This window comes from Nocardioides halotolerans DSM 19273 (assembly GCF_000422805.1).
Taxonomy (GTDB): domain Bacteria; phylum Actinomycetota; class Actinomycetes; order Propionibacteriales; family Nocardioidaceae; genus Nocardioides; species Nocardioides halotolerans.
Genome location: NZ_AUGT01000024.1, coordinates 57,672 through 99,988 on the forward strand (window position 1 = coordinate 57,672; position 42,317 = coordinate 99,988).

A 42,317-nucleotide genomic window follows, 5' to 3' on the forward strand; every position below is an offset into this window, starting at 1 on the left:
AGGTACTTCTTCAGGTCGAAGGTGCCGCTGGAGAAGTCCTCGTCGCGGAACCGCGCGCCCGCCTCGACCACGCCGACGCGGTAGCCCTTCTCGGTCAGCCTGAGGGCGGTGACCGAGCCGCCGAAGCCGGAGCCGACGACGAGGACGTCGAAGTCGAACGCCGCCGCCCGCGTCATGCCCGGCCCAGCTTCTTCATCAGCCGCAGGTTGGCGGTCATCACCTTGGCGTATGTCGCATCGGACATGCCGAGCATCGGCGCGAACCTGATCAGCCGCTGGGTCGCGACCGACTGCGACTCGGTGTAGCGGTGGATGCCCTCGCTGCCCTGGCGCCGGCCCATCCCCGACTCGCGCATGCCGCCCATCGGGCTGTCGATCGAGGCGAACGTCGCGCCGAAGGCCTCGTTGATGTTGACCGTGCCGCACTTGACGTAGCGCGCGATCGCCCGCGCCCGGGCGCCGTCCCGGCTGTAGATCGAGGCGTTGAGGCCGTACTGGCCGGCGTTCGCCCGCGCCACGGCGTCCGCCTCGTCGTGGAAGCGGTAGAGCGCGATGACCGGGCCGAACGTCTCGTCGCCGAAGCAGGTCATGTCGGGCGTGACGCCCTCGAGGATCGTGGGCTCGTAGAAGTAGGGGCCGAGGTCGGGGCGCGCCCTGCCGCCGGTGAGCACCCGCGCGCCCTTGGCGACGGCGTCGTCGACGTGACGGACGACGGTGTCGAGCTGGGCCTGGGAGATGAGCGAGCCCATGTCGACGCCCCAGTCGAGGCTGGCCCCGAGCGTCATCGCCTCGGTGCGGGCCACGAACCGCTCGACGAACCGGTCGTAGACCTGGTCGGCGACGAACATCCGCTCCATCGACACGCACAACTGGCCGGCGTTGGAGAACGACGCCCGCACGGCGCCCTCGGCGGCCTTCTCGAGGTCGGCGTCGCGGAGGACCAGGATGGGGTTCTTGCCGCCGAGCTCGAGCGAGCAGCCGATCAGCCGCTCCGCGCAGCCCTTCGCGATCAGCTTGCCGGTCGCGGTCGAGCCGGTGAAGCAGATGTAGTCGGCGCGGCTGATCATCTCGGGCCCGATGTCGGCGCCGGGGCCGGCGACCACCGTCCAGAGGTCAGCCGGGAAGCCCGCCTCCTCCATCAGCTGAGCGCCGAGCAGCGCGGAGAGCATGGTCTGCGCGTCGGGCTTGGCGACGACGGCGTTGCCGGCCAGCAGTGCGGGCAGCCCGTCGCAGAGCGCCATCGTGAACGGGTAGTTCCACGGCGAGATGATCCCGACCACGCCCTTGGGGACGCGGTTGACCTCGACCCGGGTGAGGCCCGGGACCACCCCGAGCTTGCGCTGGGTGTCGAGGTGCTGGTGCGCGGTGCGGGCGTAGTAGCGGGCGGTGAGCGCCACGTGCAGCGGCTCGTCGAAGGCGTGCTTGCGGGCCTTGCCCGACTCCAGCACGATCATGTCGATGATCTCGTCCTGGCGGTCGAGGATGAGGTCGTGCAGCCGCAGGAGGCACGCGGCCCGGTCGTCGAGGCTGACCCGGCTCCACGCCTGCTGCGCCTTCCGCGCCCGGGCGAACGCCTGCGCCACGTCGTCGGCGCTCGACTGCGGCACGTGCGCCAGCGGCGCGCCGTTGAGCGGACTCCGCACCTCGACGGTCTCCCCCGTGGTGGCCAGCAGCCGCCGCGTGAGGCTCTCGGCGTACTCCGGCTCGAGGGCGTACGACGCCGTCGCGTCGTGCTCGGGGTCGCGCGGCCCCTCGACCAGCGGACCGCCGGCGGGACTCGGGTTCCGGTCGCTCATACCGGTGAGCCTAGGCCGTCGTGACGTGCGCCACTACCCGTGAGTAGCCTCTGTGGTGCTTTACACATCGGATTGTCGTGTCAAGCGGGTGGCGCCGGGGGCCGGTTTCACCGGGTACCCGGTGAAACTGCCGCTGACCGCAAGGAACTCCATCGGGGCAGCGTCAGTTTCTTGGGGGCAGTCCCCGGCTGACGCACGGCGGTCCGGCCACCGGCGCGCCGGCGGTCAGCAGGCAACCTGCAGCCGACCGCACGAGCCTGGTGAAGGTTGTTGGCTGACCGCTGCCCTGGCCGCCGGTCAAGGCGGCGGTCGGCAGGCAACCGGCAACCGATCGCCTCGGCCCGTGAAGGTTGCTGGCTGACCGCTGCCCTGGCCGCCGACCACGCCAGCGGTCAGCAGGCAACCCGCACTCGCCCCACCAGCCCGGTCAAGGTTGCGGGCTGACCGCTGCCCAGCCCACCGACCACGCCAGCGGTCAGCAGGCAACCCGCAGCGGACCCACCAGCCCCGTCAAGGTTGCTGGCTGACCGCTCCGCAGCCCGCCACCACCCCGACAGCCGACCGTCTCCGCTCGGACGTCGCTCACCCCGCGGGCGCCTCGGTGTAGATCGACTTCAGCTCGGTGTACTGCGCCAGACCCTCGGGGCCGAACTCGCGACCGATGCCCGAGGACTTGTAGCCACCGAACGGCGCGGCGAAGTCCATCGTGTAGGTGTTGACGCCGTAGGTGCCGGCGCGGACGCGGCGGGCCACGTCGAGACCGGCCTCCTTGTCGGACGTCCAGACCGTGCCGGCCAGGCCGTAGTCGGACTCGTTGGCGATGCGCACCGCGTCGTCGACGTCGTCGTACGGGATCACCGAGAGCACCGGCCCGAAGATCTCCTCCTGCGCGATGCGCATCCGGTTGTCGACGTCGGCGAACACCGTGGGGCGGACGTACCACCCGGAGGACAGCCCGTCGGGCATGCCGTTGCCGCCGATGGCGACGCGGGCGCCCTCCTCCTGGCCGAGCGCGATGTACTTCTCGACCCGCTCCTGCTGGCGCTGCGCCACGAGCGGGCCGATCTCGGTGGCCGGGTCGGCCGGGTCGCCGACCGGCATCGACGCGACGGTCTCGACCAGCGCGTCGACCACGGCGTCGTAGTTGGCGCGCGAGGCGAGGATCCGCGTCTGGGCGACGCAGGCCTGGCCGGAGTTCATCAGCGCGGTGAACCGCAGCCCCGCCATCGTGGCCGCCAGGTCGGCGTCGTCGAGCACGATCGCGGCCGACTTGCCGCCCAGCTCGAGGGAGACCCGCTTGAGCTGCTCGCCGCAGACCGCGGCGATCCGGCGCCCGGCGGCGGTCGAGCCGGTGAACGCCACCTTGTCGACGCCCGGGTGCGCGACCAGGTGCTCGCCGACCTCGCGCCCGCCGGCGACGATGTTGACGACGCCGGCCGGCACGCCCGCCTCGGTGAGCAGCTCGGCGAGCAGGTAGCCGTCGAGCGGCGTCTCCGGCGCAGGCTTCACGACGACCGTGCAGCCGGCCAGGATGGCCGGGACGAGCTTGGACATGATCGTGAACTGGGGGACGTTCCACGGCGGGATCGCGGCGACCACGCCGACCGGCTCGCGGCGTACGACGACCGGCGAGCCGAGCACACCGGCCCGCTCCTCCTCCCACGAGAACTCGCGGGCGATGCCGAGGAACGCCTCGATCTGCATCCACGGCGCGGGCGACTGCGCGAGGTTCGAGAACGACGTCGGCGACCCCATCTCGAGGGTGATCAGGTCGGCCATCTCGGCGAGCCTGCCGGCGTAGAGCCCCGAGAAGGCCTGCACGACGTCGATCCGCTCCTGCGGCGTCAGCCGCGGCCAGGGCCCCTCGTCGAACGCGCGGCGGGCGGCGGCCACCGCGGCGTCGATGTCGCCCGGGCTGCCCTCCGGCACCCGCGCGACCACCTGCTCCGAGTGCGGGCTGACCACCTCGAGCACGGCGGTCGAGGCCGGCGCGGCCCAGCCTCCGTCGATGAAGAGCGCGTCGCGGTCGTGGTCGGTCATGTCGGTGCTCCTGGTCGGCGGTCGTGGGCGCTCATGGCGCGTGGATGAACCAGTCGGTGAACCCGGTGGGCTCGTGCAGCCCGAGGACGCCGTGCTCGTAGAGGCCCCAGCCCTCGATCGGGTCGCGGCCCTCCTCGCGCCACACGGCGCGGCCGACGCTGTCGGTGAGGCCGAACGGCACCCGGCCGACGACGGCCGGGTCGGTCAGGTCGTAGGTGACGCGCTCGGTGAACCCCGGACCCTTCCACTGCCCGTGGCCCCAGTCGGAGTCGCCGCCGTAGCCGCCGCCGACGTGGATCGGCACCGCGAGCAGCGACTCCACCTCGATCGTCACCGGCGTGCCGTCGGGGAGGGTGCAGTCGATGACACCGCTCTTCGGCGTCCGCGTGCCGGAGACGTACGTCGTCCGGATGCGCGGCCAGCCGAGCTGCTCGACGCGGCCGTCCTTGAAGATCCGGGTGCAGTCGTTGAGGAGGCGGTAGCCGTCGGCCTCCTCCTGGATGATCAGGCAGATGCCGAAGTCGTCGAAGGCGACCGGCACGTAGAGCCACCACATCCCGCCCCACGCCGGGTCGGCGGGACGGCCGGGGGGCTCGGACTCGCCCGACGGGCGGATGCCCCACGACCGGTCGCGCGAGCCGACCCAGCGGTCCGGGGTCACGGCGATCTCCTCGCCGTCGATCGAGATCGTGCCCTCCCACGAGCCGCACTGCGCGAACCGCTGCGCGTCGAGGACCTTGCGCAGCGTGCCGGTCCGCATGACGTGCGGCGCCTCCTGAACGACCGGGAACAGCCCGCGCCAGTGGAGGTCCATGGCGATGCCCTCGGTCTCCTCGAGGACGACGCGGAGCTCTTCGAGCGGCTTGACGACCTCGACCCGGTAGCCGCCGACGCGCTGGTCGAGGCGGTCGTGGTCGAGCGCGTCGCCGAGGTGCACGGCGGTCTGCTCGTCACCGCGGCGGACGAGGACGAAGGCGTCCTTGGTGCCGAGGTTCGGGTAGTAGCCCATCCCGGTGATGAGGAACAGGTCGCCGGTCCGGTCGTGGGCGTTGAGGTAGCACCGGTCGTAGAAGTTGCGGTCGCTGCTGCCGACGTCGGCGATCGGCTGCGGGAGCTGGTGGACGGGGTACTCGTCCATCCCCGTGATCACTGGAGGCCGACCTCGGCGCAGTAGCGCTCGACGAGCGGCTTGCAGTGGAAGAGCGTCTCGACGTCGTCGGGCTTCTCGATCTCGCCGAACCGCACCTGCCGGGCGCCGGTGCGCATGAAGACGATGCACCAGGCCGTGGCGTTGTAGAGGTGGTACCAGGTCAGGTCTCCCAGGTGCACACCGGTGAGGTCGGCGTACGTCGCCAGCACGTCGTCCTCGCGCAGGAAGTGGGGCATGCCCGGCAGCTCGAACATCGTCGCGATCGACTCGAAGACCTGGTGGGCGAAGACCATCCACGACACGTCGAGCGCGCGGGATCCGATCGTCGCCATCTCCCAGTCGAGCACCGCGACGGGCGCGAAGTCGCGGTACATCATGTTGCCGATCCGGGCGTCGCCCCAGCTCAGCACGGTGTCGCCGGGGTCGGCCGGCTGGTTCGCCTCGAGCCAGTCGAGGAGCTTCTCGACCAGCGGCGACCGACCGAGGTCGGGAACGGCGAAGTCGTACCACGCCCGCCGGGCCGCGAGGTTGCGCTCCATCGGGGTGCCGCTCGCCGCCGCGCCGGAGAGGTGGCGCCCGGGGTCGAGGTAGGAGAACGTCGACGCCGCGTCGGGGATCGCGTGCAGCCCCGCCAGCACGGCGACCGAGCTGTCCTGGAGCCGCTGCTGCTCCTCGCGCGAGGCGTCGAAGAGCCAGTTGTCGCCGAAGGTGTAGGGCATCACGTCCGGCGGGACGATGCCCTCGATGCGGTCCATGAGGAAGAACGGCGTGCCGAGCACGGCACCGGTCGGCTCCATGAACCCGACCGCCGGCACCGGCACGTCGGTGTGCGCACCGACGTGGGCGATGGCGTCGTACTGCTCCCGGAGGTCGTAGCTCGGGAAGACCGGCACGTCCGCGGCCGACGGCGCCACGCGCGCGACGTAGTGCCCCTCGCGCGGCCGGCCGTCCTCGGTCCACGTCGCGTCGAGCACCAGGGTCTCCGACGACATCCCGTTGGCGTCGATGCCGCTGAGCAGCGTGACCTGGGGGTCGGCGCCCTCGGGCAGCAGCCCGGCCAGCCACCCCTCGAGCAGACCCGGCACCGTGCTGGCGTCGCGACTGGTGCGCTGCATCTTCAGGTCGGTCGGTGGCGGCGCCTGGGTCACGGGCCCTCCCTCGGTGACGCGGCGGAAGTTGACACGCGTCAGAATTGTGGAACGTGTTCTAGTTGTCAATGAGCCAGGAGGTCGCGAGGAACGAGCGAGCTCCGTCGGCGAAGCAGGTCGAGCAAGCTCCGCGACCGAGGAACGAGGTCGCGACGGGCGGCGAGACCAGGGCAGCAGCCTGCGAGGACCGGGCAGGCTGCGTGGGCAGCTGGACATGGTGGCTGCCCATCGGACGCAGCGGCTGCCACAGGTCAGACGATGTCCGGCGCCTTGACCCTCGCCTCGTCGGCCTCCTGGTCCGTCGGCATCGTCTGGCTCTGCCGCTCGGCCTCCACCCGGCGCAGGTAGTGGTCGACCTCGTCGGCTCGCCGGGCGTCGTCCCACCCCAGCTCGGCGCCCATCAGCGCTGCCACCCTGGGCGCGGCGCGCACGCCGCGGTCGAAGGTCTCGATGGAGATGCGGGTACGCCGGGTGAGCACGTCGTCGAGGTGGCGCGCGCCCTCGTGGGTGACGGCGTAGACGACCTCGGCGGCCAGGTAGTCGTCGGCGCCGTCGAGCGGCTCCCCCAGCTCGGGTCGTTGCTCGACCAGCGCGAGGAGGTCGTCGACCAGGTCGCCGAAGCGCCCGAGCAGGTGATCGACCCTGGCGACGTGCAGGCCTGAGCGGCGGGCCAGCTGCACGCGCTGGTTGGTGCGCGTCTCGAAGCCGTCGGCGCCGATCAGCGGCACGCGGTGGCTGATCGACTCGCGGACACCGGCGCCGGTCGTCGCCAGGGAGTGGCCCGCCGCGTCGACGGCGTCGCGCGCCATGACGCGGTAGGTCGTGAGCTTGCCCCCGGCGATCATGACGAGGCCGGGCACGGGCGTGACCACGGTGTGCTCGCGCGAGATCCGCGACGTCGGCTCCGACTCCCCGGAGAGCAGGGGCCGCAGGCCGGCGTACACCCCGACGACGTCGTCGTGGTCGAGCGGCTCGCGCAGGATCGCGTTGACGTGGTCGAGGACGTAGTCGATGTCGGTACGGCTCGCGGCGGGGTGCGCCTTGTCGAGGTCCCACGGGGTGTCGGTGGTGCCGATGATCCAGTGCCGGCCCCACGGGATCACGAACAGGACCGACGTCTCGGTGCGCACGATGAACCCGGCCTCGGAGCGGATCCGGTCGCGCGGCACCACCAGGTGGATGCCCTTCGAGGCCTGCACGTGCAGCGAGCCGCGGCCCCCGACCAGGTCCTGGAGGTCGTCGGTCCAGACCCCGGCCGCGTTGACGACGACGCGGGCGCGCACCTCGAGGTCGCGGCCGTCCTCCAGGTCGCGGGCGCGTACGCCGACCACCCGCTCGCCCTCGCGGAGGAACCCGGTCACCTTCACCCGCGTCGCCACCTGCGCGCCGTGCGCGGCCGCAGTGCGGGCCAGCGTGAGCACCAGCCGGGCGTCGTCGACCTGGCAGTCGTAGTAGCGGATCGCGCCGGCGATCGACTCGGGCGCGAAGTCCGGCGCGATCCGGGCGACGGTCCTGCGGGTCAGGTGGCGGTGCCGGGGCAGGCCGGCCTCGCCGGGCCCGAGGCGTGCCATCGCGTCGTACAGGAGGAGGCCCGAGCCGACGTAGGGCCGCTCCCACACGTGGTGGGTGAGCGGGTAGAGGAACGGCACCGGGCGGACCAGGTGCGGCGCCAGCCGGGTGAGCAGCAGCCCGCGCTCGCGGAGCGCCTCGCGGACCAGTCCGAAGTCGAGCATCTCGAGGTAGCGGAGCCCGCCGTGGATCAGCTTGCTGCTGCGGCTGCTCGTGCCGCTGGCCAGGTCGCGCTGCTCCAGCAGCGCCGTGGACAGGCCGCGCGTGACCGCGTCGAGGGCGACGCCCGTGCCGACGACGCCGCCACCGACCACGAGCACGTCGAGCTCGTCGGACCCGTTCGCGGCGAGGCTGTCGAGGGCGCGGCCGCGCGCCTCCGGGCTGAGCGCGCTCGGACCCCGGTCCATGCCACCCATCCTGACAGGCTCGTCCCGGGGTCCCCGCGGACGCGAGCGCAGCGAGCGTCTTTCGTGGGGTGGGAGGCGAGCCTGCGCAACCCACGCCGCCGGTCGTGCGTCACTGTCGGCGTGAGGGCGTCGTGAGGGGAGGGTCACGCGCGGTGTTCGGCGCGCTGGCGGCGTTCGCGGCACTCGCGGCCACCCTCGGCGCTCCGCACCCACCCTCGCCCGGCAGGCCCGCCGCGTCGGGATCGATCGTGCTGGCGTCCGACGCACAGGCGGCGCCCAGTGCCCCGGTCGCGCCGAAGGCGGCCAACGCCACCCCCCGGCCGCGCCGCCACGTCACGGTCGTGATGGGCGGCGACCTGCTGTGGCACAACACCGTGTGGGCGAGCGCGGCCGAGGACCACACCCGGACGGGGCGCGGCCGGCGCTACGACTTCGACCCGATGTTCGCCGGCGTCCGGTCGCTCGTGGCGGGCGCGGACGTCGCGCTGTGCCACGAGGAGGTGCCGTTCGCGGCGCCCGGGCAGCCGCCGCAGAACTTCCCCGTCTTCGCGGCACCGCCCGAGACCGCGACCTGGATCGGCTCGTTCGGGTACGACGCGTGCACCACGGCGTCCAACCACGCCCTCGACCAGGGGTACGACGGACTGGTGCGCACCGCCGACCTGCTGGAGCGCGCCGGCGTCGAGCACATCGGCACCTTCCGTACCCGGGCCGAGCGGACCCGGCCGGTCATCCTCACGACCGCCGACGGCGTGCGCGTGGGCGTCGTGGCGGGCACCTACGGCACCAACGGCTTCCCGCTCCCGACCGGTCGCGAGTGGTCGGTGTCCATGTGGGACGCCCCGAACCTGCTGGCCCAGGCCCGCGCCGCTCGCCGGGCCGGCGCCGACATCGTCGTCGTGCACCTGCACGGCGGCGACGAGTACGACCACCTCCCGAACGCCGCGCAGACCGCGCTGGTCGACCGGCTGACCCGCTCCCCCGACGTCGACCTCGTGCTCGGCGACCACGCCCACGTGGTGCAGCCGATCACGCGGGTGCACGGCACGTGGGTCGTCTACGGCATGGGCAACATGGTCGCCCAGCAGGACCCGGCCCGCACCGACACCTACCAGGGCATCCTCGTGCGGTTCACGTTCACCGAGCGGCGCAGCGGCCGGTTCGCGGTGACCCGGGCGGCGTACGCCCCCATCGGGTGGAACGTCTGGCGGCCCGGCACGCAGCCGATCCGCGTGACGCGCCTGCGGGGCGCGGCGGCGGACCGCGTCACGGCGTACGTCGAGGGGCTGGGCGCGCAGCCGGGCCTGCACCGGCTGTGACCGCGGCCCGTCGGGTCGTGTCTCAGCCGACGATGCAGGCCGTGGCGACCCGGGTGGGGTTACGTCCGGTTGCCGTCGAGTGACCCGAACTGCAGGAATTTCGTGGTGGAAAACCTGCCGATCGGGTCACTCGACGCGAGCCAACGCAACCACGTGCCCTACCCGACGACGACGACCTCGACCCGCTGGAACTCCTTGAGCTCGGTGTAGCCGGTGGTGGCCATCGAGCGCTTGAGGGCGCCGATGAGGTTCATGGTGCCGTCGGCGACGCGCGACGGGCCGAAGAGGATCTCCTCGAGCGTGCCGACGGTCTCGAACTCCACCCGCTGGCCGCGCGGCAGCGAGCCGTGGTGGGCCTCGGCGCCCCAGTGGAAGCCCTGGCCCGGCGCGTCGGTCGCGCGGGCGAACGGCGAGCCGACCATGACCGCGTCGGCACCGCAGGCGATCGCCTTGGCGATGTCGCCGGACATGCCGATCGAGCCGTCCGCGATCACGTGCACGTAGCGGCCACCGGACTCGTCGAGGTAGTCGCGGCGGGCGGCGGCGACGTCCGCGACTGCCGAGGCCATCGGCACCGCGACGCCCAGGACCGTGCGCGTCGTGTGCGCGGCGCCGCCGCCGAAGCCGACGAGCACGCCGGCCGCACCGGTGCGCATGAGGTGCAGCGCGGCCTGGTGGGTGGCGCAGCCGCCGACGATGACGGGGACGTCGAGCTCGTAGATGAACTCCTTGAGGTTCAGCGGCTCGGCCTGGCTCGAGACGTGCTCGGCGCTGACCGTCGTGCCGCGGATGACGAACATGTCGACGCCGGCGTCGACGACCGTCTTGGCGAACTCACGAGTGCGCTGCGGCGACAGCGACCCGGCGACGGTGACGCCCGCGTCGCGGATCTCGCGGACCCGCTCGGTGATGAGCTCCTGCTTCACCGGCTCGGCGTACATCTCCTGGAGCCGGGCGGTGGCCTGCTCGCCGCGCAGCCCGGCGACCTCGGTCAGCAGCTGGGTCGGGTCCTCGTAGCGGGTCCACAGCCCCTCGAGGTTGAGCACGCCGAGGCCGCCGTAGCGGCCCAGGGCGATCGCCTGCGCGGGCGACATCACCGAGTCCATCGGTGCGGCGAGCACGGGCAGCTCGAAGCGGTAGGCGTCGATCTGCCAGTCGACGTTGACCTCTCCGGGGTCGCGCGTGCGCCGCGAGGGGACGATGGCCACGTCGTCGAAGGAGTAGGCGCGTCGAGCCCGCTTGGCCCGGCCGATCTCGATCTCGGTCATGCTCTTGCGGGGTCCCCTGGGCGTCGTTCGCCGGAGGAGCGAAGCGGGGGAGCTGAAGAACATCCTGGGGTGCTCACGACGCCAGTGTTCCATCGCCAGCACACGGGGCGAGAAATGCGGCACACTCCCACCCGATGCTCGAACTGCCACAGAACCTCGCTCCGCTGCTCCGACCCGAGCCGCACCTCGACGTGCTCGGCACGTCCGATCCCTGGGTCCTGCCGGCTGACTGGCTCGAGACGACCCAGCAGAGGATGAAGGCCCTCGCCGAGGACCCACGCGGCCACGGCGGAGTGACCCCCTCGGGCAGCTGGAAGCCCGGCACGTCGGGCGCGGTGCCGTTCCTCTGGAACCTCACGACGTTCCTGCCGAGCGCCATCCCGGTGTGGGCGGGCAGTTACGCCAGCCTCGGCGACGTGCTGCTCGCGCCGTGGCTGTCCGACACCTACGTGCCGACCCAGCCCAAGATCACCTACTACGTCAACAGCGACGACACCTGGCACCTCGACCTGTGGTGGCGCCAGCGCGACCTCGGCGCCGAGGCGCGCCTCAAGGCGCTGGAGCTCACGATCGACTGCGTCGCCGTCTTCGCCGAGGTCCCGCAGTACGCCGCGCGCGCCGCGACGTTCACCGCGATGCTGCGCAAGGTGCTCGACGACCCCGAGTTGCGCGCCCTGCACGAGACCGCCACGTGGGACGTCGTCGTCAAGACCTGGCGCGAGCAGGTCTGCACCGAGCAGGACGCCCAGACCTTCTCGGAGGGCGGGGGCTGGACCTCCCAGCTGGTGTGGTCGATCAGCGGGCTCGACGCGGCGCACCACGTGCTCAGCGGCGTCGTCAGCCGGGCCCAGCACGTCGACGAGGTGATCGCGTCGATGGCCCTCCACGACGTCGTCGACGAGCTGCCCGCCGCCCTGGCCGCTGCGGTCGGCAGCGAGCGGTTCGGCTCGATCAACGCGGCGTTCGAGCGGCTGCGCCCGGGCTACGACGGCGACGACTGGATGTCGGACAACCGCGGCTGGCTGGCCCGCGGGATGGTGAACGGCGAGATCGACGCGGTCCGGCTGTGGCTCGCGATGGCGACCCAGGTCGCCGAGCTCGTCGTCGGGCTGCCGTCGTTCGCGCGGTCGACGTCGTGCCCGAGCCGCACTGGCTACCTCGACGACCTCACCGCGGTGTTCCGCGCGCCGCCTGCCGTGGTCAACCCGATGGCCACCAAGCTGCTCGAGGACCACCGCAACCGTCCGCCGCTGGCGACCGGCACCACGGTCACCCCCGAGGGCGTGCGGGTGGCCGCGGCCGAGGGCGGGGACGGCGTGCCCGACCTCGCCGCGCCCGAGGTCGAGATCGGCGACCCGATGGCCGAGCTCGAGGAGCTGGTGGGCCTCGCGCCGGTCAAGGAGCAGGTCAAGCGCCTGGTGGCGGAGCTCAAGGCCGAAAAGCTGCGCACCGAGGCCGGCATGCCGCCGTCGGAGAAGTCGAGGCACATGGTCTTCACCGGCAACCCCGGCACCGCGAAGACCACCGTCGCCCGGCTGCTCGCCCGGATCTACGCCCAGCTCGGCGTGCTCGCCCACGGGCACCTCATCGAGGTCAGCCGCGCCGACCTGGTCGGGGAGTTCATCGGCCAGACCGCGCCCCGCACCACCGCGCGCTTCAACCAGGCCTCCGGCGGCGTGCTCTTCATCGACGAGGCCTACGCGCTGGTGCCGCCCGACTCGTTCCGCGACTTCGGCAACGAGGCCATCTCCACGCTCCTCAAGCTCATGGAGGACCACCGCGACGAGGTCGTGGTCATCGCGGCGGGCTACCCGCGCGAGATGCAGCGCTTCGTCGAGTCGAACCCCGGCGTCGCCTCGCGGTTCCCGAGCACGATCTCGTTCGCCGACTACTCCCCCGACGAGCTCTGGGGCATCTTCCGGCTGTACGCCGACAAGGCCGGGTTCTCGCTGCTCGACGGCGTCGAGGGCGCCTTCCGCCGGCTGGTCCCCGACCCGCGGCCCGACGCCTTCGGAAACGGCCGCTTCGTCCGCAACGTCTTCGAGGAGGCGGCCACCCGCCAGGCGATGCGGATCACCGCGCTGACCGATCCCGACACGTCAGTCGTCACCCAGCTGCGACCCGAGGACCTCCCCGGCTCGACGTCGACCACCGGCAAGACCGACGGCACGGGGCTCTACCTGTAGGACCGCGATGGCGGACCCCCGCCATGTCGTGTGGTCGCCAGCCCTTCTCCTGTCCTCCCGGCACAGGGGCCGGATATCAAGGGGATGCCACCTGTCCTCTCTCCCCGGGAGCTCCCATGTCCTCGTCCCACCGCCGACCACGAGCCCGGACCGTGCTGGCTGCGTCGAGCGCGGTCCTGACCGCCGTGCTCGGCGCCGCGCTGCTCGGCCCGGTGCAGACCGCCGCGGCCCACGACGACGCCCTCGCAGCCGGCGGGCTCGGGGACGCAGGCCCCGCGGGCGCGACCCGCGTCGTCGAGGTCGGCGGCGGGGCCCGGGTCGCCGTCACCGTCGGAGGCAACGGCGAGCCTGCCGACCTCCAGGCGCTGCCGGGTGCGGACGGCGCACGCCCCGGCGTCGTCACGCAGCGGACCGACTCGGGCACGACCGTGCAGACCACCGACCCCGGGAGCGTCCCCACGCAGGTGCTCGGCCGGCGGGCGCCACGAGCCCCGGCGGCCGACGCCGGGTCCGTGCCGCTCGTGGTGCGTGTCGTCGGCCGCGGCGGGCGGCCGGCCGAGGGCTACGTCACCATCTTCGACCTCGAGCACGGCACGACCTGGACCCGTCAGGTCGCGGGCGGCCCGGTCGTCGAGCGGCGGTGCACCGCCGATCCGTGGGCGCAGTCGTCGTGCGCCCTGGTGCCGCCGGGCAGCTACTCGGTGATGGCGCTGGTCTCGACCCTGCCGGCCGAGGAGCCGAGCATCGGCGAGGGCCGCACCTTCCAGAACGTCGCACTCGTCGGGCTCCCCGAGACGACCGTCGACGCCGCCCGGACGGTCACCCTCGACGCGAGCCAGGCCCGTCGGATGACGGTGCGCACACCGGGTCAGCGCACCAAGGTGCCTGCCGAGGGGATGCTGCAGATCGGCTACGACCGGACCGCGGCGGACGGCTCAGCCGTCCACATCGACATGCACCCGAGCGTGCTGCTCGACCAGCACTTCTACCTCCAGCCCACCGCCGAGGTGTCGGTCGGCACGTTCCAGACCAGGGCCCGGATCCGGCTCCAGGCACCCGACATCGCCATGTCGTCGCCGCTGGTGCGGACGCTGCACCCGGAGTACGTCGACTCGGTGTGGTTCGCCGACTTCGACTCCGACTTCCCGCTCGTCGACGGGGTGGCGCGCCCCCGCGTGATCGACGTGGGCCGCGCGAGGCCGAGGGACCTCGCCGGGCTCCGGCTCCACGGCGCGCTCGCGCTCGTGACCCACGTCGACGGCGTCCCGGTCGCCGAGCAGTCCAACCGGGCCGCGGCGCACGGCGCCTCGATGGTGGTGGTCCGCAACGACGGTCCCGGTGACCTGGCCGACCCCGAGGGCACCGGCGTGCAGCTGCGGGTGCCGACGATCCGCCTGAACCGCGCCGAGGGCCGGGCCCTCGCCCGGATCCACGGCCGGCGGCTGACCGTCTCGGGTGAGCCGGCCAGCCCCTACGTCTACGACCTCTACCTCAAGGAGCAGGGCCGGATCCCCGACGACGTGCGACACGTCGTCAGGACCGACGAGACCGCCGCGGAGACGCACGAGGTGCACGGCCAGCCCACGCGGGCCTCCACCTTCGGCGAGGCGGCCTACCCGTTCCAGCCCGGGGAGACGATGTCGATCTCGCGCGTCCTCCCCTTCCGCGGCGACGCGCGCTCGAGGGTGGAGTACCGGCTGCTCGACCCCGACACCCGGTGGCGCTACATGGTGACCACGCCCGAGCCCGCCCAGAACGCGATGTTCCCCCAGCCCGAGATCCTGCGCATGACCCTGCTCGACCCGGACTACCACGTGTTCACCACGCCGGGCGTGAGCACGGTCCCGATCGGGGCCGCCCCGGTCATCACCGGCCCGAACGTCCAGCAGCCCGTCGAGAGATCCGGCGACGACCTGCGAGTCGCCATCGAGGCGTTCGTGGACCAGGACGGCAACCACGGCATCGGCTACTCCGACGGCGACTACGCCACCCGCCTGGAGATCCGGGCCGGGCAGGAGCTCGTCGCCGAGACGGACAACATCCCCTACGGGATCGTGACCCTGCCCGCCGGTCCCTCGACGGTGTCCGTGCACTTCACGACCGACAACCCGCAGGCCTGGGCCGAGCTGTCCACGCACACGGTCTCGACCTGGACGTTCCAGTCGACCACCACGCCCGCGGGCGAGGCGGTCGTCGAGGCCCTGCTGATGCCGGACTACGACGTCGACGTCGACCTCCGCAACCGCGTCCGCTCCGAGCCCGGCGAGCCGGTGTCGTTCGACCTGGGGCTGAGCCGGCCCGAGGGGGCGACGGCGTCACCTGTCGCCACCGTGCGCCTCGACGCGTCGTACGACGACGGGGCCACCTGGCAGGAGGCGACCCTCGTGGGGTCGGGCGACCGGTGGCAGGTGACGCTGCCGCCGGGGAGCGGTCTCGTGTCGCTACGGCTGCGGGCCGAGGACACCGGCGGCTCGACCGTCGACCAGACCGTCGTCCGGGCCTTCGCGGTGACCGGCTGACCCGGGCGGGGGCTCGAGCCAGCCGAGCCGGACCGCCTGGACGCCCGCCTGGAACCGGGTGCGGACGTTCAGGTGGTCCATCAGCTCCCCGATCCGTCGGCTCAGGGTCCGCGTGCTGGTGCCGAGATGGCGGGCGACCACGTCGTCCTTGGCCCCGGAGGCGAGCAGCGCGACGAGCTGACGGTCGTCGAAGGGGCCGGCGCCGGCCGGGGCGCCGACGGGCGTCGCCTGGGCCCAGAGGAGCTCGAACAGCCGCACCAGCGCATCGAGCAGGGCGGACGGACGGACGCACACCGCCGCGTCGACGGTGTCGACACCCACGGGCAGGATCGCCAGCCGACGGTCCCCGATGGCGAGCTTCATGGGCAGGGCGGGGTGGACCCTGGCCTGCTCCCCGGCCCGCGAGGCGTCCTCCAGCTCCACGAGAGCACCCGGCAGCTCCAGCGCCTCGGGCGCGTAGATGCCACGGACCGTGACGTCGTCGCGCAGCAGCCGGCGGACCGCGCCGTCGGAGTCCTCGGGGTCCGCGACGTACGGCGGCCGGTCGAGCACCATCAGCTCACCCCGGGTCGTGTCGAGGAGCTGGTCGAAGCGGGCGGCGATCGCGGACCGCCCGACGAGCACCTCGACGATGTCCTCGGGCCGGTGCCGCTCCTCGGCCGGCAGCTCCGCGAGCAGCTCGCGGGCGGCGAGCTGGGTCCGGGCGAGCTCGGCACGCCGTCGGTTGACCAGCGCGTCGATCGCGACGTCCGGACGCGCCGCACGCAGGCGCACCGGCCGGCCGGGCAGGCGGTGCACGAGGCCGAGCTCCTCCAGCGCGGACAGCGAGCGGTGGATCTCGCCGGCATCGCGCGCGAGCGAGTCGGCGAGCTCCGCGACCTCGGCCTGGGACCTCGACAGCACCTCCCGGTAGACCGCCTCGTCGTCAGGACCGACTCCGATCGCCTCGAGCACCGGCCCATCCTGCCGCCGACCCGGTGCCGCTGCCGAGCGCATTTGCGCCGGACCTAGCCGGCGTCCCCCACGTCCACGGCCTCGATCAGCGCCCGCAGGGCGGCCACGTGCGCGCGCAGCGCGCGGTCGCCGACCCTGGTGAGGGAGATCCAGGTGGTGCGGCGGCCGTCGACGGCGCCCTTGCGGCTCGCGACGTAGCGGTCCGCGGCAAGGGCGGACACGTGCTTGGACAGCACGGAGTCGCTCACGCCGAGCGCCTCGCGGAGCGTCACGAACTCGACCTCCGACACCGCGGTCAGCATCGTCATCAGCTGCAGCCTCGCGGGCGGGTGGATCAGCGGGTCGATCGCGACCATCAGCGCAGGACCACGAGCAGGACAAGGCCACCGACGGCCAGCACGCCGTAGGCCAGCAGCGTCGCGCCCGACTCGGCGCGGGCGTGCCCGGCCGGGTCGGCCTGGTAGCGCCGCCACCAGAGGTGTGCGCTGAGCCCGTAGCCCGCACCGCCGGCGAGGGCCGCGAGGGCGGCCAGCCACGGCTGGTCCTCGAGCACCGCCCAGAAGGCGGCTCCGATGCCGCCCGCCTCGGCCAGCGACGACCACGTCGACGTGCCCAGCACCGCCCGGCTGACCAGGCCGTTGACCCGCACGCCGTTGAGCCTGCGGAACCGCACCACCTGGACCCAGGCCACCACTGCGAAGAGGAGGCACCCGGCGACCAGGGCCAGCAGCCCGGCGCCGGACGGGTCGCCGAGGCCGTACGCCGCGGAGCCGATCTGCAGCGCGACCGCGACGCCGAGCGAGACGTGGAACCACGACGGGAGGCGCAGGGCTCCCGCCAACCGCTGCCGGGCGACCTCGGCCGCCGCCAGCTCAGCCGCGGGGTCGGATGGGACGGCGTTCATACTTGCCATGTTGGAAAGTATGAGCGCTACTTTCCAGTCTGGCAAGTTCGGGTGCCGTCCACCGTCAGCCGAGGTCGAATGCGTTGCGGAGCCCCAGCGCGTAGGCCTGCTGGTCGGCGAGCTTGAGCGCCTCCCACTCCGGCGGGCGGTAGAGCTCGTAGATCGCCGCCCGGCCGCCGCGGGCGTCGGTCTCGTCGAGGATCGCGTTGGCGGCCTGCCGGCCGGACTCGTTGGCGCCCTCCATCGTCGCGAGGTCGACGTGCGTGCGGCAGAAGTCGCCCGCCATGAGGAGGTTGCCCACACCGGTGCGCGCGGTCGGCCGAAGCTTCCACGAGTCGACGGTGTTGACGAGCAGCGGCTCGTCGTTGGAGTTGGCAGAGCGCTTCGGGTGCCATCGGATGCCCGGGTCGAGGAACCACGAGTGCAGGATGTCGTCGGGCAGCACGGACCGGCCGGTGTCCTCCAGGGCGGCCTTCATCTGCGCCCAGACCTCGGCGCGGATCTCCCGCTTCGTGCAGCGCTTCGCCGGCTTCCCGAACAGGATGCCGGGTCTCGACCAGTCGGAGATGTCGACCGAGAGGCAGTCGACCGCCGTGCCGTCGCCGTAGGTCGAGCGGAAGTCGCGGTCCCAGAACTGCCCCTGCGTCAGCCCGGTCAGCGACCAGGGCGTGTCCAGGAAGGCGAGGTGGCCGTGGGTGATCTCCACCGGGCGGCGCAGGTAGAACTGGATGCCGTTCATCCAGTCGACGGTGAGGTGCCGCAGCGACTCGAGCTCGGGAGCAGCCCGGAGCACCGGCCTCGACAGCAGGCGGGTCACCCGCTCGACCGGCATCGCCGAGACGAACCAGTCGGCCTCGATGGTGCGCCGGCCGCGCGCCGTCCTCGCGCGGGCGCCGGTGATCCGGCCGCGAGAGACGTCGAGCCCGACGATCGTCGTGCCGGTCCGGAACCGCACACCGCGCGCACGCAGCAGCCGCACCCACGGGTCGATCCACACCTCGTTGGTCGGGCCGTTGAGCACCTGGTCGGCGTGGCCCTCGGCGCCGAGACCGGCCAGGGCGTAGAGGAACGCCTCGGCCATGGTGCCGATCGTGCGGGCGCTCGCCACCTCCTCCTTGGCGGCGACGAGCGCACGGGTGAGTCCGCGGGCCGCGACCGTCTGGTACTCCGGGGACCGGTTGTCGGCCCGCACGAAGTCCCACCAGGACGTGCGCTCCCACTCGCCTGCCCGCCGTTGGTCGCAGCTGGAGAGGAAGACGACGAGCCGGGTCGCGAAGTACGCCGCCTCGTCGGGCATCACGCCCTGACGACCGAGCCACTCGTCGCGGATGAGCCGGATCACCGCGTCCGCCGAGCTGAGGTCGCGGCCGTCGGGGATGAAGCCGAACAGCTGCTGGTCGTTGCGGCCACCGGAGCGCGGGAAGTAGGGGGTCGGCGCAGGGACGAGGTTGTCGAAGACGCCGTGGGGGTTGGCGCCGTACCGGATCCGGCGCATCGTGTCGGGCACGTGGTGGTAGAACCCCGGGAAGAACCGGAAGCCGTGCTCGCCCGGGAGGTCCCGGCGTCCGCCCCTCCCCGTCCCCTCCACCGGGATGCTGCGCGCCTTGCCGCCCAGCACGTTGCGCTCGTAGACCGTGACCGAGAACCCGCGCTCGACCAGCTCGTGCGCCGCGGCGAGGCCTGCCATGCCGCCACCGAGCACGGCGACCGACCGCCGCCGGCGCGCCAGCGCCGGCGACGCCGGACCTGCCGCCATGGCCGCCGCCGCGGCCGCCCCCGACCCGCGCAGCACGGCACGCCGAGAGACAGAACCCATCCCCTCCACCTTCCAGTGGCGATCACGTCTGCCTGGCTCAACCACGACCTCGGCCAGAAGTCACGGCGAGCCCACTGCCCGGCTCGTGTAACGGAGGCCGCCGGCCAGCACACGGTGCTCCATCACCCGTCGCGAGGAGCACGTCATGACGCAGACAGCAGACACCCCGATCGCCGACCTCCGGTCGCAGCTGCGCGGGGAGGTGGTGGACGCCGACGCCCCCGGCTACGACGAGAGCCGCAGGGTCTGGAACGGCGCCATCGACCGACGACCGCTGGTCGTCGCCCGGTGCCTCGACGAGGCCGACGTCCAGGCTGCCGTCCGCTTCGCCGTCGAGCACGGCCTCGAGATCGCCGTGCGCGGCGGCGCCCACAGCATGTCGGGCGCCTCGGTGGTCGACGACGGCATCGTCATCGACCTCGCGGCGATGAACCAGGTGACGGTCGACCCGGCCACCCGTCGCGCGGTGGTCGCCGGTGGTGCGCTGCTGGGCGACGTCGACGCCGCCACCCAGGCACACGGCCTCGCCGTCCCGGCCGGGCTGGTCAGCCACACCGGCGTGGCCGGCCTGACGCTCGGCGGCGGGATGGGCTGGCTGACCAGGCTCGGCGGCCTCACCATCGACAACCTGCTGTCGGTCAGGGTCGTCACCGCCGACGGACAGGTGCGGGTCGCGTCCGAGAGCGAGAGCCCCGACCTCTTCTGGGCGGTCCGCGGCGGCGGCGGCAACTTCGGTGTCGTCACCGAGTTCGAGTTCGCGCTGCACGAGGTCGGGCCGCTGATCCACTACGGCCTGCTGTTCTGGTCGCTCGACCGGGGCCTGGAGATGCTGCGCCACGTCCGGGGCGTCATCGACACCCTGCCCGACGACGTCAACGTGATCGTCGGCGCGATCAGCGCGCCGCCGGCGCCGTTCGTCCCGGAGCAGCACCGGCTCTCGCCCGGCTACGCCACCATCGTGGTCGGCACCGGGACGGCCGAGAGCCACGCGGACGTCTGCGCGGCTCTGGCCGGCGGCGTACCTCCGCTCTTCGAGTTCACCACACCGATGCCCTACGTCGAGCTGCAGAAGATGCTCGACGACGCCAACGGGTGGGGGCTGCACTGCTACGACAAGGGGTGCTACGTCACCGAGCTCTCCGACGAGGTGGTCGACGCGCTCACCACCCACGTGCCCGAGAAGACCTCGCCGATGTCGATCGTGCTGCTCTACCGCCTCGACGGCGCGTTCTCGCGGGTCGCGGAGGACGCGACGGCGTTCGGGGGCGGTCGGTCGCCGCGGTTCGGGGTGTTCGTGATCGGGGTGTGCCCCTCGCCGGAGCTGCTCCCGGCCGAGCGCGCGTGGGTGCGTGCCACCGCCGACGCGCTGCGCCCGGCGGCCGCCGACGACGGGATCTACGTCAACTCCATGACCGAGTTCGACGCGGTCAGCTCGGTGCAGGCGGCCTACAGCCCCGGCAAGTACGCCCGCCTGGTGGAGATCAAGACGACGTACGACCCCGACAACGTCTTCCACCGCAATGCCAACATCGTCCCCGCGCTCCCCTGACGAGCGCGGCGCCGGGCGGGCGGGTCAGCCGGAGTAGTTGGGCGCCTCGACCGTCATCTGGACGTCGTGGGGGTGGCTCTCCTTGAGCGAGGCGGAGGTGATCCGGATGAACCGGCCCTTCTCCTGCAGCTCGGGGATCGTGCGCGCGCCGACGTAGAACATCGACTGGGTGAGGCCGCCGAGCAGCTGGTGGGCGACCGCGGAGAGCGGTCCGCGGTAGGCGACCTGGCCCTCGATGCCCTCCGGCACGATCTTGTCGTCGCTCGTGACCTCGGCCTGGAAGTAGCGGTCCTTGGAGTAGGACTTCTTGCCGCGGCTGCTCATCGCGCCGAGCGAGCCCATGCCGCGGTAGGACTTGAACTGCTTGCCGTTGACGAACACCAGCTCCCCGGGCGACTCCTCGCAGCCGGCCAGCAGCGAGCCGACCATCACGGTGTCGGCCCCGGCCACGATCGCCTTGGCGATCTCGCCGGAGTACTTCAGCCCACCGTCGGCGATGACCGGCACGCCGGCCGGCTGGCACGCGAGCGCGGCCTCGTAGACCGCCGAGACCTGCGGCACGCCCACACCGGTGACGACCCGCGTCGTGCAGATCGAGCCCGGGCCCACGCCCACCTTGACCGCGTCGGAGCCCGCGTCGACGAAGGCCTGGGCGCCCTCGCGGGTCGCGACGTTGCCGCCGATGACCTGGACGTGGGCGGTGGCGGGGTCGGACTTGAGGCGCTTGACCATGTCGAGCAGCAGCCGGACGTTGCCGTGCGCCGTGTCGGCCACGAGGACGTCGACGCCGGCGTCGACCAGGGTGGTGGCGCGCTGCCAGGCGTCGCCGAAGTAGCCGATCGCCGCGCCGACCATGAGTCGGCCGTGGGCGTCCTTGGAGGCGTCGGGGAACTGCTCGGACTTCACGAAGTCCTTCACGGTGATGAGCCCGCCCAGCCGGCCCTTGTCGTCGACCAAGGGCAGCCGCTCGCGCTTGTGCTTGCGCAGCAGCAGCGTGGCCTCGTCGCGCGAGATGCCCACCGGTCCGGTGATCAGCGGCATCGGGGTCATCACCTCGTCGACCTTGGTGGTGGCCCACTCGGCCACCGGGGTGAAGCGCAGGTCGCGGTTGGTGATGATGCCGAGGAGCCGGTCGTCGGTGTCGACGACCGGGAAGCCCGAGATGCGGTACTGGCCGGCGAGCCGGTCGAGCTGCTCGAGCGTCGCGTCGGGGCCGATGGTGACGGGGTTGGAGATGATGCCGGTCTGGGTCCGCTTCACGAGGTCGACCTGGTAGGCCTGGTCCTCGATCGAGAGGTTGCGGTGCAGGACGCCGAGGCCGCCCTCGCGGGCCATCGCGATCGCCATCCGCGACTCCGTCACGGTGTCCATCGCGGCGCTGATCAAGGGCGCCTTGAGCGAGATCTCGCGGGTCAGCCGGGTCGTGGTGTCGATGTCGGCCGGCGCCAGGTCGGAGTGCCCGGGGAGGAGCAGCACGTCGTCGTAGGTGAGACCCAGGGTCGCGAACTTCTCGGGCAGCTCCACCTTGCTCATTCTAGGACGTGGTGGTGGGCCATGCTTGGCGCCATGACCCAGACGCGGACCGCGACGCCCCTCGGCGCCGTGGTCCGGGCCGAACGCCGCGTCGCGCGGCTGGTCGACTCGCGGTGGACGGTCGCCGTCGCGGCCGCGGCGGCGTTCCTGCTGCGACTGCCCGGGCTGACCCGGCCGGTCCGTGCCGACGAGGCGGGCTTCGAGCTGGTCGCGCGGGCGTGGCAGCCGATGGCCGACAGCGTCTACGGCGCCTACTTCGTCGACCGGCCGCCGCTGCTGATCGCGCTCTTCAAGGTCTCCGACGCGCTCGGGGGGCCGCTGTTCATCCGGGTGCTGGGGGCGCTCGCGTGCGCGGGGCTGGTGCTCGCCGCGGCGGCCGTGGCTCGGCTGGTCGCCGACGAGCGCGCCGCCCGCTGGACCGCGGTCGCGATGGCGGCGCTCAGCACCAACGTGCTCATCGACGCCGTGGCCGTGAAGGGCGAGCTGCTCGCGCTGCCGGTGCTGATGGGCAGCCTCGGGCTCTCGCTGGTGGCGGTCCGCGACCGCTCCTGGCGGGCGGCGCTGGTCGCCGGGCTGCTGGCCGGCCTGGCGATCGGCTTCAAGCAGAACCTCGTCGGCGGTGCCGTGTTCGCCGCCGTCCTCTACCTCGGGTCGTGGCGCGCTCGCCGCCTCGCGCGCCGCGAGCTGGTCCGGCTGGCGACCGCTGCGACCGCGGGCTTCGCGGTGCCGGTCCTCGCCACCCTCGGCTGGGCGCTGGCGGCCGGCGTACGCCTGCACACGCTGTGGTACGCCGTCTACGGCTTCCGGTTCGACGCGAGCCGGGTCCTCTCCGACGCCACCGACACCGCGCCGACGGTCCGGGCCGGCCTGCTCGTGCTGGTCGCGGTCGGTGCCGGGATGCTGCTGATCATCGGCGGCTTCGTGGTGCACATCCGGGGCGAGTGGGCCGACGACGCACCGCTCACCGCGGCGGTCGCGGCGCTGCTCGTCGTCGACGTGGTCGGACTCGTGTCGGGCGGCAGCTACTGGCGCGACTACCTGTTCCCGCTGCTGCCCGGCACCGCGCTGTGCGCCGCGCTGCTGGCCCGTCGCGCGAGCCGCCGCGGCCGGGCGATGCGCACCGTGATCATCGCCGCCACCGCGTCGACCGTGCTGTGCCTGGTGGGCTGGACGGCGTACAACGCCGGCGGCCTCCAGGAGTACGACGAGCACGACACCGGCCTCGCCCTGCGCGCGGTCGCGGAGCCCGGCGACACCCTCGTCGTCTACGGCGGCCGCGCCGACGTCCAGCTGGAGAGCGGGCTCTCCTCGCCGTACGCCTACCTGTGGAGCCTCCCGATGCGCACCCTCGACCCGGACCTCGTCGAGCTCCGGGAGCTGGTCGGCAGCGACGAGGCCCCGACGTGGATCGTCGAGTGGGTCGGCTTCCGGCACTGGGACGCCCGCGACGGCGCCCTCCTCGACGAGCTCGTGCAGGAGCGCTACGTCCCGGCGGGCACCGCGTGCGGCGACCGCCCCATCTGGCTGCTGCGCGACGAGGACCGGCCCACCCCGGAGCCGGAGTGCCACGACGGCGGCTTCGAGTTCAGCTCCGGGCCCTGAGCGGGCGACTCCTGTCCCCGGCTACGACAGCGTCATCGCGGGCTCGCCGTTGACGAGGCCGTTGCCCGACCGCGTGCAGGTGCCGCCGCGCGGCGTACCGCCGTTGTAGGCCTGGCGCACGCAGGAGCGGAACGCGAGCTGTGCCCAGTAGTTCGGGTGCAGGCCCTCCTGGATGTAGTAGGGGCTGCCCGAGCAGCACGTCGACACGGTCCGGATCTGGTTGACCCACTCGGTCCTGTTGACGGCGTCGAGGCTGGTCCACGAGGGGATCCCGACCTCCTCGTAGAGACCGACGCCGGACTCGCACAGGCGCCGTCCGTCGAGGGCCGAGGACAGGTTGAGCACCTTCGCGTTGGTGATCCCGGCCTGGCTGATCGCGCCGGTCACGGTGTTGTTGATCGTCGGGAGGGCGGTGCCGTTGGCCCAGTTGGCGTCGCTGTTCCAGAAGCCGCAGCCGCCCGTGCTCTGCCGGGTGTAGCCGCTCTCGGAGTAGCGGAAGCCGCTGCCGTTGGGGATCGGCGAGGGATAGGTCTGCACCAGCATCGTCCAGGCGCCGTCGCTGTAGCCGGCGTTGCGCATCGCGGTCCGCACGTTCTGCAGCGCCGTGGCGATGCGCGTCTTGACCGTGGCGACGTTGGCCGCCGTGAAGTTCCTGGTCACCGAGGAGTCGTCCTGGCAGTAGTCCTTCCACCACGTCGGCGAGGCGAGGAAGTCGGCCACGCACTGAGTGACGATGTCGGCGAACTTGAAGTCGTTGCCGCCGATCGAGACCGCGACCATGGTGACGTTGTGGCTGCTCGCGAAGCCCTGCAGCATGAGGGCCTGCCCCTGCTGGCCGCCGCTGTTGTAGAAGTCGAGGCCCGGCTTGAAGTTGCTGCCGGTGCTGGTCGACGTGGTGGCGCCGGAGCAGGCGAGGTTCAGGCCGTTGACGCCGCCGCCGAGGTAGATCTCCGCCGACTTGCTGCGGTGGCAGCGGTTGATCGTCTCGCCGGTGCCGCTCGCGTTGTCGTAGTAGGCCGAGCCGCCCAGCGCGTCGGCGCGCGCCGAGCTGCTGTTGGACGAGCCGGCCCACCGACCCGCCTCGCCGGAGATGTAGGAGTCGCCGAGGCTGACCACCCACGGCGAGCCCACGCCTGGGCCGTCGGCGTGCGCCGCCGGGGCGCCGACGAGACCGAGGGTGAGCAGCGAGGCGAGGACGGCGAGGACGCCGAGGACGGCGGACGGACGGGATCGATGCACGGGCGTGCCTTCCGAGAGTGCGAGTGTGACGTGGGTCTCCCTCCCCGCCGGGGAGAACCTAGCGCCGTCCGCTACTCATGGGTAGCCCCAATCTGCGCTGCTTGTGGAGCGCCACCACCGCTGGTTGAGGAGGCCCTCATTGCGTGTGCGACACCTGGAGCTGGGAGCGTCTCGAAACCACGCAAGAAGAGGCTGGGACGCAACCTGCTCGGTTGCGTCCCAGCCTCGCGTTCAGTGGTCTCGGCGCCTGTCGCGGCTTCGTCCCTCAGCCGCGAGGCTTCCTCGACCTTCGCTCGCTACGCGAGCTCAGTGGCCGTGGCCGTGCCCGTGGCCGTGACCGGCCGCCTCGGGCTCGTCGTCCTCCGGCTTGTCGACGACCAGCGTCTCGGTCGTCAGCAGCATGCCGGCGATCGAGCTGGCGTTGACCAGCGCGGACCGCGTGACCTTCACCGGGTCGAGCACGCCCTGGGCGACCAGGTCGCCGTACTCCTCGGTCGCGGCGTTGTAGCCGTTGCCGACGCCGAGCTCGCGGACCTTGGTGGTGACGACGTAGCCGTTGGCGCCGCCGTTCTCAGCGATCCAGCGCAGCGGCTCGTCGAGGGCGAGACGGACGACGCGGACGCCGGCGGCCTCGTCACCGGTGAGGCCGAGGCCGTCGGTGAGCACGGACGCGGCGTGGATGAGGGCCGAACCGCCGCCGGCGACGATGCCCTCCTCGATGGCCGCGCGGGTCGCCGAGACGGCGTCCTCGATGCGGTGCTTCTTCTCCTTGAGCTCCACCTCGGTGGCCGCGCCGACCTTGATGACGCACACGCCGCCGGCGAGCTTGGCGAGGCGCTCCTGGAGCTTCTCGCGGTCCCAGTCGGAGTCGGTGTTCTCGATCTCGGCCTTGATCTGGCTGACCCGGCCGGCGACCTCGGAGGAGTCGCCCGCGCCGTCGACGATCGTGGTGTTGTCCTTGGTGATCACCACGCGTCGGGCCTGGCCGAGCACGTCGAGACCGACCTGGTCGAGCTTGAGGCCGACCTCGGGAGCCACGATCTGGCCGCCGGTCAGCGTCGCGATGTCCTGCATCATCGCCTTGCGGCGGTCACCGAACGCCGGGCTCTTCACCGCGGCGGCGTTGAAGGTGCCGCGGATCTTGTTGACGACCAGCGTCGAGAGCGCCTCGCCCTCGACGTCCTCGGCGAGGATGAACAGCGGCTTGCCGGACTGGATGACCTTCTCGAGCAGCGGGAGCAGCTCGGCGACGGCCGAGATCTTGCCCTGGTGCAGGAGGATGTAGGGGTCCTCGAGGACCGTCTCCATGCGCTCGGCGTCGGTGACGAAGTACTGCGAGATGTAGCCCTTGTCGAACTGCATCCCCTCGGTGAACTCCAGCTCGGTGCCCATGGTGTTGGACTCCTCGACGGTGATCACGCCGTCCTTGCCGACCTTGTCGAAGGCGTCGGCGAGCAGCCCGCCGATGACCTCGTCGCGGCTGGAGATCGTGGCGACCGACGCCATGTCCTCCTTGGCCTCGACCTCGCGGGCCGACTTGAGCAGCTCGTCGCTGACCGCCTGGGCGGCGGCGTCCATGCCGCGCTTGAGGCCCATCGGGTTGGCGCCGGCCGCGACCGCGCGCAGGCCCTCGTGGACCATCGCCTGCGCCAGGACCGTCGCGGTGGTGGTGCCGTCACCCGCGATGTCGTTGGTCTTGGTGGCGACCTCCTTGGTCAGCTGGGCGCCGAGGTTCTCGAAGGGGTCGTCGAGCTCGATCTCACGCGCGACGGTGACACCGTCATTGGTGATGGTCGGGGCGCCCCACTTCTTGTCCAGGACGACGTAGCGGCCGCGCGGGCCGAGGGTCACCTTGACGGTGTCGGCCAGCTTGTCGACGCCGCGCTCCAGCGCCCGGCGGGCGTGCTCGTCGAACTCGAGGATCTTGGGCATGGTTCTCCTTCGGTGGAACGTACGTCGGGTCGTACCGAGAGCGCGCGAGTGCGGTCTCGGTACGACCCGTCAGACAGGGGTGACCTGGATCAGGACACGACGGCGAGCACGTCGCGGGCCGAGAGGATCAGCAGCTCGTCGCCGCCGTACTTCACCTCGGTGCCGCCGTACTTGCTGTAGATGACCTTGTCGCCGATCGCGACGTCGAGCGGGACGCGGTTGCCGTTGTCGTCGACGCGACCGGGACCGATCGCGAGGACCTCGCCCTCCTGGGGCTTCTCCTTGGCGGTGTCCGGGATGACCAGGCCGGAGGCCGTGGTCTGCTCGGCGTCGAGGGGCTTGACGACGATGCGGTCCTCGAGGGGCTTGATGTTGACCGACACTGTGTCGACCTCCACTTTCATGCTGCGGTGGTTGCAAGAACTGGGCTGGCACACTCACCCGGAGAGTGCCAGCACCGAAACTAGCACTCTCATCGATGGAGTGCCAGAGAGGGTGGCCCCGTGGACGTCGCGTCCGTGCACTGGCTGCAGACCGAGGACGGCCGCCGCGTGCTCGACCGGGCCGCGAGCCTCGACGAGCCGGACCCGCTGCGCGCCCGCGCCGCCCTCGAGCGCGCCTGCCCCGGCACGGCGCCCGACCTGCTGGCGGTCGCGCTCACCCAGGCCGGGCTGCGCGAGCGTGCGGCCGCGAAGTTCGGGGCGCTCGCCGCCTCGATGCTGTTCACGCCCGAGGGGCTCGAGCAGGCGACCCGGCTCTCCGTGGCCACCCACCGGGCGGCCCGCCTCACGGCGTACGACGCCTCGACGGTCATCGACCTCGGCTGCGGCATCGGGGGCGACCTGGTCGCGTTCGCGCGCGCCGGGCTCACGTGCGCCGGCGTCGACCTCGACCCGGTGCGGGTGGCGGTGGCCACCGCCAACCTCGCGGCGCTGGACCTGCCCGGCGCGGTCGGCGTCGCGGACGCGCTCGAGGTGGACGTAGCGCCGTTCGACGTGGCCTTCGCCGACCCGGCGCGCCGCACCGGCCGGGGCCGGACGTTCTCGCTCGAGGCGTGGACGCCGCCGTGGTCGTTCGCGGAGACGCTGCTGGAGCGCGACGCCTGCGTGAAGACCGCGCCGGGGATCCCCCACGACGTTGTGCCGGCGGGGGTCGAGGCGGAGTGGGTGAGCGACCACGGGGAGGTGAAGGAGGCGGCGCTCTGGGGCGGCCGGCTCGCCACCGTCGCGCGCCGGGCCACGGTGATCCGCGACGGCGGACTGGCGACGCTGACCGAGGAGGACGACCCCGGCGCCGACGTGGTGCCCCTGGGCCGCTACCTCTACGAGCCCGACGGTGCGGTCATCCGCGCGGGGCTGGTCACGGCGGTGGCCGCGGGCGTCCAGGGCGGGCTGCTCGACCGCCACATCGCCTACGTCACCGCGGACTCGTCGTTCCGCACGCCGTTCGCGCGCTCCTACGAGGTCCTCGAGACGCTCCCCCACCGCGAGAAGCCGCTGCGCGCCGCGCTGCACGAGCGCGGCATCGGCCGGCTGACGATCAAGAAGCGCGGCGTCGACGTCGTACCCGACCAGCTGCGCAAGAGGCTCGCCCTCACCGGCGACAACGAGGCCACGATCGTGCTCACCCGCGTCGCCGGCCAGGGCACCTGCCTGCTCGTCCGCCCCTTCTGACCGCCCACTCGTCGCAAGAAGTGCCGCCTCCTGCCGCCGAGTCGGCGTGTTACTCGTCAGCAGCAACGCCGACTCGGCGGGTCACCAGGAGGCGGAGGCCTCGCGCTCGGCGCCGATGGTGGTGTCGTCGCCGTGGCCGGTGTGGACGACGGTGTCGTCGGGGAGGCCGAACAGCTTGGTGCGGATCGACGACTCGAGCAGCGGCCGGTCGGAGTAGGAGCGGCCGGTGGCGCCGGGGCCGCCGTGGAAGAGCGTGTCACCGGTGAAGACGCAGCCGAGGTCCTCGACGAGGAAGCAGCAGGCGCCAGGCGCGTGGCCCGGCGTGTGGAGCGTGCGCACCGTGGTGCCTGCGACCGAGAGCTCCCACCCGTCGGGCAGGTCGAGGTCCCAGAGGTGGTCGGTGTGGACGAGCTCCCACAGCGGACGGTCGTCGGGGTGCAGGAAGATCGGGGCGCCGCCGCCGTCGTTGACCGCCTCGCGCAGCGCCGGCGCGACCCGGCAGTGGTCGTCGTGGGCGTGGGTGAGCAGGATCGCCTTCACCCGGCGCCCGGCGACGACCGCCAGGATGTCGTCGACCGAGTGTGGCGCGTCGATGACGACGCACTCGTCGTCGTCACCGACCACCCAGATGTTGTTGTCGACGTCGAAGGTCTCCCCGTCGAGCGAGAAGGTGCCCGACGAGACGGCGTGGTCGACCCGCAGCCGGCCGGCCATCAGAGGACGACGACCGAGCGCAGCACGCCGCCCTCGTGCATCTTCGCGAACGCCGCCTCGACGTCGCCGATGCCGACCTCCTCGCTGACGAAGGCGTCGAGGTCGAGCCGGCCCTGCTGGTAGAGGTCGACCAGCATCGGGAAGTCGCGGCTGGGCAGGCAGTCGCCGTACCAGCTCGACTTCAGCGAGCCGCCCCGGCCGAAGACGTCGATGAGCGGCAGGTCGGGGACCTTCATGTCCGGCGTCGGTACGCCGACCAGCACCACGGTGCCCGCGAGGTCGCGCGCGTAGAACGCCTGCTGCCAGGTCTCGGGCCGGCCCACGGCCTCGATCACGACGTCGGCGCCGAAGCCGCCGGTCAGCTCCTGGATCGCGGCGACGGGGTCGGTCGACGAGGAGTCGACGGTGTGGGTCGCGCCCATCCGCTTCGCGGCCTCGAGCTTCTTGGCGTCGATGTCGACCGCGATGATCGTCGAGGCGCCCGCGAGCGCCGAGCCCGCGACGGCCGCCACACCGACGCCGCCGCAGCCGATCACGGCGACCGACTTTCCGCGGGTGACGCCACCGGTGTTGATCGCGGCGCCGATGCCCGCCATCACGCCGCAGCCGAGGAGCCCGACCGCGGCCGGCCGCGCCGAGGGGTCGACCTTGGTGCACTGCCCGGCGGCGACGAGCGTCTTCTCGGCGAACGCCCCGATGCCCAGCGCGGGAGACAGCTCGGTGCCATCCTCCAGCGTCATCCTCTGGGTCGCGTTGAACGTCGCGAAGCAGTACCACGGCTCGCCGCGGTCGCAGGCGCGGCAGCTGCCGCACACCGCCCGCCAGTTGAGGACCACGAAGTCGCCCGGCTCGAGCCCGGTCACGTCGGGCCCGACCGCCTCGACCACCCCGGCCGCCTCGTGACCGAGCAGGAACGGGAAGTCGTCGTTGATCCCGCCCTCGCGGTAGTGGAGGTCGGTGTGGCAGACCCCGCAGGCCTGCACCTTCACCACCGCCTCGCCCGGGCCGGGGTCCGGCACGTTGATCGTCACCAGCTCGACCGGCGCGCCCTTGGCCTTCGCGACCACGGCCTTGACCTGCTGCATGGCTCCCGCCTCTCCCTCGCGTGACTGGTGGGACCAGCCAACCGCATCGACCCGGGCGCGCGGCAGGGGGATGACAACCATCGGCCGCGCGGCCGCGTCCTTGGCGTGTGCGAGGACGACCATGATCGAACCAGCGACGGTGGCCGCTCGGGCGACGACGGGAGTGGGGATGACGGACCGGGACGCCGACTTCACGGCGTACCTCGAGGCCCGGCAGGGCCGGCTGCTGCGCACCGCCTACCTGCTGACCGGGGACCAGAACCAGGCCGAGGACCTCCTCCAGACCTCGATGGCGAAGCTCTACCTGGCCTGGGACAAGGTGCGCGACCGCGGCTCCATCGACGGCTACGCGCGCCGGATCATGGTCAACGAGAACAACTCCGCGTGGCGGCGGCCGTGGCGGCGGCGCGAGCGGGTGACCGACTTCTCGGCGGAGGGCGCGCCGGCCGGCACACCCATCCGCGACGAGTACGACGAGGGCGTGGGCGACGAGGTGTGGCGGATCGTCCAGACGCTCCCCCGCCGCGCCCGAGCGGTCGTGGTGCTGCGCTACTACGAGCAGCTGACCGAGGCCGAGACCGCCGAGGTCCTCGGCGTCTCGGTCGGGACGGTCAAGTCCCAGAACTCGCGGGCCATGGCGGCGCTGCGGGAACGCACACCGGAGTCGTTGCGGCCCGGCAGGGAGGAGGAGCGATGAGCGAGGAGATCCTGGTCCGCGAGCTGGCGCGCCACGCCGACGGCGTGCACCCCGCGCACCTGCGGTTCGAGGACGTCCGCGCCTCGGCGCACCGGATCCGACGGCACCGGCGGGTGGCGGCCTCCGGGGCCGCAGCCGCGGTCGTGGCCGCCGTGCTGGTGGCACCCACGCTGCTCGGCGGCTCACCGCGCAGCCAGGAGCCGGTGCCGGCGCCGCCCCCACCTGCCGTGAGTCCGGCCGTCCTGCACGACGGCCAGGTCGACCTCCCCGACGGGCGCGCCGTCGAGGTCGGCCTCGCCAACGAGGACGTCACCCAGCTCGGCGTGCTCGCCGACGGACGCATCGTGGCTGCCACCTCACGCCCCTACGGGGTCCAGGTCTTCGCGCCGACCGGAGAGCGCATCGCCCGCTACCGGGTCGACAGCAACGCGATCACGATGAGCGCCGACGACACCCTGGCCGCGTGGGTCGACGACAACCTCCGGGTGGTGGTGCTGGAGAGCGGCGTGCCCGAGCCCACCACCTACGACTGGGGCATCCCGCTGCCCGGCGAGTCCTCCGGCAGCGTCGACGCCGTCTTCGGCTCCGACTGCGCGCACGACGGCTGCACGGTGCTCGGTGGGGACTTCTCGACCACCACCACCCGGCTCGAGCGGCGTTCCGAGCCGGGGGCCGACCTGGAGACCAGCGAGCCGATGCGGATCACCGACGTGAGCCCGGACGGCGAGCGGTGGGCGGTCGGGTTCCAGCCGGGTGACGACGAGCAGTTCGGGTGCTCGGGCATCTACGAGGCCGAGACCGGCCAGGTCCTGGCGCGCAGCTGCGAGACGTCCGGCCTGCGCTTCGCACCCGACGGGCACCACCTGCTCGGCATGCGGGGTGACAACGCGATGTTCGGTCAGGTCGAGGTCTACGACCAGGACCTCCAGCAGGTGACCGTCTTCGAGCCGCCCGGCAAGCGCGTCGTCAAGGGCGCGACCTGGGCCGACGAGTCGCACCTGCTGGTCGTCACCGTCGGCCTCGGCGCGACGCCCGACTGGACCCTCCTGCGGGTGCCGATCGACGGTGGCGAGCCCGAGACGCTGGTCGGACCCGTCGACGGTCCGAACGCCGAGATGTGGTCGCCGTTCCTGCTGTCGGAGTGAGCTGTCGGGACCGAGAGGCCGGCGGCAGACGTTTTCCGGGCGACGCGGCCGGGAACCGACCGTGCGCAGGCACGTCGTCGGGGTCCGGCGCAGGCGCATCCGCTGTTCCGTGGCGGGTGATGGCTTGGGGGGAGCCGGGCATGGGACTCCGCGGCGTGCCTCGCAGGGAGCGACCGGTCAGACCAGCACGCTGGTGACCGGCTGGCTGCTGTCGGCCGGCAGGTCGAGGGAGGACGGCGTCCGCCCGCGCGCGACCATCTCCGAGCCGAGCGCGGCCACCATGGCGCCGTTGTCGGTGCAGAGTCCCGGTCGGGGCACCCGCACGCGCACGCCGACCTCGGCGGCCCGCGACTCGGCCATCGCTCGCAACCGAGAGTTGGCGGCGACGCCGCCGCCGATCAGCAGGTCGGTGATGCCGGTGGTGGTCGCCGCGTCGAGCGCCTTGCGGACCAGCACGTCGCAGACCGCCTCCTGGAACGACGCCGCGACGTCGGCCACGGGGACCGGCTCGCCGGACCGCTCCCGCGCCTCGACCCACCGCGCGACCGCCGTCTTGAGCCCGGAGAACGAGAAGTCGAAGCGGTGCCGCTCGAGGTCGCGGCGGCTGGTCAGCCCGCGCGGGAAGTCGATGGCCACCGAGCTGCCCGACGCCGCGGCGCGGTCGATGTGCGGCCCCCCGGGGAACGGCAGGCCGAGCAGCCGCGCCACCTTGTCGAAGGCCTCGCCCGCCGCGTCGTCGATGGTCGCGCCGAGCGGCTCGACGGTGGTCGTCACGTCCTCCACGCGCAGCAGCGAGGAGTGGCCACCGCTCACCAGCAGGGCGAGGCAGGGGTCGGGCAGCGGCCCGTGCTCGAGCTGGTCGACCGCGACGTGCGAGGCGAGGTGGTTGACGCCGTAGAGCGGCTTGCCGAGGCCGACCGCGAGCGCCTTGGCGGCCGCGACGCCGACGAGGAGCGCCCCGGCCAGCCCGGGGCCGGACGTCACCGCGATCGCGTCGACGTCGGAGAGCCGCACGCCCGCCGTCTCGCAGGCGCGGTCGAGGGTCGGCACCATCGCCTCGAGGTGGGCCCGGCTCGCCACCTCGGGCACGACGCCGCCGAAGCGGGCGTGCTCCTCGACGCTGCTGGCGATCGCGTCGGCGAGCAGCGTGTGGCCGCGCACGATGCCGACGCCGGTCTCGTCGCACGACGTCTCGATGCCGAGGACGAGGGGTTCGCTCACGCTGCCCATTCTGCAAGAGGGGCGATCACTGCCAGGCGCACACGTAGGCCATGGCCTAGTCGTCCCCTCGTCCGCGGCACACCGCGAACTGCCCGGGGTGGGGCTACTTCCAGACCTTGACGTAGTCGACGTTCATCACCGCGGGCACCTTGGTCGCGGCGGTCATGGCGTCGGCGCCGGTGCCCAGCGCCTGGGTGAGGTTGAGGATGTAGTGCTTGCGGAACGCGCTGTCGCCGGAGGTGTTGACCAGGCAGGTGTGCCCGTTGATCAGCACCTCGAGCCGCGACGCGGTCCACTCCAGCGTGTAGGTGTTGAAGACGCCGCGCGGGGCCGCGCAGCTCCACGACGTGTTCGTGCCCGGGATCGGGCCGCCGTTGTCGCTCTCGCCGTAGTGCAGGAACGGGATCCCGAGGTCGGGGTAGACCGAGTAGGTCTCGGCGATGTCGATCTCGCCGTTCAGCGGCCAGAGCAGCTGCGCCAGCGGGTCGCGGTCGTCGGGCCAGAGCCACCACGACTCCTGGAGCCCGGGCGCGGTGGTCGCCGTGGTCTTGAACCTTGCCTCGAAGCGGCCGTACTGCTGGCTGAAGAGGTGGTAGGTCGACACCATGCCCGCGCGGTAGGGGGTGGGCGGGAGGCCGTTGGCGCACGGCAGCGCGGTGGCGTTCTTGCGGACCGACAGGTTGAGCGTGCCGCCGCCGACCGACACGACCGACTTGTCGTCGTCGTAGCAGGCGTAGCCGCTGAGCGCGTCGCCGGTCGAGAAGATCGTCTGGGGCACCCACTTGGTCCGGTTGAGGGTGGTGCCGTTGAAGTCGTCGACGAACGTGCAGCTCCAGTAGGACCCGTCCGCCTTGCGCGGCTGGGCGCCGCACCCGTCGCTGGGGGTCTTCACCTTCGCGGCGACCGTGCGGGCCCGGCTGGTGTGGTGGCCGGCCCGGGTGCGGAACCGCTGGTCGTGGCCGCTGCGGCCGACCTCGGTCCGGTAGCGGCCGTCGCGGACGCGCAGGACGCGGACGTCGCGCCACGCGCCGTGCCGGCGCTTCTGGAGGACGACGTCGCGGTGGCCGGCCGCGCGGCCGGTCAGCGTCGCCGAGTCGGGCCTGGTGGCCGGGCGGTCCAGGACCAGGCCGTGACCCCGCTGACCCCGCTCCGCGGGGGCGGCGTACGCCGTGGTACCGACCAGCAGGCCGCCGAGCAGGCAGGCCACGGCGACACCGATGAGCTTGCGCATCGTGGTGTTCCTCCCGGTCCAGCCCGCGGCCGCCATCACGGCGGCTCGTCGGGGGTGGCTGGACCCCTGTTGACCAATGCTTCGGCCGGCGCGCGCGGGCCGTGAGCGATTCGCCGCAGCATGGGCCGAAGGCACTAGGCCCGGTACAGACCAGCGCGCGCGCTCGAGCCGGCCAGGGGTGAACCGCACCATCCGAGATCCTCCGAGATCGGAAGCCGCTCCGCCGGCGCCGTGTGACTCCTCGGTCACACGCGTCTGCCGCACGGGGCTCCGCACGGACGAGTCTGGGTGCCGGAACGGCCGAGGACGACCCCTACTGGCGGGTTTGGCCCGCGGTTGGCCTGCAGGGACCACGCGCACGGGCACGGGCGTAGTCATCACCGGGTAATGGGCATGGCCGATGTCGTACGGGTCGGGGTATCCGCGCCTCGCACGGGACCTAGGACGCCGCGCCGCAGCCCCGGCCGAGCGACCGTCGCAGCACCACCGCGGTGGCGCCGTCGCGGTAGTAGCGGCGCCGGCGGTCGACCTCGACGAAGCCGCGCGCGGCGTAGAACGCGAACGCGCCCGCGTTGTCCTCGCGGACCTCGAGCAGGACGCGGTCGGCGCCGCCGGTCGCCGCGAGCGCGAGCACCTCGTCGAGCAGGGCGGTCGCGACGCCCGACCTGCGCCTCGTCGCGGTCACGGCGATCCGCTGGAGCTCCGCGACGTCGCCGGCCAGGCTCGCGACGGCGTGCCCGACAACACCGTCGTCGCCCTCGGCCACGAGGTAGTGCACCGTCGGCAGCCGTCCGGCGAGGCCCTCGGCGACCAGGCCGGGCGACCAGGCGTCGGCGCCGAGGTTGGCGGTCTCGGAGGCGGCGACGACCTCGACGTCCGCCTCGGTCGCCGGGCGCACCCTCACGAGACCCGCTTGGGCGTCCCGGGCGCGGCGGCGTCGGGCCGGCGCAGGTAGAGCGGCTCCGGGTCGTGGAGCTCGGCCCGCTCCTCGGTGATCACGCGCGCCAGCCAGCCCGCGCTGGGCAGCCTCGGCCCGGCGGCGTGCGGGAATGCGTCGGGGTAGAGCACGGCGCCCTCCCCGACCACCGGGGCCGAGGTGGCGACGTCGGCCGGCTTGGCCACGTCGGGGCCGTCGAGGCGCGCGCCGGCTCCGTCGTACGTCGCGAGGTAGACCTCCTTGCGCCGGGCGTCGGTCGCGACCACGAACTCGTCGTGACCGTCGACCGCGCCGGTGTCGGCGGCCTCCACCGCCAGCACGTCGAGGGTGCAGACGCCGTAGACCGGGATCTCGAGGACGTGGCCGAGGGTGCGTGCGGTGACCAGCCCGACGCGGAGGCCGGTGAACGGGCCGGGGCCGACGCCGACACCGATCGCGGTGACGTCCTGGCGCACCAGCCCGGTCTCGTGCAGGGCGCGGTCGATCAGCGGGGCGAGCTGCTCGCCGTGCTGGAGCGGCCGCTCGGAGACCAGCTCCAGCACCACGTCAGCGCCGTCGTGCAGCGCGACGGTGACGAGCGGGGTGGCGGTGTCGAAGGCGAGGAGCATCAGGCCTCGCCTCCCCACGGCAGCGCGCGCCAGTGGGTCGTGAGCCGGCCGTCGTCGTGGAGCAGGTGGAACGCCAGCGTCGGCGGCCCGGCCTCCCACACGACCGGGTAGGGCTCGGCGTCAAGCGGGACCGTCGACGCGCAGCCACCGCCGACGAGCAGGGGACGGCCGGCGAACGTCGTCGCGCACGCGGTGTGGGCGTGGCCGACGAGGGTGGCGACCACGTGGGAGTGCTGCATGACCACGAGCTCCAGCGGCTCCGGGTCCTTCAGCAGGATCGGCGCCATCAGCCCGAGGCCGAGATCGGCGGGCGGGTGGTGCAGCGAGAGGAGGACCGGGCGGTCGTCGGAGCCCAGCTGCTCGTCGAGCCAGGCCAGCTGGTCGGCCGAGAGCTCGCCGTGGTCGATCCGCGTGCCGTCGCGGGCGGGCACGAGCGAGTCGAGCATCAGGATCCGGAAGTCGGCGGCCTCGAGCACCTGCACCAGCGGTCCGGGGGCGAGCTCGACGTCGAGCAGGCCGCGCGCGAACGGCTCGCGGACGTCGTGGTTGCCGGTGCCGACGAGCCGCGGGCCGGGCCACCGGTCGAGCACGGCCCGCGCCTCGGCGTACTCCTCGGGGAGGCCGTGGTCGGCGACGTCTCCGGAGACGAGCAGCACGTCTGGCGCCGGGTCGAGCGCGAGCAGGTGGTCGAGCACCGCCTCGGCGCGCCGCCGCGCGTCGGGCGGGCCGCCGAAGTGGGTGTCGCTCACGTGGGCGACGACGATGGTCATGGCGTCTCGGGGTCCGCGCGGAAGCGCGCCGCGTCCGCGCGGAGCGCGTCCCTCGCGCGCTGTCGTGGGGTGATCACCCGAGCCCCCTGAAGGAGAACGCGTGCCAGCGGGGGCCGACCGGCGTGATCTCGACGCGGCGCTCCTCAGTGTCGTCGTCGCCACGCACGAGGGCGATCTCCAACCGCGACTCCGAGAGACCCTCGGCCAGCCCCTCGCCCCACTCGACGACCGTGACCGCCTCGTCGAGCGAGGTGTCGAGGTCGAGGTCGTCGAGCTCGTCGATGCCTCCGATGCGGTAGGCGTCGACGTGGACCAGCGCCGGCCCGCCCACCTCGCTCGGGTGCACGCGGGCGATGACGAACGTCGGTGAGGTCACCGCCCCGCGGACGCCCAGCCCGGCCCCGAGCCCCTGCGTGAACGTCGTCTTGCCCGCGCCGAGCGAACCGGTCAGGACGATCAGGTCGCCGGGCGCCAGCTGACCCGCGACGGAGCGGCCGAGGGCGCGCATGGCGTCGGCGTCGGGCGCGCGGTAGACGGCGGTGCGGAGCGGGCGGCGCAGCCCGACGTTCGGCGGGTCGCGGCGGATCTCGCGGAAGCCCTGGCGCTCCCAGAACCGGATGGTCTCCGGCAGCTCCTCGCGGGCCACGACCGTGAGGTCGTCGTAGCCCACCGCGGCGTCGACCGCGGCGTCGATCAGGGCGGCGGCGACGCCGTGCCCCTGGAGGTCGGGGACGACACCGAAGCGGCGCAGGTACATCGTGCTGCCGACCGGGTCGAGCACGAGCGCTCCCGCCGGGACGCCGTCGACGCGGGCCAGGAGCCCGCCGTGCCCGGCCAGCCGCTGCTCGAGCTGCGCGGGGGTCTCGGCGAGGGCGGCGGCCGGCGGGTCGAGGGGCGGGCGCGCGCCGAACGCCGCCTGCACGACGGCGTGCACGACCTCCGCGTCGCCCGCGCCGACCGGCTTGACCTCGACCACGCCTCCGGAGCCGGTCACGGCTGGCCCACTCGCTCTGCGGCCGCCGAGAGCAGCTGGTCGAGGGCCGCGTTGACCTGGCCGTGCCGCTCGAGGATGACCATGTGGCCGGCGCCGTCGCACTCGAGGAGGGTCGAGCCGGGCACGCGCTGGTGCAGCTTGCGGCTGTGGCCGATCGAGGTGAGCTTGTCGTCGGTGCCGCAGATGATCGCGGTCGGCACCCGCCCGAGCACCTCGACCGCGTCGAACTTGTCGAGCGCGTGGAAGCTCGGGAAGAACTCCGCCACGACCTCGAACGGCGTCTGCGACAGCATGCGGTCCACGAAGTCGACGTACGCCGCTGGCACCTCGTCGCCGAACGCGAACAGGTCGGTGGCCACTCGCGCCACGGACCGGCCGATCCTCCGGGCGCCGTCGACGGTGCGGTGCCCCCGTGCGAGCGTGCGGACCGTGCGGTGGGTCAGCTGGCCGCCGAGCTTGGCGGGGAGCATCGGCAGCAGGAGCCGGCTCGGGTCGAGGCCGCCCGCCGTCGTCGAGATCAGGCCGACGCCCACGACGCGGTCGCCGAAGAGCTCGGGGTGCTGCTCGGCGAGCGCGACGATCGTCATGCCGCCCATCGAGTGACCGACCAGCACGACCGGGCCGTCCGGCACGACGTGCTCGAGGACCGTCGCGAGGTCGTGGCCGAGCTGGTCGATGGTGGCGTGGCCGTCGGGTGCGCGACCCGACCGGCCGTGCGAGCGCTGGTCGTAGTAGACGGCGCGGACCAGGCCGCGGTAGGCCGCGCGCTGGAAGTGCCAGCAGTCGAGGTTGAGCGCGTAACCGTGGCAGAAGACGACGGTGAGCGGGCTCGTCCGCTGGCGGAGCCCGGGGTCGAGCTCGTCGACCTCGACGTGCAGCGGCACGCCGTCGTCGGCCACGACCGTGACCGGCCGCGAGCGCAGGGTCCCGAACGGCGTCGCGTCACCGCGGCGACGGCCGATCGCGCGGGCCTGCCGGCGGACGCCGATGGCCGCGCCGGCCGCGGCGAGGCCGACCGCACCGGCGGCGGCCCCGAGGATCTTCGAGCGGGTGCTCACCTTGCGATTCTCTCGCTGTCGGTGTGGCGCCTGACGAATCGGCCCCCGATGCGGGTGACGATCTCGTAGCTGATCGTGCCGCACGCCTCGGCCCAGTCCTGGGCGGTCGGCTCGCCGCCGTCGCCGGGTCCGAACACCGTGACGTCGGCCCCGGCGCCGGGGTCGTCGCCGCCGAGGTCGACGACGAGCTGGTCCATGCAGATCCGGCCGCGCACCGGCCGACGCCTGCCTGCGACCTGCACCTCGGCGCGGTTCCCGCCGACCCGCGGCAGCCCGTCGCCGTAGCCCGCCGGGACCAGCCCGAGCGTGGTCTCGTGGTCGGCGGTCCAGGTGCGGCCGTAGGACACGGCCCCGCCGGCCTCGACCCTCTTGACCATGGCGAGGGTGGCGCGCGCGGTCATCGCCGGGCGGAGTCCGAGGTCAGGCGTCCGGCCGGGGGCCGGGTCGAGGCCGTACGTCGCGATGCCGACGCGCACCAGGTCGCGCCGGCTGCTGGGGCGCAGGATCGCCGCGGCGGAGTTGGCGAGGTGGGTGACCTCGGGCTCGAGGCCGGCGCCGGCCGCCACGTCGAGCGCGTCCTGGAACGCCGCCTCCTGGGCGTCGTTGGCCGGGTCGTCGGGCTCGTCGCTGCTGGAGAAGTGCGACCAGATGCCGGTGACGTCGATCCGCCCCTCTCGGTCGTGGTCCGCCGCGGAGGCGATCAGGTCGTGCCAGGCCGCACGCGGCGCGCCGCCGCGGTGCAGACCCGTGTCGACCTTGATCTGGACGCGCGCACGGGGGCCCGTGGCGAGCACCGCGTCGAGCTCATCCTCGGAGTAGACCGTCACGTCGACGTCCTGCTCGATCGCGGCGGCCCAGTCGTCGCCGGGCACGGTCAGCCAGCAGAGCACCCGGCCGGTGTCGCCGGCCGCACGGAGCGCGAGCGCCTCGTCGATGGTCGCGACGCCGAGCCAGTCCGCGCCGCCCTCGCGCGCCGCCCGCGCCGACTCGACGAGCCCGTGGCCGTAGGCGTCGGCCTTCACCACCGCCATGTACTGCGTCCCGACCAGCTGCTTGAGCACCCGCACGTTGTGCCGGATCGCGGCGAGGTCGACGACGATCTCGGCCCGGGCGGTCATGGCCTCGATCCTCCCATCGCTCAGGCGAGGAGTCCGCGCACCACCTCGGGCACGGCCCGGGCGACCTCGCTCGCCACCAGCGGCCCCCCGTCGGAGACGAGCGTGGCCGCGGCGCCGTGCAGCCAGGCCCCGACGCTCGCGGCGTCGTACGTCGTGAGGCCTGCGGAGAGCAGCGCGCCGACGACGCCGCCGAGCACGTCGCCCGCGCCGGCGGTGGCGAGCCAGGACGTGCCGGTGGTGTTGACGCGGGCGCGGCCGTCGGGCCGGGCGACCACCGTGCGTCGCCCCTTGAGCAGGACCGTGGCGTCGTACGTCCGCGCCGCCTCTCGGGCGAAGTGCAGCGGGCGCGCCTCGATCTCCTCCCGGTCGGCGCCGAGCATGCCGGCGAGCTCTCCGGCGTGCGGCGTGAGCACGGCGTCGCCGACCTGGCCGGTGACGTGCCGGAGCGCGTCCGCGTCGACCACCAGGGGGACGCCGTCGGCGCGCGCGGCGTCGAGCTCGGCGCCCGCCGCCTCTCCTCCGCCGGAGCCGACGACCCAGGCCTGCACGCGGCCCCCGCCGACGACCTCGGGGTGGTGCGACTTCACCGTGGCGGCGACGGACTCGTCGCCGACGTAGCGGACCATCCCCGCCAGTCCGCACGACGCTCCGGCGACGCTGAGCAGGGCCGCACCGGCGTACTCCGCGCTGCCGGCGCGGACGCCGACCACGCCGCGGGCGTACTTCTGCGCGTCGGTCGTGGGTCGGGGCAGGAGGGCGGCGACGTCCTCCGGCTGGAGCGCCTCGAGCTCCGCGCGGGGCAGGTCGAGCCCGAGGTCGACGAGGTGCACCGCGCCGCAGGCGCGCGCCGCGGGGTCGACGAGGTGACAGGCCTTGTGGGTCCCGAACGTCACGGTCAGCGCCGCCTCGACGTGGTCGCCCTCGACCTCGCCGGTGTCGACGTCGACACCGCTCGGGGTGTCGACCGCGACGACCGGCACGCCGTGCAGCAGCTTGAGCGCGCTGGCGGCGTTGTCGCGCAGCCCGCCGCGGCCACCGATCCCGACGATCCCGTCGACGACCACCTCCGGCCTCCGACTCGGTCCGTTCACGACCCGGCCGCCCGCGCGGGTGAGCGCCGTCCTCCCGGCGTCGTGCGCCGAGTCGCCGAGCAGCCACGCCTCGACCTGCACGCCCCGCCGCGCGAGCATCGCGCCGGCCCACAGCGCGTCGCCGCCGTTGTCGCCCGAGCCGACCAGCAGCAGCACCCGCCGTCCGTACAGCGACCCGAGGAACTCCACGACCGCCGCCGCCAGCCCGGCCGCCGCCCGCTGCATCAGCGCGCCCTCCGGCAGCCGCGCCATCAGCTCCCGCTCGGCTGCCCGGACCTGCTCGACCGTGTGCGCGTGCAGCATGCCTTCACGCTAGCGGGCGGCGTGCACATCGATCAGGAATCGAGAAGGCACCACCGCGCAACCTCTCTAGCGTGGTGCCCATGGCGACCACGACGAAGAAGACCACCAGCAAGACCACCTCCGACTCCGGCTTCTCCGCAGCCGAGCGCGCCGCGATGAAGGCCCGCGTCGACGAGCTCCGCGCGAGCGGCCGCAGCGGCGCGAAGAAGGCCGACGAGGCCGAGGCCTGCCTCGCGGCCATCGCGGCGATGCCCGACGGCGACCGCGGCCTGGCCGAGCGCATCCACGCCCTCGTCACCACCGCCGCCCCGACCCTCGACCCCAAGACCTGGTACGGCATGCCCGCCTACGCCAAGGACGGCAAGGTCGTCTGCTACTTCAAGCCCGCCGAGAAGTTCGGCAGCCGCTACGCGACCTTCGGCTTCGAGGACAAGGCCAACCTCGACGACGGCACCACCTGGCCCACCTGCTACGCCGTCAGCGGCCTGACCGCCGCCGACGAGAAGCTGTTCAGCAAGCTGGTGAAGCAGGCTGCGAGCTGACGTGCTCGTTTCGGTCGTCGGCTCACCGTCGGTTGAGGAGGTCGCGCTAGCGAGCGTCTCGAAACCTCTGAAGCGAAGGCACCTGCTCACTTGGGGGCGGCATGGCTGCGGTCCGGCGGTGGTACGGCGGTGGTGCGGTACGACGACAGCCACCGACGGTGGCTGAGGTGCGAGGAGCGCTAGCGACGAGCCTCGAAGCC

At 73.0% G+C, this 42,317-nt stretch carries 35 protein-coding genes (1 of these 35 only partly in view); 9 read left to right on the forward strand and 26 right to left on the reverse strand.

Annotated elements, in window-relative coordinates; genetic code table 11:
• The 6 genes from G514_RS0107815 to glpD all read right to left on the reverse strand — a co-directional run.
• A protein-coding gene (locus G514_RS0107815; RefSeq protein WP_028651293.1) for a GMC family oxidoreductase N-terminal domain-containing protein crosses the window boundary here: on the reverse strand, nucleotides 1-176 show its start. Its footprint begins 1,546 nt before the window's first position; only the first 176 of its 1,722 coding nucleotides appear in the window; it begins with the start codon at nucleotides 174-176; its stop codon lies beyond the left edge, outside the window.
• Complete coding sequence (locus G514_RS0107820; RefSeq protein ID WP_028651294.1) at nucleotides 173-1,795, reverse strand: succinic semialdehyde dehydrogenase; 1,623 nt, start codon at nucleotides 1,793-1,795, stop codon at nucleotides 173-175. Before G514_RS0107820 ends, G514_RS0107815 begins: the two co-directional genes overlap by 4 nt.
• A 582-nt stretch (nucleotides 1,796-2,377) precedes the next feature.
• Nucleotides 2,378-3,835, reverse strand: coding sequence for an aldehyde dehydrogenase (locus G514_RS0107825; RefSeq protein WP_028651295.1), 1,458 nt, complete (start codon nucleotides 3,833-3,835; stop codon nucleotides 2,378-2,380).
• A gap of 31 nt (nucleotides 3,836-3,866) precedes the next feature.
• Nucleotides 3,867-4,973: an Rv3169 family protein gene (locus G514_RS0107830; RefSeq protein ID WP_211222080.1), complete on the reverse strand. Its 1,107-nt coding sequence runs from the start codon at nucleotides 4,971-4,973 to the stop codon at nucleotides 3,867-3,869.
• 8 nt (nucleotides 4,974-4,981) lie between these two features.
• Nucleotides 4,982-6,133 carry a phosphotransferase family protein gene (locus G514_RS0107835; RefSeq protein ID WP_028651297.1) on the reverse strand — a complete coding sequence of 384 codons (1,152 nt, stop codon included), beginning with the start codon at nucleotides 6,131-6,133 and terminating at the stop codon, nucleotides 4,982-4,984.
• A gap of 251 nt (nucleotides 6,134-6,384) precedes the next feature.
• Complete coding sequence (glpD, locus tag G514_RS0107840) at nucleotides 6,385-8,109, reverse strand: glycerol-3-phosphate dehydrogenase (protein WP_028651298.1); 1,725 nt, start codon at nucleotides 8,107-8,109, stop codon at nucleotides 6,385-6,387.
• A 152-nt stretch (nucleotides 8,110-8,261) separates the two neighbouring features.
• Here glpD and G514_RS25545 point away from each other — a divergent pair, with 152 nt between their 5' ends.
• Nucleotides 8,262-9,428, forward strand: coding sequence for a CapA family protein (locus G514_RS25545; RefSeq protein WP_051247094.1), 1,167 nt, complete (start codon nucleotides 8,262-8,264; stop codon nucleotides 9,426-9,428).
• 158 nt (nucleotides 9,429-9,586) lie between these two features.
• Here the strand turns inward: G514_RS25545 and G514_RS0107850 are convergent, their stop codons facing one another.
• Nucleotides 9,587-10,696: a GuaB3 family IMP dehydrogenase-related protein gene (locus G514_RS0107850; RefSeq protein ID WP_028651299.1), complete on the reverse strand. Its 1,110-nt coding sequence runs from the start codon at nucleotides 10,694-10,696 to the stop codon at nucleotides 9,587-9,589.
• A gap of 134 nt (nucleotides 10,697-10,830) precedes the next feature.
• On the opposite strand from G514_RS0107850, the gene G514_RS29075 reads away from it, so the two are divergent.
• Together G514_RS29075 and G514_RS0107860 are read left to right on the forward strand one after the other, a co-directional pair.
• Nucleotides 10,831-12,882 (forward strand): AAA family ATPase, encoded by a 2,052-nt coding sequence (locus G514_RS29075; RefSeq protein ID WP_051247096.1) that lies wholly within the window; start codon nucleotides 10,831-10,833, stop codon nucleotides 12,880-12,882.
• A 152-nt stretch (nucleotides 12,883-13,034) separates the two neighbouring features.
• Nucleotides 13,035-15,401, forward strand: coding sequence for a protease-associated domain-containing protein (locus tag G514_RS0107860; protein WP_028651300.1), 2,367 nt, complete (start codon nucleotides 13,035-13,037; stop codon nucleotides 15,399-15,401).
• Here G514_RS0107860 and G514_RS25555 read toward each other — a convergent pair.
• The 4 genes from G514_RS25555 to G514_RS0107880 form a co-directional block, all read right to left on the reverse strand.
• Nucleotides 15,324-16,355 (reverse strand): helix-turn-helix domain-containing protein, encoded by a 1,032-nt coding sequence (locus G514_RS25555; protein ID WP_084151858.1) that lies wholly within the window; start codon nucleotides 16,353-16,355, stop codon nucleotides 15,324-15,326. The two genes, G514_RS0107860 and G514_RS25555, sit on opposite strands and share 78 nt — an antisense overlap.
• A gap of 53 nt (nucleotides 16,356-16,408) precedes the next feature.
• Nucleotides 16,409-16,711: a transcriptional regulator gene (locus G514_RS0107870; RefSeq protein WP_028651301.1), complete on the reverse strand. Its 303-nt coding sequence runs from the start codon at nucleotides 16,709-16,711 to the stop codon at nucleotides 16,409-16,411.
• Nucleotides 16,711-17,259: a hypothetical protein gene (locus G514_RS0107875; RefSeq protein ID WP_036564037.1), complete on the reverse strand. Its 549-nt coding sequence runs from the start codon at nucleotides 17,257-17,259 to the stop codon at nucleotides 16,711-16,713. Before G514_RS0107875 ends, G514_RS0107870 begins: the two co-directional genes overlap by 1 nt.
• Before the next feature lie 64 nt (nucleotides 17,260-17,323).
• Nucleotides 17,324-19,075 (reverse strand): hydroxysqualene dehydroxylase, encoded by a 1,752-nt coding sequence (locus tag G514_RS0107880; protein ID WP_028651303.1) that lies wholly within the window; start codon nucleotides 19,073-19,075, stop codon nucleotides 17,324-17,326.
• A gap of 145 nt (nucleotides 19,076-19,220) precedes the next feature.
• Here G514_RS0107880 and G514_RS0107885 point away from each other — a divergent pair, with 145 nt between their 5' ends.
• Nucleotides 19,221-20,624 carry an FAD-binding oxidoreductase gene (locus G514_RS0107885; RefSeq protein WP_028651304.1) on the forward strand — a complete coding sequence of 468 codons (1,404 nt, stop codon included), beginning with the start codon at nucleotides 19,221-19,223 and terminating at the stop codon, nucleotides 20,622-20,624.
• Between the two features lie 24 nt (nucleotides 20,625-20,648).
• Here G514_RS0107885 and guaB read toward each other — a convergent pair whose 3' ends face one another.
• Entirely contained in the window at nucleotides 20,649-22,157 is a 1,509-nt protein-coding gene (gene guaB, locus G514_RS0107890) for an IMP dehydrogenase (RefSeq protein WP_036564040.1), read from the reverse strand.
• 33 nt (nucleotides 22,158-22,190) lie between these two features.
• Here guaB and G514_RS0107895 point away from each other — a divergent pair, with 33 nt between their 5' ends.
• Complete coding sequence (locus tag G514_RS0107895; RefSeq protein WP_028651306.1) at nucleotides 22,191-23,759, forward strand: glycosyltransferase family 39 protein; 1,569 nt, start codon at nucleotides 22,191-22,193, stop codon at nucleotides 23,757-23,759.
• 21 nt (nucleotides 23,760-23,780) lie between these two features.
• On the opposite strand, the gene G514_RS0107900 is transcribed toward G514_RS0107895, so the two are convergent.
• The 3 genes from G514_RS0107900 to groES form a co-directional block, all read right to left on the reverse strand.
• Entirely contained in the window at nucleotides 23,781-24,998 is a 1,218-nt protein-coding gene (locus G514_RS0107900) for an SGNH/GDSL hydrolase family protein (protein WP_028651307.1), read from the reverse strand.
• Between the two features lie 306 nt (nucleotides 24,999-25,304).
• On the reverse strand, nucleotides 25,305-26,930 hold the full coding sequence (gene groL / locus G514_RS0107905; protein WP_028651308.1) for a chaperonin GroEL: 1,626 nt from the start codon (nucleotides 26,928-26,930) through the stop codon (nucleotides 25,305-25,307).
• Nucleotides 26,931-27,019: 89 nt separating this feature from the next.
• The gene (gene groES / locus G514_RS0107910; protein ID WP_028651309.1) at nucleotides 27,020-27,313 is read right to left on the reverse strand and encodes a co-chaperone GroES; all 294 of its coding nucleotides are present in this window, start codon (nucleotides 27,311-27,313) and stop codon (nucleotides 27,020-27,022) included.
• 120 nt (nucleotides 27,314-27,433) lie between these two features.
• On the opposite strand from groES, the gene G514_RS0107915 reads away from it, so the two are divergent.
• Nucleotides 27,434-28,603 carry a class I SAM-dependent methyltransferase gene (locus tag G514_RS0107915; protein ID WP_028651310.1) on the forward strand — a complete coding sequence of 390 codons (1,170 nt, stop codon included), beginning with the start codon at nucleotides 27,434-27,436 and terminating at the stop codon, nucleotides 28,601-28,603.
• Between the two features lie 81 nt (nucleotides 28,604-28,684).
• Here the strand turns inward: G514_RS0107915 and G514_RS0107920 are convergent, their stop codons facing one another.
• Nucleotides 28,685-29,317, reverse strand: coding sequence for an MBL fold metallo-hydrolase (locus tag G514_RS0107920; RefSeq protein ID WP_028651311.1), 633 nt, complete (start codon nucleotides 29,315-29,317; stop codon nucleotides 28,685-28,687).
• Complete coding sequence (locus tag G514_RS0107925) at nucleotides 29,317-30,402, reverse strand: S-(hydroxymethyl)mycothiol dehydrogenase (protein WP_028651312.1); 1,086 nt, start codon at nucleotides 30,400-30,402, stop codon at nucleotides 29,317-29,319. The genes G514_RS0107920 and G514_RS0107925 overlap by 1 nt, the downstream gene beginning before the upstream one ends.
• Before the next feature lie 169 nt (nucleotides 30,403-30,571).
• On the opposite strand from G514_RS0107925, the gene G514_RS25560 reads away from it, so the two are divergent.
• Together G514_RS25560 and G514_RS0107935 are read left to right on the forward strand one after the other, a co-directional pair.
• Nucleotides 30,572-31,099, forward strand: coding sequence for a SigE family RNA polymerase sigma factor (locus G514_RS25560; RefSeq protein WP_036564043.1), 528 nt, complete (start codon nucleotides 30,572-30,574; stop codon nucleotides 31,097-31,099).
• Nucleotides 31,096-32,244 (forward strand): WD40 repeat domain-containing protein, encoded by a 1,149-nt coding sequence (locus G514_RS0107935; RefSeq protein WP_028651313.1) that lies wholly within the window; start codon nucleotides 31,096-31,098, stop codon nucleotides 32,242-32,244. The genes G514_RS25560 and G514_RS0107935 overlap by 4 nt, the downstream gene beginning before the upstream one ends.
• 177 nt (nucleotides 32,245-32,421) lie before the next feature.
• Here the strand turns inward: G514_RS0107935 and tsaD are convergent, their stop codons facing one another.
• From tsaD to G514_RS0107980, 9 genes are all read right to left on the reverse strand, one after another.
• Nucleotides 32,422-33,465, reverse strand: a complete 1,044-nt coding sequence (gene tsaD / locus G514_RS0107940; protein ID WP_211222081.1) for a tRNA (adenosine(37)-N6)-threonylcarbamoyltransferase complex transferase subunit TsaD — start codon at nucleotides 33,463-33,465, stop codon at nucleotides 32,422-32,424.
• Nucleotides 33,466-33,568: 103 nt separating this feature from the next.
• A complete protein-coding gene (locus tag G514_RS0107945; protein ID WP_157544652.1) occupies nucleotides 33,569-34,696 on the reverse strand; it encodes a glycoside hydrolase family 16 protein in 1,128 nt (375 codons plus the stop codon).
• Nucleotides 34,697-35,135: 439 nt separating this feature from the next.
• Complete coding sequence (locus G514_RS0107950) at nucleotides 35,136-35,600, reverse strand: GNAT family N-acetyltransferase (RefSeq protein ID WP_028651316.1); 465 nt, start codon at nucleotides 35,598-35,600, stop codon at nucleotides 35,136-35,138.
• On the reverse strand, nucleotides 35,597-36,241 hold the full coding sequence (gene tsaB, locus G514_RS0107955) for a tRNA (adenosine(37)-N6)-threonylcarbamoyltransferase complex dimerization subunit type 1 TsaB (RefSeq protein ID WP_084151860.1): 645 nt from the start codon (nucleotides 36,239-36,241) through the stop codon (nucleotides 35,597-35,599). Before tsaB ends, G514_RS0107950 begins: the two co-directional genes overlap by 4 nt.
• A complete protein-coding gene (locus G514_RS0107960) occupies nucleotides 36,241-37,011 on the reverse strand; it encodes a metallophosphoesterase (RefSeq protein WP_028651318.1) in 771 nt (256 codons plus the stop codon). The genes tsaB and G514_RS0107960 overlap by 1 nt, the downstream gene beginning before the upstream one ends.
• A 73-nt stretch (nucleotides 37,012-37,084) precedes the next feature.
• Entirely contained in the window at nucleotides 37,085-38,005 is a 921-nt protein-coding gene (gene tsaE / locus G514_RS29755) for a tRNA (adenosine(37)-N6)-threonylcarbamoyltransferase complex ATPase subunit type 1 TsaE (RefSeq protein WP_245582134.1), read from the reverse strand.
• Nucleotides 38,002-39,063 carry an alpha/beta fold hydrolase gene (locus tag G514_RS0107970; protein WP_036564046.1) on the reverse strand — a complete coding sequence of 354 codons (1,062 nt, stop codon included), beginning with the start codon at nucleotides 39,061-39,063 and terminating at the stop codon, nucleotides 38,002-38,004. The genes tsaE and G514_RS0107970 overlap by 4 nt, the downstream gene beginning before the upstream one ends.
• Nucleotides 39,060-40,181 (reverse strand): alanine racemase, encoded by a 1,122-nt coding sequence (gene alr, locus G514_RS0107975; RefSeq protein ID WP_028651321.1) that lies wholly within the window; start codon nucleotides 40,179-40,181, stop codon nucleotides 39,060-39,062. Before alr ends, G514_RS0107970 begins: the two co-directional genes overlap by 4 nt.
• Nucleotides 40,182-40,201: 20 nt before the next feature.
• A complete protein-coding gene (locus tag G514_RS0107980) occupies nucleotides 40,202-41,575 on the reverse strand; it encodes an NAD(P)H-hydrate dehydratase (protein WP_028651322.1) in 1,374 nt (457 codons plus the stop codon).
• 80 nt (nucleotides 41,576-41,655) lie between these two features.
• On the opposite strand from G514_RS0107980, the gene G514_RS0107985 reads away from it, so the two are divergent.
• Nucleotides 41,656-42,117 carry an iron chaperone gene (locus G514_RS0107985; protein ID WP_028651323.1) on the forward strand — a complete coding sequence of 154 codons (462 nt, stop codon included), beginning with the start codon at nucleotides 41,656-41,658 and terminating at the stop codon, nucleotides 42,115-42,117.
• The last annotated feature ends 200 nt before the right edge of the window (nucleotides 42,118-42,317 follow it).

Coding starts and splice junctions, on each gene's coding strand:
- G514_RS0107870 (WP_028651301.1), bottom strand. CDS start 16,711: ATGGTCGCGATCGACCCGCTGATCCACCCGCCCGCGAGGCTGCAGCTG.
- G514_RS0107925 (WP_028651312.1), bottom strand. CDS start 30,402: ATGCAGCAGGTCAAGGCCGTGGTCGCGAAGGCCAAGGGCGCGCCGGTC.
- G514_RS25560 (WP_036564043.1), top strand. CDS start 30,572: ATGACGGACCGGGACGCCGACTTCACGGCGTACCTCGAGGCCCGGCAG.
- alr (WP_028651321.1), bottom strand. CDS start 40,181: ATGACCGCCCGGGCCGAGATCGTCGTCGACCTCGCCGCGATCCGGCAC.
- G514_RS0107945 (WP_157544652.1), bottom strand. CDS start 34,696: ATGCGCAAGCTCATCGGTGTCGCCGTGGCCTGCCTGCTCGGCGGCCTG.
- glpD (WP_028651298.1), bottom strand. CDS start 8,109: ATGGACCGGGGTCCGAGCGCGCTCAGCCCGGAGGCGCGCGGCCGCGCC.
- guaB (WP_036564040.1), bottom strand. CDS start 22,157: ATGAGCAAGGTGGAGCTGCCCGAGAAGTTCGCGACCCTGGGTCTCACC.
- G514_RS29075 (WP_051247096.1), top strand. CDS start 10,831: ATGCTCGAACTGCCACAGAACCTCGCTCCGCTGCTCCGACCCGAGCCG.
- G514_RS0107830 (WP_211222080.1), bottom strand. CDS start 4,973: ATGGACGAGTACCCCGTCCACCAGCTCCCGCAGCCGATCGCCGACGTC.
- G514_RS0107825 (WP_028651295.1), bottom strand. CDS start 3,835: ATGACCGACCACGACCGCGACGCGCTCTTCATCGACGGAGGCTGGGCC.
- tsaB (WP_084151860.1), bottom strand. CDS start 36,241: ATGCTCCTCGCCTTCGACACCGCCACCCCGCTCGTCACCGTCGCGCTG.
- G514_RS0107895 (WP_028651306.1), top strand. CDS start 22,191: ATGACCCAGACGCGGACCGCGACGCCCCTCGGCGCCGTGGTCCGGGCC.
- groL (WP_028651308.1), bottom strand. CDS start 26,930: ATGCCCAAGATCCTCGAGTTCGACGAGCACGCCCGCCGGGCGCTGGAG.
- G514_RS0107850 (WP_028651299.1), bottom strand. CDS start 10,696: ATGACCGAGATCGAGATCGGCCGGGCCAAGCGGGCTCGACGCGCCTAC.
- G514_RS0107935 (WP_028651313.1), top strand. CDS start 31,096: ATGAGCGAGGAGATCCTGGTCCGCGAGCTGGCGCGCCACGCCGACGGC.
- G514_RS0107985 (WP_028651323.1), top strand. CDS start 41,656: ATGGCGACCACGACGAAGAAGACCACCAGCAAGACCACCTCCGACTCC.
- G514_RS0107980 (WP_028651322.1), bottom strand. CDS start 41,575: ATGCTGCACGCGCACACGGTCGAGCAGGTCCGGGCAGCCGAGCGGGAG.
- G514_RS0107880 (WP_028651303.1), bottom strand. CDS start 19,075: ATGGGTTCTGTCTCTCGGCGTGCCGTGCTGCGCGGGTCGGGGGCGGCC.
- G514_RS0107920 (WP_028651311.1), bottom strand. CDS start 29,317: ATGGCCGGCCGGCTGCGGGTCGACCACGCCGTCTCGTCGGGCACCTTC.
- G514_RS0107875 (WP_036564037.1), bottom strand. CDS start 17,259: ATGAACGCCGTCCCATCCGACCCCGCGGCTGAGCTGGCGGCGGCCGAG.
- G514_RS0107960 (WP_028651318.1), bottom strand. CDS start 37,011: ATGACCATCGTCGTCGCCCACGTGAGCGACACCCACTTCGGCGGCCCG.
- G514_RS0107885 (WP_028651304.1), top strand. CDS start 19,221: ATGACGCAGACAGCAGACACCCCGATCGCCGACCTCCGGTCGCAGCTG.
- G514_RS0107820 (WP_028651294.1), bottom strand. CDS start 1,795: ATGAGCGACCGGAACCCGAGTCCCGCCGGCGGTCCGCTGGTCGAGGGG.